The 57,671-nt window shown below is 31.4% G+C and carries 50 protein-coding genes and 1 tRNA gene (2 of these 51 only partly in view); 33 read left to right on the top strand and 18 right to left on the bottom strand.

Features of this window, described 5'->3' with window-relative positions; translation table 11 throughout:
• From rpoB to BST83_RS10805, 3 genes are all read left to right on the top strand, one after another.
• Nucleotides 1–2,929, top strand: the 3' portion of a protein-coding gene (rpoB, locus tag BST83_RS10815; protein WP_104809799.1) for a DNA-directed RNA polymerase subunit beta. 881 nt of this gene lie to the left of the window's left edge; the window shows 2,929 of its 3,810 coding nt (coding positions 882–3,810); its start codon lies beyond the left edge, outside the window; its stop codon occupies nucleotides 2,927–2,929.
• Nucleotides 2,930–3,020: 91 nt separating this feature from the next.
• Entirely contained in the window at nucleotides 3,021–7,295 is a 4,275-nt protein-coding gene (rpoC, locus tag BST83_RS10810; RefSeq protein WP_104809798.1) for a DNA-directed RNA polymerase subunit beta', read from the top strand.
• A 114-nt stretch (nucleotides 7,296–7,409) separates the two neighbouring features.
• Nucleotides 7,410–7,721, top strand: a complete 312-nt coding sequence (locus BST83_RS10805) for a DUF3467 domain-containing protein (RefSeq protein ID WP_104809797.1) — start codon at nucleotides 7,410–7,412, stop codon at nucleotides 7,719–7,721.
• A gap of 11 nt (nucleotides 7,722–7,732) precedes the next feature.
• On the opposite strand, the gene BST83_RS10800 is transcribed toward BST83_RS10805, so the two are convergent.
• Nucleotides 7,733–8,008: a helix-turn-helix domain-containing protein gene (locus BST83_RS10800; RefSeq protein ID WP_170062776.1), complete on the bottom strand. Its 276-nt coding sequence runs from the start codon at nucleotides 8,006–8,008 to the stop codon at nucleotides 7,733–7,735.
• A gap of 1,377 nt (nucleotides 8,009–9,385) precedes the next feature.
• Between BST83_RS10800 and BST83_RS10790 the strand changes: the two genes are divergently transcribed.
• The 6 genes from BST83_RS10790 (at nucleotide 9,386) to BST83_RS10765 (ending at nucleotide 15,528) form a co-directional block, all read left to right on the top strand.
• On the top strand, nucleotides 9,386–10,312 hold the full coding sequence (locus BST83_RS10790; RefSeq protein ID WP_104809794.1) for a hypothetical protein: 927 nt from the start codon (nucleotides 9,386–9,388) through the stop codon (nucleotides 10,310–10,312).
• 42 nt (nucleotides 10,313–10,354) lie between these two features.
• Nucleotides 10,355–11,611 carry a lipase family protein gene (locus BST83_RS10785; protein WP_146092152.1) on the top strand — a complete coding sequence of 419 codons (1,257 nt, stop codon included), beginning with the start codon at nucleotides 10,355–10,357 and terminating at the stop codon, nucleotides 11,609–11,611.
• A gap of 47 nt (nucleotides 11,612–11,658) precedes the next feature.
• Nucleotides 11,659–12,096 (top strand): hypothetical protein, encoded by a 438-nt coding sequence (locus BST83_RS10780; protein WP_104809792.1) that lies wholly within the window; start codon nucleotides 11,659–11,661, stop codon nucleotides 12,094–12,096.
• A gap of 278 nt (nucleotides 12,097–12,374) precedes the next feature.
• Entirely contained in the window at nucleotides 12,375–12,884 is a 510-nt protein-coding gene (locus BST83_RS10775; RefSeq protein ID WP_146092151.1) for an outer membrane protein assembly factor BamB family protein, read from the top strand.
• Between the two features lie 48 nt (nucleotides 12,885–12,932).
• Nucleotides 12,933–13,691 carry an autotransporter domain-containing protein gene (locus tag BST83_RS10770; RefSeq protein WP_146092150.1) on the top strand — a complete coding sequence of 253 codons (759 nt, stop codon included), beginning with the start codon at nucleotides 12,933–12,935 and terminating at the stop codon, nucleotides 13,689–13,691.
• A gap of 325 nt (nucleotides 13,692–14,016) precedes the next feature.
• Complete coding sequence (locus tag BST83_RS10765; RefSeq protein WP_104809789.1) at nucleotides 14,017–15,528, top strand: NADP-dependent isocitrate dehydrogenase; 1,512 nt, start codon at nucleotides 14,017–14,019, stop codon at nucleotides 15,526–15,528.
• 58 nt (nucleotides 15,529–15,586) lie between these two features.
• Here BST83_RS10765 and BST83_RS10760 read toward each other — a convergent pair whose 3' ends face one another.
• The 3 genes from BST83_RS10760 to aroC all read right to left on the bottom strand — a co-directional run bounded on the left by BST83_RS10760 (nucleotide 15,587) and on the right by aroC (nucleotide 18,782).
• Nucleotides 15,587–16,474, bottom strand: a complete 888-nt coding sequence (locus tag BST83_RS10760) for an alpha/beta hydrolase (RefSeq protein WP_104809788.1) — start codon at nucleotides 16,472–16,474, stop codon at nucleotides 15,587–15,589.
• A gap of 119 nt (nucleotides 16,475–16,593) precedes the next feature.
• A complete protein-coding gene (locus BST83_RS10755) occupies nucleotides 16,594–17,589 on the bottom strand; it encodes a heparan-alpha-glucosaminide N-acetyltransferase domain-containing protein (protein ID WP_240614726.1) in 996 nt (331 codons plus the stop codon).
• A gap of 128 nt (nucleotides 17,590–17,717) precedes the next feature.
• Nucleotides 17,718–18,782 carry a chorismate synthase gene (gene aroC / locus BST83_RS10750; RefSeq protein ID WP_104809787.1) on the bottom strand — a complete coding sequence of 355 codons (1,065 nt, stop codon included), beginning with the start codon at nucleotides 18,780–18,782 and terminating at the stop codon, nucleotides 17,718–17,720.
• A 230-nt stretch (nucleotides 18,783–19,012) separates the two neighbouring features.
• Between aroC and BST83_RS10745 the strand changes: the two genes are divergently transcribed.
• The 8 genes from BST83_RS10745 to BST83_RS20675 all read left to right on the top strand — a co-directional run bounded on the left by BST83_RS10745 (nucleotide 19,013) and on the right by BST83_RS20675 (nucleotide 25,711).
• Nucleotides 19,013–19,097, top strand: a tRNA-Ser gene (locus tag BST83_RS10745).
• Nucleotides 19,098–19,358: 261 nt separating this feature from the next.
• Nucleotides 19,359–20,579 carry a site-specific integrase gene (locus BST83_RS10740; RefSeq protein ID WP_104809786.1) on the top strand — a complete coding sequence of 407 codons (1,221 nt, stop codon included), beginning with the start codon at nucleotides 19,359–19,361 and terminating at the stop codon, nucleotides 20,577–20,579.
• A gap of 71 nt (nucleotides 20,580–20,650) precedes the next feature.
• Nucleotides 20,651–21,571, top strand: a complete 921-nt coding sequence (locus tag BST83_RS10735) for a hypothetical protein (RefSeq protein ID WP_104809785.1) — start codon at nucleotides 20,651–20,653, stop codon at nucleotides 21,569–21,571.
• A gap of 84 nt (nucleotides 21,572–21,655) precedes the next feature.
• A complete protein-coding gene (locus tag BST83_RS10730) occupies nucleotides 21,656–21,955 on the top strand; it encodes a helix-turn-helix domain-containing protein (RefSeq protein WP_104809784.1) in 300 nt (99 codons plus the stop codon).
• A gap of 3 nt (nucleotides 21,956–21,958) precedes the next feature.
• A complete protein-coding gene (locus tag BST83_RS10725; protein WP_104809783.1) occupies nucleotides 21,959–22,300 on the top strand; it encodes a hypothetical protein in 342 nt (113 codons plus the stop codon).
• The gene (locus BST83_RS19620) at nucleotides 22,275–22,475 is read left to right on the top strand and encodes a hypothetical protein (protein ID WP_146092149.1); all 201 of its coding nucleotides are present in this window, start codon (nucleotides 22,275–22,277) and stop codon (nucleotides 22,473–22,475) included. The genes BST83_RS10725 and BST83_RS19620 overlap by 26 nt, the downstream gene beginning before the upstream one ends.
• 1,547 nt (nucleotides 22,476–24,022) lie before the next feature.
• The gene (locus BST83_RS10710) at nucleotides 24,023–25,564 is read left to right on the top strand and encodes a Fic family protein (RefSeq protein WP_104809781.1); all 1,542 of its coding nucleotides are present in this window, start codon (nucleotides 24,023–24,025) and stop codon (nucleotides 25,562–25,564) included.
• The gene (locus BST83_RS20675) at nucleotides 25,565–25,711 is read left to right on the top strand and encodes a hypothetical protein (RefSeq protein ID WP_240614725.1); all 147 of its coding nucleotides are present in this window, start codon (nucleotides 25,565–25,567) and stop codon (nucleotides 25,709–25,711) included. It abuts the gene before it with no gap.
• 891 nt (nucleotides 25,712–26,602) lie between these two features.
• On the opposite strand, the gene BST83_RS10700 is transcribed toward BST83_RS20675, so the two are convergent.
• The 8 genes from BST83_RS10700 to BST83_RS10675 all read right to left on the bottom strand — a co-directional run bounded on the left by BST83_RS10700 (nucleotide 26,603) and on the right by BST83_RS10675 (nucleotide 33,271).
• The gene (locus BST83_RS10700) at nucleotides 26,603–27,967 is read right to left on the bottom strand and encodes a peroxiredoxin family protein (protein WP_104809780.1); all 1,365 of its coding nucleotides are present in this window, start codon (nucleotides 27,965–27,967) and stop codon (nucleotides 26,603–26,605) included.
• Nucleotides 27,968–28,259: 292 nt separating this feature from the next.
• The gene (locus BST83_RS10695) at nucleotides 28,260–28,721 is read right to left on the bottom strand and encodes a fibrobacter succinogenes major paralogous domain-containing protein (protein ID WP_104809779.1); all 462 of its coding nucleotides are present in this window, start codon (nucleotides 28,719–28,721) and stop codon (nucleotides 28,260–28,262) included.
• Nucleotides 28,691–29,065: a phage tail-like protein gene (locus BST83_RS10690; protein ID WP_146092148.1), complete on the bottom strand. Its 375-nt coding sequence runs from the start codon at nucleotides 29,063–29,065 to the stop codon at nucleotides 28,691–28,693. The genes BST83_RS10695 and BST83_RS10690 overlap by 31 nt, the downstream gene beginning before the upstream one ends.
• Before the next feature lie 86 nt (nucleotides 29,066–29,151).
• Nucleotides 29,152–29,325 (bottom strand): hypothetical protein, encoded by a 174-nt coding sequence (locus tag BST83_RS19905; RefSeq protein WP_170062775.1) that lies wholly within the window; start codon nucleotides 29,323–29,325, stop codon nucleotides 29,152–29,154.
• Between the two features lie 26 nt (nucleotides 29,326–29,351).
• The gene (locus BST83_RS10685) at nucleotides 29,352–30,908 is read right to left on the bottom strand and encodes a T9SS type A sorting domain-containing protein (protein WP_170062774.1); all 1,557 of its coding nucleotides are present in this window, start codon (nucleotides 30,906–30,908) and stop codon (nucleotides 29,352–29,354) included.
• A 37-nt stretch (nucleotides 30,909–30,945) separates the two neighbouring features.
• A complete protein-coding gene (locus BST83_RS10680; protein ID WP_104809776.1) occupies nucleotides 30,946–31,749 on the bottom strand; it encodes a phage tail-like protein in 804 nt (267 codons plus the stop codon).
• Between the two features lie 120 nt (nucleotides 31,750–31,869).
• Entirely contained in the window at nucleotides 31,870–32,040 is a 171-nt protein-coding gene (locus BST83_RS19900) for a hypothetical protein (protein WP_170062773.1), read from the bottom strand.
• 487 nt (nucleotides 32,041–32,527) lie between these two features.
• Complete coding sequence (locus tag BST83_RS10675) at nucleotides 32,528–33,271, bottom strand: T9SS type A sorting domain-containing protein (protein WP_104809775.1); 744 nt, start codon at nucleotides 33,269–33,271, stop codon at nucleotides 32,528–32,530.
• 236 nt (nucleotides 33,272–33,507) lie between these two features.
• Here BST83_RS10675 and BST83_RS10670 point away from each other — a divergent pair, with 236 nt between their 5' ends.
• Nucleotides 33,508–34,665, top strand: a complete 1,158-nt coding sequence (locus BST83_RS10670; RefSeq protein WP_104809774.1) for a helix-turn-helix domain-containing protein — start codon at nucleotides 33,508–33,510, stop codon at nucleotides 34,663–34,665.
• A gap of 125 nt (nucleotides 34,666–34,790) precedes the next feature.
• Nucleotides 34,791–35,234 (top strand): hypothetical protein, encoded by a 444-nt coding sequence (locus tag BST83_RS10665; protein ID WP_104809773.1) that lies wholly within the window; start codon nucleotides 34,791–34,793, stop codon nucleotides 35,232–35,234.
• Between the two features lie 22 nt (nucleotides 35,235–35,256).
• Here BST83_RS10665 and BST83_RS10660 read toward each other — a convergent pair whose 3' ends face one another.
• Nucleotides 35,257–36,255, bottom strand: coding sequence for an IS1595 family transposase (locus tag BST83_RS10660; RefSeq protein ID WP_104809245.1), 999 nt, complete (start codon nucleotides 36,253–36,255; stop codon nucleotides 35,257–35,259).
• 71 nt (nucleotides 36,256–36,326) lie between these two features.
• Here BST83_RS10660 and BST83_RS10655 point away from each other — a divergent pair, with 71 nt between their 5' ends.
• A complete protein-coding gene (locus tag BST83_RS10655) occupies nucleotides 36,327–36,695 on the top strand; it encodes a hypothetical protein (protein WP_104809772.1) in 369 nt (122 codons plus the stop codon).
• A gap of 321 nt (nucleotides 36,696–37,016) precedes the next feature.
• Here the strand turns inward: BST83_RS10655 and BST83_RS20155 are convergent, their stop codons facing one another.
• Together BST83_RS20155 and BST83_RS10645 are read right to left on the bottom strand one after the other, a co-directional pair.
• Nucleotides 37,017–37,589 (bottom strand): hypothetical protein, encoded by a 573-nt coding sequence (locus tag BST83_RS20155; protein WP_104809771.1) that lies wholly within the window; start codon nucleotides 37,587–37,589, stop codon nucleotides 37,017–37,019.
• A 153-nt stretch (nucleotides 37,590–37,742) separates the two neighbouring features.
• The gene (locus BST83_RS10645; RefSeq protein ID WP_146092146.1) at nucleotides 37,743–38,204 is read right to left on the bottom strand and encodes a T9SS type A sorting domain-containing protein; all 462 of its coding nucleotides are present in this window, start codon (nucleotides 38,202–38,204) and stop codon (nucleotides 37,743–37,745) included.
• A 94-nt stretch (nucleotides 38,205–38,298) separates the two neighbouring features.
• On the opposite strand from BST83_RS10645, the gene BST83_RS10640 reads away from it, so the two are divergent.
• From BST83_RS10640 to BST83_RS10585, 13 genes are all read left to right on the top strand, one after another.
• Nucleotides 38,299–38,577, top strand: coding sequence for a hypothetical protein (locus BST83_RS10640; protein WP_104809769.1), 279 nt, complete (start codon nucleotides 38,299–38,301; stop codon nucleotides 38,575–38,577).
• Nucleotides 38,578–38,761: 184 nt separating this feature from the next.
• Nucleotides 38,762–39,763 (top strand): helix-turn-helix transcriptional regulator, encoded by a 1,002-nt coding sequence (locus BST83_RS10635; protein ID WP_104809768.1) that lies wholly within the window; start codon nucleotides 38,762–38,764, stop codon nucleotides 39,761–39,763.
• A 65-nt stretch (nucleotides 39,764–39,828) separates the two neighbouring features.
• Nucleotides 39,829–41,100: a DUF2130 domain-containing protein gene (locus BST83_RS10630; protein ID WP_104809767.1), complete on the top strand. Its 1,272-nt coding sequence runs from the start codon at nucleotides 39,829–39,831 to the stop codon at nucleotides 41,098–41,100.
• A gap of 5 nt (nucleotides 41,101–41,105) precedes the next feature.
• Nucleotides 41,106–41,516 carry a DUF6157 family protein gene (locus tag BST83_RS10625; protein WP_104809766.1) on the top strand — a complete coding sequence of 137 codons (411 nt, stop codon included), beginning with the start codon at nucleotides 41,106–41,108 and terminating at the stop codon, nucleotides 41,514–41,516.
• Nucleotides 41,517–42,137, top strand: a complete 621-nt coding sequence (locus BST83_RS20150; protein ID WP_205853574.1) for a type I restriction-modification system subunit M N-terminal domain-containing protein — start codon at nucleotides 41,517–41,519, stop codon at nucleotides 42,135–42,137.
• Between the two features lie 14 nt (nucleotides 42,138–42,151).
• The gene (locus BST83_RS10620; RefSeq protein WP_205853604.1) at nucleotides 42,152–44,083 is read left to right on the top strand and encodes an N-6 DNA methylase; all 1,932 of its coding nucleotides are present in this window, start codon (nucleotides 42,152–42,154) and stop codon (nucleotides 44,081–44,083) included.
• Nucleotides 44,073–45,344, top strand: coding sequence for a restriction endonuclease subunit S (locus BST83_RS10615; RefSeq protein ID WP_104809765.1), 1,272 nt, complete (start codon nucleotides 44,073–44,075; stop codon nucleotides 45,342–45,344). Before BST83_RS10620 ends, BST83_RS10615 begins: the two co-directional genes overlap by 11 nt.
• Before the next feature lie 26 nt (nucleotides 45,345–45,370).
• Nucleotides 45,371–46,297, top strand: coding sequence for a hypothetical protein (locus tag BST83_RS10610; protein ID WP_104809764.1), 927 nt, complete (start codon nucleotides 45,371–45,373; stop codon nucleotides 46,295–46,297).
• 267 nt (nucleotides 46,298–46,564) lie between these two features.
• Nucleotides 46,565–47,449, top strand: coding sequence for a hypothetical protein (locus BST83_RS10605; protein ID WP_104809763.1), 885 nt, complete (start codon nucleotides 46,565–46,567; stop codon nucleotides 47,447–47,449).
• Between the two features lie 20 nt (nucleotides 47,450–47,469).
• Entirely contained in the window at nucleotides 47,470–49,632 is a 2,163-nt protein-coding gene (locus tag BST83_RS10600; protein ID WP_104809762.1) for an McrB family protein, read from the top strand.
• Nucleotides 49,632–51,059, top strand: coding sequence for a 5-methylcytosine restriction system specificity protein McrC (locus tag BST83_RS10595; protein WP_104809761.1), 1,428 nt, complete (start codon nucleotides 49,632–49,634; stop codon nucleotides 51,057–51,059). Before BST83_RS10600 ends, BST83_RS10595 begins: the two co-directional genes overlap by 1 nt.
• Before the next feature lie 2 nt (nucleotides 51,060–51,061).
• Nucleotides 51,062–54,409 carry a type I restriction endonuclease subunit R gene (locus BST83_RS10590; protein ID WP_104809760.1) on the top strand — a complete coding sequence of 1,116 codons (3,348 nt, stop codon included), beginning with the start codon at nucleotides 51,062–51,064 and terminating at the stop codon, nucleotides 54,407–54,409.
• Complete coding sequence (locus tag BST83_RS10585; RefSeq protein WP_104809759.1) at nucleotides 54,410–55,090, top strand: M48 family metallopeptidase; 681 nt, start codon at nucleotides 54,410–54,412, stop codon at nucleotides 55,088–55,090.
• Between the two features lie 238 nt (nucleotides 55,091–55,328).
• Here BST83_RS10585 and BST83_RS10580 read toward each other — a convergent pair whose 3' ends face one another.
• From BST83_RS10580 to BST83_RS10570, 3 genes are all read right to left on the bottom strand, one after another.
• A complete protein-coding gene (locus BST83_RS10580; RefSeq protein WP_104809758.1) occupies nucleotides 55,329–56,180 on the bottom strand; it encodes a restriction endonuclease in 852 nt (283 codons plus the stop codon).
• Between the two features lie 235 nt (nucleotides 56,181–56,415).
• The gene (locus BST83_RS10575; RefSeq protein ID WP_104809757.1) at nucleotides 56,416–57,372 is read right to left on the bottom strand and encodes a DUF2779 domain-containing protein; all 957 of its coding nucleotides are present in this window, start codon (nucleotides 57,370–57,372) and stop codon (nucleotides 56,416–56,418) included.
• Nucleotides 57,373–57,605: 233 nt separating this feature from the next.
• Nucleotides 57,606–57,671 carry the 3' portion of an IS5 family transposase gene (locus BST83_RS10570; RefSeq protein ID WP_104809756.1) on the bottom strand. The gene runs 978 nt beyond the window's last position, so the window shows 66 of its 1,044 coding nt (coding positions 979–1,044); its start codon lies off the right edge, out of view — the gene reads right to left on this strand; the stop codon is at nucleotides 57,606–57,608.

Here is a 57,671-nt window from a genome sequence, read left to right as displayed (position 1 = left end):
ACTTCACAAAGAAGATAACCATATGGCAGATTATGCTATTATTCACAATACATTACAAAAAGATCCTACAAATTCAGAAAAAGAAGCAGTAGAGCATATCTATAGACAATTACGTAACGCAGAACCGCCAGATGAGGAAACTGCAAGAGGTATTATCGATAAGTTATTCTTCTCTGAACAACGTTATAATTTAGGTGAAGTTGGTCGTTTTAGAATGAACACGAAGCTTCAGTTAAATGAACCTATTGATCAAAAAGTATTAACAAAATTAGATATTATAACCATTATTAAATATTTAATTGAGTTAATAAATTCAAAAGCTGAGGTTGATGATATTGATCACTTATCGAATAGACGTGTAAGAACTGTTGGTGAGCAATTAGCAGGTCAGTTTGGTGTTGGTTTAGCTCGTATGGCAAGAACAATTCGTGAACGTATGAATGTGCGTGATAACGAAGTGTTTACACCAATCGATTTAATTAATGCTAAAACATTGTCATCTGTAATTAATTCATTTTTTGGAACAAACCAATTGTCTCAATTTATGGATCAAACAAATCCATTAGCAGAGATTACTCATAAACGTAGATTATCTGCACTAGGACCTGGAGGTTTATCTAGAGAAAGGGCTGGCTTTGAGGTTCGTGATGTTCACTATACTCATTATGGTCGTTTATGTCCTATCGAAACTCCTGAGGGACCAAATATTGGTTTAATTTCTTCACTTGCGGTTTTTGCAAAAGTGAATAATTTAGGATTTATTGAAACGCCATATAGAAAAGTAGAGAATGGTGTTGTTGGAACAGATGAACCAATATATTTAAGTGCTGAAGAAGAAGAAGGTATGAAAATTGCCCAATCTAATTTAGAGTTAAATGAAGATGGAACGATTGTTTTAGATAGAGTTATTGCGCGTGAGGAAGGGGATTTCCCTGTAGTTAATCCAGATGAGATTAATTATATGGATGTTGCACCGAATCAAATTGCATCAATTTCGGCATCTTTAATTCCTTTCTTGGAGCATGATGATGCCAACCGTGCATTAATGGGATCTAACATGATGCGTCAAGCAGTTCCATTATTACGCCCAGAATCTCCTATTGTAGGTACAGGTTTAGAACGCAGAGTTGCAAAAGATTCTCGAATCTTAATCAATGCAGAAAGGGCGGGTGTTGTAGAATATGTTGATGCTAATAAAATTACCATCAAGTACGACAGAACTGAACAAGAAAAATTGGTAAGTTTTGAATCTGATGAAGTTACGTATAACTTAATCAAATTTAGAAAAACGAATCAAGGAACTTCAATCAATCTAAAACCAATTGTAGAAAGAGGCGATAGAGTAACTGAAGGTCAAGTTTTATGTGAAGGGTATGCGACAGAAAAAGGAGAATTAGCTTTAGGAAGAAATATGAAAGTTGCCTTTATGCCTTGGAAAGGGTATAACTTTGAGGATGCAATTGTAATTTCTGAAAAAGTAGTTCGTGAAGATATATTTACATCTATTCATATTGATGAGTATTCTTTAGACGTAAGAGATACAAAATTAGGAGTTGAAGAACTTACTAATGATATTCCTAACGTTTCTGAAGAAGCTACTAAAGATTTAGATGAAAATGGAATGATTAGAATTGGGGCAGAAGTAAATCCTGGTGATATCTTAATTGGTAAAATCACACCAAAAGGAGAATCTGATCCAACTCCAGAGGAAAAATTATTACGTGCTATTTTTGGTGATAAAGCAGGTGATGTAAAAGATGCATCATTAAAAGCTTCTCCATCATTAAGAGGTGTAGTAATTGATAAAAAATTATTCAAGAGAGCTGTAAAAGATAAGACGAAGAGATTAAGAGATAAAGAGGCGTTAGCAACTTTAGAATCTTCTTTTGTGTCTAAATTTGAAAACTTAAAAGATGAGTTAATTGAAAAGTTGTTTACACTTATTAGTGGGAAAACTTCTCAAGGAGTATTTAACGATTTAGGAGAAGAAGTTTTACCAAAAGGTAAAAAATACACACTTAAAATGTTAAATTCTGTAGACGATTATGTTCACTTAACAGGATCTTGGACAACGGATAAAGAGTTAAATGATTTAGTAGGTGAATTAGTTCACAACTACAAAATCAAGGTAAACGATTTACAAGGTAATTTACGTCGTCAAAAATTCACTATTTCTGTAGGTGATGAGTTACCAGCAGGAATCTTGAAACTGGCTAAAATTTATATCGCTAAAAAACGTAAATTAAAAGTAGGTGATAAAATGGCTGGACGTCATGGAAATAAAGGTATTGTTGCTAGAATTGTAAGAGCAGAAGATATGCCTTTCTTAGAAGACGGAACTCCTGTAGATATTGTGTTAAATCCTTTAGGGGTGCCTTCTCGTATGAACATTGGTCAAATTTATGAAACTGTTCTTGGTTGGGCAGGTCAAAAATTAGGTACTAAATATGCAACGCCAATTTTTGATGGAGCATCTTTAGATCAAATCAATGAAATTACAGATCAAGCAGGTGTGCCAAGATTTGGACATACTTATTTATATGATGGTGGAACGGGAAAACGTTTTGATCAACCAGCAACAGTTGGTATCATTTATATGATTAAGTTAGGACACATGATTGAAGATAAAATGCATGCACGTTCTATAGGACCATATTCATTAATTACACAACAACCTTTAGGTGGTAAAGCACAATTTGGAGGTCAGCGTTTTGGAGAGATGGAAGTTTGGGCACTAGAAGCATATGGTGCATCTAGCATATTAAGAGAAATCTTAACTGTAAAATCTGATGATGTAATGGGTAGAGCTAAAACGTATGAAGCGATCGTTAAAGGCGAAACTATGCCAGAACCAGGTTTACCAGAATCGTTTAACGTATTAATGCATGAGCTTAAAGGTTTAGGTTTAGACGTTAGATTAGAGGAATAAATTTTTTCAGTAACCAGTTTTCAGTAGTAATTAGCAGTTTGCGAAACCTACTGAAAGCTGTATACTGCCAACTGAATACTTATTAAAAGACATGGCAAGAAATCAAGAGAAATACACTGTAAAAAAGTTTAATAAAATCTCAATAGGTTTATCATCACCAGAAGCTATTTTAGAAATTTCTAAAGGTGAAGTTTTAAAACCAGAAACTATAAATTATCGTACGCACAAACCAGAAAGAGATGGTTTATTTTGTGAGCGTATTTTTGGTCCTGTAAAGGATTACGAATGTGCTTGTGGAAAGTACAAAAGAATTCGTTACAAAGGTATTGTTTGTGACCGATGTGGAGTAGAAGTAACTGAAAAGAAAGTACGTAGAGATAGAGTAGGGCATATTAATTTAGTGGTTCCTGTAGCCCATATTTGGTATTTTAGATCATTACCTAACAAAATGGGATACCTTTTAGGTTTGCCATCTAAGAAGTTAGATATGATTATTTACTACGAACGCTATGTAGTAATTCAGCCAGGTATTGCAAAAAATGTTGAAGGAGCGCCATTGAAAAAAATGGATTTCTTAACAGAAGAAGAATACTTGGATATTGCGGATACTTTACCACAAGAAAATCAATATTTAGATGATGTTGACCCAAATAAGTTTATCGCTAAAATGGGAGCAGAGTGTTTAATTGATTTATTAGCTCGTATCGATTTAGATGCGTTGTCTTTTGAATTAAGACACAAAGCAAATACAGAAACTTCTAAACAACGTAAAACTGAAGCTCTAAAACGTTTAAATGTTGTTGAAGCATTTAGAGATTCTCAAAAAAATAGAGAAAACAAGCCAGAGTGGATGATTATGAAGGCAGTTCCGGTAATTCCACCAGAATTACGTCCTTTAGTTCCATTAGATGGAGGTCGTTTTGCTACTTCAGATTTAAATGATTTATATAGAAGAGTTATTATCAGAAACAATCGTTTAAAAAGATTAGTTGAGATAAAAGCACCAGAAGTTATTTTACGTAATGAAAAACGTATGTTACAAGAATCTGTAGATTCATTGTTTGACAATACGCGTAAATCATCCGCAGTAAAAACTGAATCTAACAGACCTTTAAAATCTTTATCAGATTCATTAAAAGGTAAACAAGGACGTTTCCGTCAGAATTTATTAGGTAAACGTGTGGATTATTCAGCACGTTCTGTAATTGTTGTTGGACCAGAATTAAAGCTATCAGAATGTGGTATTCCAAAAGAGATGGCAGCAGAACTTTACAAACCTTTTGTAATTAGAAAATTAATTGAAAGAGGAATTGTAAAAACTGTTAAATCTGCGAAGAAAATAATAGATAGAAAAGAACCAGTTGTTTGGGATATTTTAGAAAATGTAATTAAAGGACATCCTGTTTTATTAAACAGAGCACCTACTTTACACAGACTTGGTATTCAGGCATTTCAACCAAAATTAATTGAAGGTAAAGCTATACAGTTGCACCCATTAGTGTGTACAGCCTTTAATGCCGATTTTGATGGGGATCAAATGGCAGTTCACTTACCATTAGGACCAGAAGCTATTCTAGAAGCACAAATTTTAATGTTGGGCTCTCATAATATCTTAAACCCTGCAAATGGTGCGCCAGTAACTGTTCCTTCTCAGGATATGGTACTTGGTTTATATTATATGACAAAAGAGAGAATTTCTACTCCAGAAGTACCTATTAAAGGAGAAGGATTAACTTTCTATTCACCAGAAGAAGTAACGATTGCTTTTAACGAAGAAATGGTTGATTTAAATGCTGGTATCAAAGTAAGAACGTATGATGTTGATGAAGATGGAAATCAAGTTCGTAAAATTATAAAAACTACTGTTGGTAGAGTTTTATTTAACGAAGTTGTTCCTCCTGCCGCAGGATATATTAATGAAGTATTAACTAAGAAAAATTTACGTGGAATTATCGGTGCAATTTTAAAAGCTACTGATATTCCAACAACAGGAGATTTCTTAGACCAAATAAAAAATATGGGATATAAATTTGCCTTCCAAGGTGGTTTATCATTCTCATTAGGGGATATTATTATTCCTGAAGAAAAGAAATCTATGATTGAAGCTGCTAATATTGAGGTAGCGGCAATAGTAGGTAATTATAACATGGGTATGTTAACGCAAAAAGAGCGTTACAATCAGGTAATTGACGTTTGGGGTTCTACCAACAATAGATTAACTGAATTATCTATGAAAAATTTACGTGAAGATCAACAGGGTTTCAACTCAGTATACATGATGCTTGATTCTGGTGCAAGGGGTTCTAAAGAACAAATTCGTCAGTTAACAGGTATGCGTGGATTAATGGCAAAACCTAAAAAATCTACAGCTGGTGGTGGAGAAATTATTGAGAATCCGATTCTTTCTAACTTTAAGGAAGGATTATCAATTCTTGAATACTTTATTTCTACTCACGGTGCACGTAAAGGACTTGCAGATACCGCTTTAAAAACGGCAGATGCTGGTTACTTAACTCGTAGATTAGTAGATGTTTCTCAAGATGTTATTATTAACGAGGAAGATTGTGGAACATTAAGAGGATTAGAAGTTTCTCCATTAAAGAAAAATGATGAGATTGTAGAATCTTTATCAGACAGAATTGAAGGAAGAATTTCTCTCAACGATGTGTATGATCCTTTAACAGATGAATTGTTATTAGAAGCAAATCAATCAATATCTTCTAAATTAGCAGATAAAGTTGACGCTTCAGGAATAGATACCGTTTATGTAAGATCTGCATTAACTTGTGAATCTTCGAAAGGTATCTGTGCAAAATGTTACGGCCAAAGTTTATCAACTCGTAACAAAGTTCAAATTGGAGAAGCAGTTGGTGTAATAGCAGCGCAATCTATTGGAGAACCTGGTACGCAGTTAACATTACGTACATTCCACGTTGGTGGGGTTGCAGGTAACATATCGCAAGAAAATAAGTTAATTGCTAAGCATGAAGGTAGAGTAGTAATTGATGATTTACGATCTGTTGTTGGTAAAGACAATGATGGTAAAGAAATTGATATTGTAATTTCTAGAACAGCAGAAATTAAAATTATTGATAAGAAAACAGATATCACATTAAGTACAAACATACTTCCTTATGGATCTGTAATTTTTGATAAAGAAAGAAAGTCTATTAAAAAAGGAGATGTAATTGTTCAATGGGATCCATTTAACGGTGTAATTGTTTCTGAATTTGGAGGTAAAGTTAAGTTTGACAATTTAGAACAAGGTGTAAACTACTCTGTAGAGATTGATGAGCAAACAGGTTTCCAAGAAAAAGTAATGATAGATTCTAAAAACAAGAAACTTATTGCTTCTTTAATTATTGAGGACACCGATGGTAATGCATTGCGTTCATACAGTTTACCTGTAGGGGCTCACTTAATGGTTAGTGATGGAGATAAAGTTGAGTCTGGTCATACAATCGTAAAAATACCAAGAAAATCTGGTAAAGCAGGCGATATTACTGGAGGTTTGCCTCGTGTAACAGAATTGTTTGAAGCACGTAATCCTTCAAATCCATCTGTAGTTTCAGAAATTGACGGTGTTGTGTCTTTCGGAAAAATTAAGCGTGGAAATAGAGAGATTATTGTTGAATCTAAAACAGGAGATATTAGTAAGTATTTAGTAAAACTTTCTAACCAAATCTTAGTTCAAGAAAATGACTTTATTAAAGCAGGTATGCCTTTATCTGATGGAGCAACCACTCCTTCTGATATTTTAAGAATAAAAGGTCCATCCGCAGTGCAAGAATACTTAGTAAATGAAATACAAGAAGTATATCGTTTACAAGGTGTAAAAATTAACGACAAACATTTCGAAGTTGTTGTTCGTCAAATGATGCGTAAAGTTAAAATTATTGATTCTGGAGATACTTTATTCCTAGAAAATCAATTAATTCACAAAAATGACTTTATCGAAGAAAATGATGCAATCTACGGAATGAAAGTTGTTGAAGATGATGGAGATTCTGAAAACTTAAAAGCAGGTCAAATTATTTCTGCACGTCAACTAAGAGATGAAAATTCTTTACTAAGAAGAAATGACAAGAACTTAGTTACTGCAAGAGATGCTAAACCAGCAACGGCTGAACAAGTTTTACAAGGTATTACAAGAGCATCGCTACAAACTAAATCGTTTATTTCTGCAGCTTCTTTCCAAGAAACTACAAAAGTATTAAACGAGGCAGCTGTAAGTGGTAAAATAGATACTTTAGAAGGATTAAAAGAGAATGTTATTGTTGGTAAGAGAATTCCTGCGGGAACAGGTATGAGAGCTTACGAACACATTTTAGTTGGTCCTAAAGACGAAATAGAAAAGAGTTTCTAATAAACGTTTAAAACATTACTATTTTAAAAGTTGAATTGTTTACTGTAACTTAATTACATTATTCAATTCAACTTTTTTATTTTTATATATTCACACAATTAAATGATTTAAATTATGGAAGAAAATCAAAATAAAGAGGGTCAGTTAAATATTCAATTAGATCAAGATGTTGCAGAAGGAACGTATTCTAACTTGGCAATTATTAATCATTCAGTTTCAGAATTTATTGTAGATTTTATAAATATAATGCCGGGAGTGCCAAAGGCAAAAGTAAAATCTAGAATTATTTTAACACCACAACATGCTAAAAGATTAACAAAAGCTTTAGCTGATAATGTTAGAAAGTTTGAAAAAGCCCATGGCGAAATTAAAGATTATGAGCAAGCACCAATTCCGATGAATTTTGGACCTACTGGTCAAGCTTAAAAAAAAATAATTTATACAGTATTACTTTTCTCTAAACCCCTAATATATTGAGAAGGCTTAACACCTTTAACTTTTATAAAAACTTTAGAAAAAGAATCTGAATTACTAAACCCTGCCTCTTGTGCTATTGCTTTTATTGTAAATTTACGAATAGCAGGGTTTATTTTAAGTTGATTGACAATGTTATGTATTCTTAAATTATTCAGATAGTTAGAAAAAGAAGTGCTTTTGTATTGGTTAATAATTTTAGAGAGGTAATTAGTGTTTGTATTTAATCTTTTAGCCAATAAACTTAAAGTTATTTTTTTGAATTATAATGTTGTTTTTTTTCAAATAACGCTAATCCAATTAAAACACTATCAATAATATCTTTTGGAATATTCAAATTATTATTAGTAACTTTTAAATTAGAAATTTCTTCATCAAAAAAATTTCTTCGTCAAAAGATTTTTTTGCACTTATTTTTTTGCGGATATATTGTCTTTCATTTGCAATCCTTAACTGAATAACAGCTTGATATCCTATCCAATAAATTAAAAAAGTGGTTAAAACGCGCAATGGGTAGTAGGAATATATAAATTCTTTAAAATTTAAAGAGATAGTCACAGTTAAAGCAACCATCCAAAAAACATACGTAAATGCACCTAATTTAAAAAAGGTGTAAATCCACTTAAGGTTATCATAAGAAAGTATTCTGTTAAATAATTTTTCTTTTTTACGCAGTATAAAAAAAGAATATCCAAAAATTGATAAAGAAAAAATAAGGCTTATTATTTCTTCTATAGAAGTATATTTTTCAAATAAAAATAGTACGTCAACCTCTTTTTTATTACTAAAAAAAGAACAAACCCTATTCTTATAAAAATAATTAAGAAAAAAATGGGCAATGTTAATTTTAAAATATTGACACTTCTTTTTTTAATTTTCAGATAATTAATTAAGAACATATAAAAAAAGGGTGCAATTAAAAAATGCCATGGAATATGAATATAATCGAGAAAAAAATAGTGAATAAAAAAGTTTTTTGCTAACAACCAAGATTGTATATTATTTAACGAGATTACAAGCACCAATAAATTAATATACACAATACTTTTCTTTCTTCCGTTTTTTGTAAACAATAAGACTAAGCAGAATAAAAACCCATGAAATGCACTTATAATTAAAAACAAGTTAAAAAAATCTTTAACAGTCATTTTTTTCTTTTGGGGAAAAGACGGAAAGTTTGTCTAAATTTAAATTTTTACTAAAAATACTTTTTTAAATTCAACCATTTACAATAAAAGAGATTTTTTCTAAAATTAGTTTCATTTTAAATATTTTAAAACCCTCAAGCACAAAACAGTCTGTTTTAATGTTCTAATTTTTTTAATCCAAAATAGCTACGAAAGAACTTCTTATTGGTTTCAATAGAAATTGTCATTTCCATAAAATTTACATTCTTTTTTATCTGGTAACGGGAATGTAAATTCATAATTTTAGTTTTTAATTTTTTTTGGGTGAAAATTAAAATTATTTTTAAATAACTAAATATCAGTATTTTAAATTTGTTTATGTTACTTGATATTTATAAATTTAAAGCCTGTTATTTATGAAAGTCAAGTTGCTTTTGTTGTGTATCTCTTTTTATTGTTTTTGTTTGTAGTGAACTAAAAATATAAATTATGAAAAAACAAGCTTACAAAAAATGGATTCTTTTTTTTCTTTCAACGGTCTTATTACTAAGTTGTAGTGAAGATTATTTGAAAAATCCACAAAATGGCAATACCAAAAACCCAACAACTGAAAATTATAATGATGCTTTGTTAAGTGTATCTTATACAATGACAACTTCAAGAGATTATGATACTGGTTCAACAAAAATTGCTGGTTTGAATTTAGCGTTACTGAATCCAAGTAGCGAAAAACAGGAAATAACAATGGCGTTATTCGAAGATGGACAAATGGATATAATCATTGAAGAAAAAAGTTTTACTGAAAAAACAAATGTACAGCATCAAATTTTGCCGGATCCTTTTCCTAAAATTGTAAAAACGGTTATTACAGGAAACACCATTAAATTTTATGATGTAAGTGGAAAACTATTAAATACAGAGAACATTCCGATTCCAAATCATAGCGAACTTGTAAAAACCATAAAAGAAATCGGCTCTAAATCTTCGCCTGAAAAAATTAACGAAGTTATTACATCCATGCAAGGTCATCAATTAATAGGAAATTTAGAAGAATTTATTAAGGATTTAGAAGACAACATTCTTCTTCAAAAATCTTCCTCTGGAAGTCCTATTACAATTATAGAACAAGGAGAAAATTATGTTACATTACGGATGCCTTTAAATAATATTGAGCAAGCAATGAACCAAGAATCTGTTTTATTAATCGATAAAACACTTAATAAAATTGTGGGTACTAGAATATACGACCAAAATAATCAACTTCTACAAAGCACTTTTTTTGGTTATAATACGGGAGAAGTAAAATCTTTAAATGCCATAAAAACGACACAGAAGCTACAACTTCCTTCAGGTGATGAGGTAGATATGATTAGCTATTCTAAAATTGATGACATGCAATTTAATTTAAACCTATAAAAAGATGAAAAAATACTACAAAAAACAATACTATTAAATATTTTGTTACTTGGTGTGCTGGCTGTTAATGCACAAAGAAACGTAGCTTGGGTGCATGGATTAGATGGAGATGCAAGCTCTTGGGAAAATTATAATGAAATATTTGATAATGAACGAAAAATAAATAGTTTAAGAACTTCTTATAATACAGATAATGGCATAAATAATGCAGGTAATCAGGTAAGAAGTGCTATGAATTCTTTTGGTAATGGAGCAAAAAATGCTAGTAATATAGGTATCGGACATAGTATGGGAGGTTTAATGATTAGAGATGTAGATAGAACTACTACTGCAAGTAATAAAGTTTTTGGTGGCTATATTACCGTTACTTCTCCTAATTATGGTGCGCCTATTTCTAATTCTTTATTAGATGGAAGTGTAACTGCCGCAGCACAAAATGCCTGTAATAAAATAGCAGATGGCCCTTTAGCACAAGTATTTTCTTTACCTTGGGGCATCGTTTCTAATTTAGCGACCAACACGCTGTGTAAAAAATTCATAGATAATGATTTGGTGCAGACGCTACAAGGAACGCCAGTTACAAATGCTGACTTAAGGGTAGGGAGTCCAACAATAAATGCTATTAACAATTATAATTCTTCTTTACCTAGAATTTCTATGTGGGGAGAAGAAACAAGCCCTGTGCATTGGAGAATGTTTGGTTCTACTTTAAATAATAATGATAGTAGTTTGTTAGGACCTATAAATTCTGGAAGAGGGGTGTATCATGGTTTTTATGTATATAATACTTCTTTAGCAGTAGTTACAGGTGTAGCAGGCTTTTGGAATCCTTTTCTTTGGGGTTTAACTGCAACTTATACTTATAGAGCTACACAATGGAAAAAAGGGAGAAACTGGATAGACGATAGTGAAAATATTTGGAGTTCACTAATAAAAACAACAAGAAGAGAAGCGCAAAAATATTGGACAAATACATGGATTCCTTGTGCGTATCCTCCAAGAATTGAAGTACAACAGAAAACAGCTGAAAGACTTCCTCCAGATGAAGATTGTGGAGAATGGAAATGGGTACAACGAACTAGATATGTTAGTGTTAATTACCCAAGTGATGGATTATTACCACAATATACACAAGAATTACAAGGCATCCCTAATGATAATAAATACAAAGTAGAAGGTGCCAACCATATAGAAGTAAGAGATATGAGAAGCAGCTCCCAAGGAGATATTACGAGACTTCGATTTAATCAAATTTTTGATAGAGCTCCAGGTGATTTTTTTAGAACTGCTAAAAACTAATAATTATGAAATATTTTTTTATCACACTAATCTCCAGTATCTTCTTTATGGCATCATGCCATAAAGAAGATGCTAATCTCCTACAAATAGATCCTGACGGCGTGGTTTTCTCCTTACCTTACCAATGGAAGAAATCATTACACAATGACAAGTCTTTTAACTCTAACGCATACCTATCACAGGCTATTTATTATAAGGGTAATATAGCGATACCAACTACTAATGGGGAGAATAATCGTTTTTTAACACTAATTAACTCAGATAATGGAGAAACTATCTGGAATTGGAATGATAGTTATTTGCCCTATTCTAATCAAATTGATATTTCTTATTATTATCAAAATAATAATTTACTGACATATCAAACTGGTAGTAGAAGCTATGGTATTAATTTAGATACTGGAACTACTCAATGGAGATTTCAGAGAGATAGTTCTTTTGAGAGTAGACTATATCCAAGTATAGATAATTTTTTTTTAATTTAGCAACAATTATCGATACTAATGGTTATGAAGAGTTTATAGCCACTAAAACAGATATAAATACAGGAGATATAACCACAGAAGTTATAAGAGCAAATTATGCAGGAGATTATATTAATCCTAATAATTTAATTGGCGCAATTACCAATGTTATAAAACTGCCTAATAGTACTAACCTTTATGCTATAACTTATGCAGAACCGTCTCCAAACTGGGTTGTAAATACATATTTAGGTTTGTATGATGATAGCACTAAAGCGTGGGTTTATGAACGTAAATTAATGGCACCTCCAACACAAAACAGTAGTGCTTATGAACCAAAGATTTATAATGGTAAATTGTACGCCTGGGTTGGTAAAAATATTGTGTGCCATAACCTAGAAACTGGAGAACAAATTTGGCGAAAACCTTTTCCACAAGATTTTTTATTTTCGGGTTTTATAATTGAAGATGATAAAATTATTGCCAATAATGAAGACACGTTTACCTATGGTATTCATCCAGAAAATGGAGCTATTTTATGGAAAACAGAAAGCGCAGGCACTAGTGGAAGAATTAGTTATTTAAATGGTATTGCTTATTTTGTAGGTGGTTCTACAGGTAAATTACATGCAATAGATACAGAAACCGGGCAACATGTTTGGAAACTAGGGGCAAGTAGTTTAGGCGAACCTGCAGGCAATAGTTTTAAAACGAATGCAGTTTATGTATTTCCTGCTAAAAATGGCAATCCTGCTAAAGTAATTGCTTTAAGTCATTTATATGCATATAGTTTTGAGGCGTATCAGTAAATAAGAAGTTCTAATAAGCTAGAATTGATGTTAAAAAAAACGAATTATATGAAATACATTCTTTTTATTTTATTCTCATTATTGTTGTTTACCTCATGTTTACCTCCGCATTACTTGCATGCGCCTCTTATTATATCCGATATAGAAAGTAAAGGAGATTATACCATTTCAGGAGGAGTTGATGTAAGTACAGAATCTAGGAATTTTAATGTAAATAGTAATTATGCTATTACAGATCATGTAATAGTTCAGGCAAGCGCAACCTATGCAAAAAATCATTCAGATTTAAAAGATTACAACTCTAATGGTAAAAGCATTGATGTTGCTGTTGGCTACACCAATATTTCTTCTGACAAACACTTTTATATAGAAAACTTTATGGGTTATGGTCATGGTAATTTTAATAATATACATTTCGAAGATAAAACTAGATATGCTAATTTCAGCTATGATAAATTCTTTGCCCAACTAAATTTAAATTATAGAATACATAACTATGATGAGGATATTAATACTTTTTCGTTCCATATTCCAATAAGATTAGCCTATGCAAATTATAATAAAATAGCGTTCACCAGTTTAGGGAACTTTTCTCTAGGAAGCCAAATTGAACATTTAAGAGAAAATCCTAGAAGATTAATGTTGAGCGCAGGCAAAACTATTAGCTACAGATTTGATAATGTAAAGCTGAATTTATTTGCCTCGTATACGACTCCAACAAAAGCAACTGAACTGCTTACATTTGGTTATCTTTACGTGGGTTTTGGTGTTAGTTGGCGTAATTTTTTGAATAAAAAAAATAAGTGATAGCATTCCTATATTTAAAAAATAAATTTACAAGAATATCGGACGGTATAAAATTATTAGAGATCAGTCACCAATTCCGATGAATTTTGGACCTACAGGACAGGCTTAAAAATATCAAATCCTAAACTTTAAAAGGTTAGGATTTTTATATAATAAAATTGCTAGTAGTTCATTCGGATTTGAAACTCTTAATTTTTGAATCAAACTTAACTTATGCATCAACCTTAAAAAAATATACATAAAAATATTTTATACATTATATAAAAACATATATAAAAATAAATGAATTTATTTTTTGATATTCACATCATCAAAATAAATAATCATGGAAAATACTCAAATAAAAGAAGAATTAAAAAAAGTTTTTAACCAAGATATTACAAAAGTAGCTGTTGCTTATGGAGATGGAATTGGTCCTGAAATTATGGAGGCTACTTTAAAGATTTTAGAAGCTGCTGGCGCAAATATTCAAATAGAGAAAATTGAAATAGGAGAGCAGGTTTATTTATCTGGAAATTCTGCAGGAATTGAAAAAAGTACTTGGAAAATCATCCATAAAAATAAAATTATTTTAAAAGCACCTATTACAACTCCACAAGGTAAAGGTTACAAAAGTTTAAATGTTACGTTGCGTAAATCTTTAGGGTTATTTGCAAATGTACGTCCTGTAACTGCTTATGCGCCTTATGTAAAAACCAATTTTGCAGGAATGGATGTGGTTATTGTAAGAGAAAATGAAGAGGATTTATATGCAGGAATTGAGCATCAACAAACACAAGATGTTGTACAATGTTTAAAATTAATTACAAGACCTGGTTGCGAAAAAATTGTACGATATGCCTTTGAATATGCAAAAGCGTATGGAAGAAAAAAAGTTACTTGTATGGTTAACGACAATATTATGAAATTAACAGATGGTTTATTTCATAATGTTTTTAAAGAAATTGCAGTAGAATATCCAGAAATTGAAAGTAATTCTCAAATTATAGATATAGGTTCAGCACGTTTAGCAGCAAATCCCAATAATTACGATGTTATTGTAACGTCAAATTTATATGGTGATATTATTTCTGATATTGCAGCAGAAATTGCTGGTTCTGTCGGTATGGCTGGTTCTGCAAATATTGGGACAAACGTTGCAATGTTTGAAGCTATTCATGGTTCTGGACTGGATATTGCTGGTCAAAAAATAGCAAATCCGTCAGGATTGTTAAATGCAGCAGTAATGATGTTATCCCATGTTGGTAAAACTCAAATTGCGGATGCCATTAAAAATGCTTGGTTAACAACTTTAGAGCAAGGTTATCATACAGCAGACGTTTATCAAGAAGCAATTACCAAAGAAATTGTTTCAACAAGCGAATTTGCAGATCAAATTATAAAGAATTTAGGAAAAACTCCTCAACAATTACCTGTTAGTAATTTATCCGCTGGAAATGGAAAAATTGTTATTCCAGAATATGTAAGAAAAGAGCAAAAACAGGTTTTAGTGGGTGTTGATATTTTTATCAATTGGAAAGGTAAAAATCCAAATGAAATTGGAGATACTTTAATTAGCATCAATTCGTTTAAAATGAAATTAAAAATGATTACAAACAGAGGTGTAAAAGTTTACCCTGAAGGAATGAAAGAAACCTACTGTACAGATCATTGGAGATGCAGATTTGTTGATGTAGATTCTAAAATTGATGGTGAAAAAGTTTATAACCAAGTAGATTTTGAGAAAATTATAGCTTTACAATCGCTATTGCATCATAAAGGTTTTGAAATTATAAAAACCGAAAATTTATATGAGTTTGATGGAAAAAGAGGTTTCTCTTTAGGGCAAGGAGAATAAATATTAAATTTGAATTAATTTAAAAACAGTTGAAATTTTTAATATTTCAACTGGTTTTTTATATAGTAATTTCCGTTTGTCTATTTTTCTTTTTCAAAACATCATAATACAAGAAATCTATAATTTCAGTTTTAGCGTAAATCATAGGTCTTATAGACCAACTATGGTCTCCTTTTTTAACGGTATATAAATAAAACGGTTTTCCTATTTTTTTTAATTTATCAGCTATGGACTTGGAGCCATAAAGTAGTAAATACCCATTTGATTTTTTACTGCAATAATGATGAGATGCAATTTTATAAGGAACTAATTTGTCATTTGTTCCATGAAAAAGTTGAGTAGGGATTGCATTTTTTGAAGTAATATTTTTTACAGAAGTAACCGCGCCAGCCATACTAATTACGCCAGCAAACTTAAAATGTTCCGGTAAAATTTTATTTTTATGCACATACACAAGGTTTAAAACAGTTTCTGCACCCGCACTAGTTCCTATTAGTATTATTTTATTAGAACTAACATTAAATTGCTCCTTATTTTTAAGGATATATTTTACAGCAAAACTAGTATCTTCGGATGCTGAATTAAAGGCTTTAATTTTATCCGAATAATTAGTAGTGCATCCAAAACCTACGTTTCGCATAGTTAAACGATAAGAGACTGATGCAACAGCATAACCGCGCTCTGCCATTTGTTTTGCAAAACGTACGGCATTTTTACTATTTCTTTTCCCTCCAGAAAAACCACCACCATGAACATAGATTAGTAAAGGCGATTCATCTATTGCTTCTACTGGCTTATAAAAATCAAATTTTAATTTTTTTGTAGCATCAATAGTCTTGTATGTATGAGTTTTTTTTGAAACACTAAATCCTTTGTCTAAATATAAAACCTGAGAAAAACTTAATTTAAAACAAAATATAAATAGAAAAGATATATAATATTTCATGCACAAAGTAGAAGTTGAAAGTTAGAATATCTTTTTGAGTTTATCAAATAAACGCCTTAAACGACTATATAAAAATGCGTTGGTTTTTACATAATAGAATGAAATAATACAAACACAAATTAAGAAAATAATTGCCCAAAAACACCTTGTATAGGCGTTAAATTTTTGCCAATTATTGTATTTAATCCTATGCCTGTAAAACTGCCATAAATAATTATAAAATGAATTATATAAATAGATAGTGTTTTCTGTCCAATCTTTAAAATTAAAGGTAATTTTAGGTATTCTTCAAAAGAATAGAAAAAAGCGAAGTATAATAAAACGTTGCCTAATCTTGTAAATAGGTAGTTGTAATCGGCAGATTCTAAAAATATTTTGATGTGTGTTACCCTATAGATTGAAGTTAATATATGTGATGAATAAAAAATTAAGACAAACCCGGTAATAAAAAAGGAGGATATTATAGCTGTTTTAAATTTGGGTTTTTTTAGATATCCATGAAATAAAGTTGCTATAAAAGCACCAAATGCAACATAGCCAAACCAAGGTATAATCGTAAAAACAGAGCCATTTGCTTTAGAAATATAATTACTAAATACGAGCGGAAGTTTTTCGAAATTTAAATTATAATACATTCTTTCTGTTAAAAAAATAACGATACCTAAGAATAAGTTAATCACAGAAAAAATAAGTGTTTTTTTATTACATAAATAATAAAGAGTAACAATTAAGATTAAACTAAGTCCAATACATTGCAACACATCTATCACTAAAAAATAGGTGCTAAATTCTCCTGTAAACCATCTAAAGAAAGGAATTCGTATTAAATAACCCACAAAAATTAAAAAAGATCCTCTAAAAAGTCCTTTTCTCATTCTCAAATTCGTTTCTCCTTTTTCTTTTGCTTTTAGTAATAAATAAGTAAAAACTAATCCTGAGATTGTAAAAAAAGTTGGAGCAGTAATTCCTCTAAAATAGGACCAAACAGAGAAGGGTATTGCATTTAAGTCTCTATATTGTGTAGCTAAAAGGGTATCTATAAAATGACCTTGCAACATCATTAATATTGCAAAAGCTCTAATAATATCAATAAAATAAAGTCTTTTGTTATTCACAGACACAATATTTCTAAATTAAACACCACTTTAATGATGCATAAGCTATTAATTTTTCATCAAAGGCCATAAAAATAAACTAAATATATTTATTTCTTATAAATTTAATCAATAAAAGGGAAAGTATATTAAATTTTTCGGGTTCTATTTATCAACCAAAAATCTGCTAAAACTAAAGCAGTTAAGGCTTCTACAATAGGCACCGCTCTTGGAACAACACAAGGATCATGTCTTCCTTTTCCAGTAATTTCTGTAAGTTCGCCATCAGAATTTATCGTTTGTTGATTGGTCATAATTGTGGCTACGGGTTTAAAAGCAACTCTAAAATAAATGTCCATTCCGTTGCTAATTCCACCTTGAATGCCGCCAGATAAATTAGATTGAGTTGAGCCATCTGCATTAAAAATGTCATTGTGTTCAGAACCTTTCATCTTTGCACCACAAAAACCGCTACCAAATTCGAAGCCTTTAACAGCATTTATAGTAAGCATTGCTTTACCTAATTCTGCATGTAGCTTATTAAAAATGGGTTCGCCCAAACCAACAGGAACATTTTGCGCAACACAAGTAATTGTGCCACCAATTGTATCACCAGCTTTTCTTATTTCTTGAATTTTGGTAATCATTTTTTCTGCGGATGCTTCATCAGGACATCGAACAATATTCTTTTCAGTTTTTGTGAAATCTAGATCTTGGTATGGTTTATCAAGAAAAATATCACCAACAGATGATGTAAATGCATTGATTTGAATACTCGCAATTAATTGTTTGGCTAAAGCGCCAGCAACTACCCAATTCGCTGTTTCACGAGCAGAACTTCTTCCACCACCTTTATAATCTCGAACTCCAAATTTTTTATCATACGTAAAATCGGCGTGAGATGGTCTGTACACATTTGTGTTGTGATTGTAATCCTTACTTTTTTGGTTTGTGTTTTTTATTACAAAACCAATGGAAGTTCCTGTTGTTTTTCCCTCAAAAATGCCAGAAAGAAATTCAACGGTATCTGGTTCTTTACGCTGTGTAACTATCTTAGACTGGCCAGGTTTACGTCTGTTTAACTCATTTTGAATAGCATCAAAATTTAATTCTAATCCTGCTGGAAAACCATCTATGATTCCGCCAATAGCAGTTCCGTGAGATTCACCATAGGTTGTTACTTTTAAAAGATTTCCGAAAGAATTAAAAGACATAAATTTTACATTATAAGTTGTGCAAATATAGTAAACTATATAGAAATATAAACTAGTACATGTTAATTCCACACGATTTCTAATGGAAATTAAGTTTTTAAGATTGCTGATTATTAGTTACATATAAATTATTTTATATGATATTCAAAAAATGTAAAATTTTATTTTTCTATAATGAAAAAGGTTTCTATATTTGCATCCGCATTCAGGGAATACCTGATGAGACTTCTGGAGAAATGGCAGAGCGGTCGAATGCGGCAGTCTTGAAAACTGTTGACTGTAACAGGTCCGGGGGTTCGAATCCCTCTTTCTCCGCAGAATTCAGTTTTAATTAAAACTTATTCAACTTAAACACCCTATAAATGTAGCATTTATAGGGTTTTTTCTTTTTCACACACTTTCAAAAGACACATAAAACAGCAAAGTTTAGTTACCCTATGCATGTCCCTATTGCTTTTTTAGTAATATTTAAAAAATAGGGTAACTAGATTAAAATAATTCGCTCCGAATTCGCTGTAATCATTGGTTGTTTAGGATGTTTTTAAATAAGATTTGCTTTAATTTAAAAACACAAAAATGGTACAAATTATTTATTTTATTAAGTCAGAAAAAGTTAAAAGTAATGGTGAATGTCCAATTTATGCAAAAATAAAGTTTGAGCAGCAATCGATAACCATGAGTGTTCGGCAAAATATTTCTTTGAAACGTTGGAATTTTACAAACAATCTCAGAAATCCTTTGAAGTTAGAAAAGGAAAAAGTGATTAAAGCGTCGCTTGATTCTTTGTTACTAAATTTTGAAAGAAAAGTATCGCAATTAATTAGAGAAAACTCTTTGGTAGACATGAATGCTATCAAGCACGAGATTATTGGAAGGCCTGCTAAAAAGGAACAAACTATAGGGCTTTTGGATATATTTGAAATTCACAATAGTGCATTTCAAAAGAGAGTGAATGTAGGAGAACGCTCTGCAGCTTCCTTGCAAAAGTATAAGCGTTCTAAAGAGTTGATAAAACTCTTTTTATCTAAAAACTATGGATTGGAAAACATTGCTCTCGATAAAGTAAATGGTTCTTTTATTTATAATTTAGAATCCTTCTTAAGATATGAAAGCGTTTATAAAGGAAAGGTTGGAATTAAGAATAATTCTGTTGTAAAATATTTTAAAAATTTTAAAACGGTATGCAATTTTGGACTAAAGCTTGAGCTTATTGTTAGAAACCCTTTTAATAAATTTGAAGGAAGATTACAGGTAAAAGATGCTATCTATTTAACGAAAGAAGAGTTAGATAAAATTGAAAAAAAGATATTCCATATCGAAAGATTGGAAAAAGTTAAGGATATTTTTCTTTTTAGTTGTTACACAGGATATGCGCCTATTGATGCGCAAAGTCTTACAGATAAAAATATGATTTGTAATAATGCTGGAGATTTTTGGATTGTTACCGATAGAATTAAAACAGGAATAAGAGCCAATGTTCCTGTATTACCAACTGCACATAGAATTATTTTAAAATATAAAGGTTTGCAATTAGGATTGATTCCTTCAATGTCAAATCAAAAAATGAACGCGTATCTTAAGGAGGTAGCAGATTTATGTGGAATAGATAAGAACTTAACTTGGTATGTTGCTCGACATACATTTGCTACAACTGTAACATTGGGTAATGGTGTTAAATTAGAAAATGTCTCTGCTATGATGGGACACTCAAATGTCAAGCAAACACAACACTATGCAAAAGTTTTAGACTCAAGTGTTAATGATGATATGAAGCGCTTAACAGAAATATATAGTTAGTCTAGCAACAGAGTTGTTTTACTTGATTATTTTCAAAGAAAATAGTATATTAGCTGACAACCTATTTACTTATGAATTACAAGTATAAAACAGACCAAGCAGTTAATGAGTTAGTTAAGTATAAAATAAATTTTTCTAAAATCTATAACACATACCTGTTTAACAATAAATGGATAAATGAAATTGAGGATGATTACTATTCAGAAAAGATTAAGAATATCAAAAACTTATTGCATAAACAATTAAAACACGGACATAAACAAGCTGAATATCTACAGGACTTATTAGACTACATTTGGACTAAAGTCGAGTATATAGAGGATTATAAATACAGTTCATTTGAGTTTTTCGAACTGTTTTCAGATAAAATGTCAGATATTACCTCTCATGAAAGCATCCCTGCTTCAAACAGTGACCTTTATAAAGAATACAAAATAGACTCTAGCTCTGAAGCTACAAATGAGTCTGAATTATTTAATTTTTTGCGTTTTCATTCATCGGGAATGAATGATTTTCAGACTGAAATTGATTTTGAAAAAGGCAGGTTGTTGTTTGTATTATCTGTTTATAGTGAAGCTTTAAAAGACTTACATGGTTTTATATATTCAATTCATATGGATGCAGAATACATCGATTTTAAATCTTTAGATTTTGAAGATTTTATAATTACTCCAAAGAATATAAAGGAGAATCTTTGTCATATCAATCTTAATAAAAAAAGTGTCGCACATTTATTTAGAATATTGCTAGAAGAAGATTTTTTAGTTTTTGATGAAATAAATGAAAATAACAATAGACTGGAAATGAAGCGATTTGTTCAAAATAATTTCAGTTATCAAAATAATGAAAATCAAAGAACTTCTATTCATAGTTTTAATAGAGAATATTCTGAAGTTGCTTCTCCCTCTTCCTCTGAAGTAAAAGCGCATAAAGAGTTTATAGATGAGTTCATCTTAAAACTCCAAAATCGGAAGAATAGGCTCAGAGATTGAATTCGCTCTAAATTCGCTCTATTTTTAAAGATAACAACCTCTTTTTTGAGTTCTTAGCTGCTTTCAAGACTTAAACAAAACAATATGTCCTATAGCACAGAAGAAATAAGAATACCAACAATCAACACAATTAAATATTTACTTGAACCAATCGTTAAAAAATTGGATCATTTAAGCGCCCTATTTTCAATAAGTTCATCTAATAATACTGTTCCAAAGTATTATCGGAATAATGACTTAAAACGCTTATTTGGTTTGTCTAACAATACAATCGTTAAGTATCGTGAAACTGGATTGTTGCCATATACTAAACTAGGAGAAATCTTTTTATATGAAGTAAAATACATTGATTTGATTTTAAAAGAAAACTCAGTAAAATTATAGATTATGAGAGATCCGTTTACAAATGAAGAATTTAACCCCAAACGTAATAATCAAAAATTTGAAAATTCTAAAAATCGTATAAAATTTCACAATACAAGGGCAAATCAACTTAGAGTAGAAAAAGCATTTGTCGACAGACCATTAAATAACAATTTAAAAATTTTAAATGATATTATGGCTGATAAAGATAATGAGACCTTTCATAAAGAGTTCTTAAAAGGAAAAGGGTTTAATTTTACAATCTATAATTCTACTTGCAAAACTGAAGGTACAACAGGTTATTGTATCTATAATTTTATAATTATTTATAATTCATCTAATGTCAAAATCATACGAAGTAATTGATCCGAGTCTCTATGTAATGATAGAGAAAACATCAAATCAAAACATTTTATCAATTGAGAATGAAAACGTAAAAAGAATAAACTTCATCATCATAATTTCTATTATGGCTGTAATAGGTTTAAGTTGTATCTATTATAGCAACCAAAAGAGGAAAAAAGATGATGAAGTAAATTAAGAGATTTCATTATTTTAGGGAATAATTATTATTTTGGGCAATAATAATTATTCTGGAAGCTAACTTTTTGGTATAGGTTTTTAAGTAGATAGTAAAATTAAATTTTGAGTAAAAAGTTCAATTTTATTTGGCGATATCCATTGTTTTTTTATTAAGTTTTTGTGGATTAAAATAGTAAACAGGTGCTTTTTTCGTTTTCTAAAAAATGTAATATACTTTTTATCAAGTATTTAAATTGTAAAATTTCACTATTTTTCTGTAATCTCAAAAACCACTCGGGACTAAACCGGGGACTCTCTTTTTTTTTTGTAACTCAAAATAATTTTTATTTTTAAAATAAAGCAACTGGCTTTTTTAAAATAATTTTAGAACAAGCAAGTGGGTTTATAAATATACTGAAAAGAGTGCTGTTTATTATTTTACAAAACAATTTTTATTTTTTAAAATAAAGTAATGTTGAGAGCACTTAGGGAGTGTTTTGGTTTTTTGATTAAAAAAACAATGGATAAAGCTACTTTTTTAATACCTGTCAAAACAACTTATTTTAAAGGATACATTCCAAAGTAAACGCGCATTGACTTTTCATTGTTTTTTAGTTCTTTTAAAAAACCGCTCCGCCATTGATTTTATTGGGGATTTCCTTTGTTTGTATGTTCTTGTCGTTTTTGATGATTTTTAATAAAATTAAAGGATGAATACCATTGAAAGTTCAATTGAAAACAATGAAAATCATTGTCAAGAAAACAATTGAATTTTTCAAAATTATTATAGGAGATATTTTTTAAGTTTTTAATACCTTTTTCACCCCTTTTTTCCATTCAAAACAATCGTTCGTTCCTTTGTGAATTTTAGCATCCTTAAAATCGATTAAAGTCAATGAATTTGAATCATTAGTTGCATTTAAAACCTTGCGTATTATGGTTAGGTGGCATGCTGGTTTTGTTGGGGAAACGATGGATTATGATTTTTGTAATAGTTCACATTAATAAATCGATAAAAATAGGACATAATTTAACTTTTTTGGTATCTAATAGTACCTCAACTCAATATAAATGAAATAGCTGTGAAATCATTGATAAACACATTTTAAAATTACTTGCCAGTAATCTTCTATTTACGAAACTCCTCGCGGATTTTCTATGTAGATTTGAGTCTAATCTTATCATTACAAACAAAAGAAGCATGCTCTTTAAAAACAACAATATTTTTTAGTAAAAGATTGTTATTTTAAAGTCTAATCAAAAAAAGCTATTACCTCCGTGACCGAACAAGGTAAGCAAGAAAAACAAAGATAATAGTGTTAATTACGTTTTAATAAACTCGTCAACACAAGGCATTGTAAGTCAATCCGATTATTTCGATAGAAGATATTGCTAATAAAAATAATTTAGAAGGATATTATGTAGTTGCAGCAAATGTTTGTATAAATCCTAATTATCGAAATAACGAATAAAACCTGTTTCTCACATAAAAACAATAATAATACCCATATTTCATATAAAATACCTGTTTTTCATGTATATTTGAATACCTAAAATTTTCAAATAATGAATGTAAATACTCATATTTCAATTAGAATACCTGCTTTTCACGGAAGAGAACTGCCTGAAGAAGGTGCAGTTGTAGGGTATGGAGCACTCATTAATTATTTAGAATTACCAGTGCCAATACCTGAAATTATAGCACTTATAAGTGATAAAAATAAAAAGTATGAAATAGAAGGGTGGAAAGTATTTACTCCAAAACATAAGCCAGAAGAATCGCTCTACAAACAAATGGTATTTGCCTTAAAATATGAAGGTGTTCATCTATTAGTTTTTAAAAAGATATTTGAAAAATTAACAACACAAGAGGTACTCGAAATTCTTAGAATAGCACCAACAGGTATGTATAGCCGAAAAATTTGGTTTCTCTATGAGTGGTTAATGAACGAAAAATTAGACATTCCTGATTTAACCATAAAAAAGGCAATTCCTTTAATAGACGAAAAATTACAATTCGCAATTCAAGGAATAAGCTCACCGCGTCATCGTATTATAAACAACCTTCCTGGAACAAAAGACTTTTGCCCATTAATATTTAAAACTAAAAAATTAGAAAATCATATTAATGCGAATGTAACTGGTAAAAAAAATGCATTTCTAAATAGTATCCATAAAGATGTCTTACAAAGAGCATCTTCTTTTTTGTTGTTAAAAGACTCAAAGGCTTCTTTTACCATAGAAGGTGAAAATCCAGGAAATAATAGAGCAATGAGGTGGGGAAAGGCTATTGGTCAAGCAGGTCAAAAAACATTAAGTATTGAGGAATTAATTCGCTTACAGCAAATAGTAATAGAAAACAGTAGGTTTATAGATATGGGGCTGCGAAAAAAAGGTGGATTTGTTGGAGAACACGACCGTGCTACAGGCGAACCAATTCCGGACCATATTTCCGCCAAAGAAGATAATGTTGAACAATTGTTAAAAGGATTAATTGCCACCAATGAATCATTGCAAGATTTTACCTATGATGCCGTATTAGCAGCAGCTACCATAGCATTTGGCTTTGTTTTTATCCACCCTTTTATTGATGGAAATGGCCGTTTACATCGTTATATTATTCATCATATTTTGGCGAAAAAAAAGTTTACACAACAAGGCGTTATTTTTCCTGTATCGTCATCAATACTAGACCACATTGATGATTATAAAACCGTTTTAGAATCGTATTCACATCCCTTATTGGACCATATTGAGTGGAATGAAACCGAAGATCATAATGTAGAAGTTACAAATGACACGATGGATCTTTACCGCTATTTTGACGCAACTAAACAAGCAGAATTTTTATATGACTGTGTTCAAGATACCTTAGAACGTGTTATTCCGGAAGAAGTAACCTATTTGCAAAACTATGATGATTTTAAAAAATATATAGATAACCATTTTGAAATGCCGGATAAAATGGTTGCTATAGTAGTTCGTTTTTTAGAGCAAAATGATGGGGTATTATCAAAAAGAGCTTTGAAAAAGGAATTTTTGACGTTAAAAGAGAAAGAAATTAAGGAAATAGAAACGAATTATAAAAGCATTTTTTTAGAAAGATAAATGAGCCATCAATCAGAAGCCGTCTTAGAGAATAATTTAATCAAACAATTAGTAGAACTAGGCTATGCCTCTGTGAAAGTAATGGATGGTGATGCCTTGGCCTCTAATTTAAAGAGTCAATTAGAAGTATTTAATAAAGCGATTTAGACCGATAAAGAATTTGATGGTATTCTCAATCACTTAGCCAAAGGCAATGTGTTTGAAAAATCCAAAACCCGTCCAGACCGCAAAAGCATCTCATTTATGAGGTGCTTTTTTGGTTTTATAAGGCTGTAACTTATTGTTTTTAAGTGTTTACGAGGTAAAATTTCACTATTTTCTTGCAATTTCAAAAATCGCTCGGGCACTAAAGCGAGTACTCTTTATTTTCTGGTAACTCAAAATAATTTTTATTTTTAAAATAAAGCAATGGGCTTTTTTAAAATAATTTTAGTACAAATAAGTAGGCTTATAAATATACTGAAAAGAGTGCTGTTTGTTATTTTATAAAACAATTTTATTTTTTTAAATAAAACGATATTGAAAGAATTTAGGGAGCGTTTTGATTTTTTGATCTAAAAGAACCGATATATACCTCTATTTTTTAAACACCTAAAAAACAACTTATTTATCGAATGCATCCCAAAGTAAATACACCTTGATTTTTCATCGTTTTTTTAGCTCTTTTAAAATCCGCTCCGCAATTGATTTTACGGGGGAGTTCCTTTGGTTGTGGGTTTTTATTATTTTGCTGATTTTTAATTAAATTTAAGAATCAAAACCATTGAAAGTTCAATTAAAATCAATGCCTTTTTTCATTCTTTTTCCATTAAAAACAACAGTTTGTTCCTTTGTAAGTTTTAGCATTATTAAAATCTATGAATTTGAGCATTGGTTACTTTGAATACCTTGCATATTATGGGTTGTATTACCTTTATTTATAAAAAACAGTATACTAAATGTATTTGTTTTTAGATTAAAATTGGGGGTGTTGTACAAATACCTTTTTAAAGGGTATACTACAATCAAGCACTTTTTAAATCTAAATTTTTATCGGTATTATAACTTTTCACTCCAAGTTAATAACTGTTCTATAGTCGCTATTTTTTTAAGCAGGATGCCTTTACTATCTAAAACAAACATCGTAGGTGTGCCAGTTACTGCATAATTCTTAAAATTAATACCATTAAAACCCTCTAAATTACAATACGTATCCTTCCATGGAAATGCTGCTGCGTTGTCTTTAAATACCTGCGAGTCTGTATCTGCAGAAAGCGCAACTATTTTTATGCCTTTGGCAACAAGATTAGAACAATGCTCCTTTAGTGCCGCTATGGTTTTTTTGCAAGGCCCACAATCAGATTGGTAAAACAATAGTAAAGTATATTTAGATTCGAAAGCGTCTGTTTTTAAAAGTGTATTTACAAGGTTCACTTCTTTTTCTGACCCTACATTTTCTTTAATAACGATATCTGGAGCTTGCTTACCCATTATAGCCTTTATATACACTTGCAAACTGCCTGCATACGCATTCACTTTACCAGAACCCACCACAGCGTTTGCAATGGCGTCTACATAATTATCTTTACCATACGTGGTTAAGTAATAGGTAAGTTTCCCCACAAAATCGGTGTACTGCGTTGGGTTGGTTATTCTAGCACTTATCAATTTAAAATCTTTTACAAATTGGGCGATATCTTGTACAGAATTGCTTTGGTAACCTACCCAATCTCGTATAATAGCGGTCCAGTGCCCTGATACATATAAATCATTAAAATTTAGGTCTTTGGTTATAAATTGGTTGTAGATAGCTGCTTTTTCGTCTTCATTAGCTGTTAAATGCGGCGGTATGCCATTTGTAAGATTTACTATGGGTAAAAAGCGGGCATTAAAACTGGGGTTGCTCTTTAGTTGTTTGTTAAAGTTTTCGAACGCTTCTTTTTGTTTTATTTTTTCTTTATTAAAAATTGTGTACAGCTTTTTATTTTCTGCATACAAAACCGAAGCCTTACTTACAACTGCAAATTTTTCTATGATTTGCTGTTGTTGGGTATTTAGGCTGTTCAATTCGTTTACAGCATCAAAACCAGTATAGACAATATTGTTAGTATCTGGGGTATCGCTTAGGCAAGTTACCGCAAAATTATGCCCAGGTATTGCCATGTCTAAACCACCACCTTGGGCAGTACCTGTAATTAACCAGCGGCACATGCCATTATAAGGGGCATATTTTTTGGGTATGGTTAAGGTAAACTTACCGTTAGCGGGTATGCTATCTTGCTGTACGGTTTCTTGTTTGCTACCCTGAAAAATGATAAAATCGTAAGTTTTACCTGCAAAGGCAGGAAAATCCATAGAAATAGATTGAGAAAAGCTATTTATGGCTATAAATAAAAAAAGGGGTACTAGTATTTTTTTTATCATCTTAATAGATATTTATTGTTTTGTTGTTTAAGGTTTTTATATCGCATTATTTTTTTGATGTTCGAATTAAAGTACCCCATTTTGTATAACAAGCAAGGGGTTTAGAAAATAGCACTTTGCTCATAACACACCCAAAACGCTCCTTGCTTATAGCTAAAAATATATTTCCCTTCTTCTTTAGCTATTATTTCTTTGATGGTTATTTGCTGTTTCTTGCTTTAAAAAAAATCGACGGCTTCGCCGCCGATTTAAAAAATATTGTAAATAGACAAATACATAAAATAAATAGAATTTATTCTGCGATACAACGGAGCGAAAAGCCGAGCGTACGATTGCCGATGCTGGCCGGGTACTCGTCGTCGCTATCGAAGGCTAAGACGTAAGCACTGCTGCCATTCTCTGTACTACTCCAGTAGTCGCCTTCGTTACCACGGCCGCCGAGCGTGCCATTGGTGCTGCCGCGGTAGCCAGCAGCAGGCAAGGTCAATTGTTTAGGGTCTCCTGCTGTACCGTAATGTAAAGCAGAACCATAATTAGTATTACTGCTTGCAAACGTACCTGTTTCACTAGCGGTATTGTTAGTGTATACAGCTACCCATTCCGCACTGCTAGGCACTCTATAACCTGCAGGGCAAGGGTCTTGAAGACCTTTTGCGCCAGGTGTCCAGTTTCCATTAGCCGTAGTACCTCCTTGGTCTCCCCAAGTACTACCTATCAAATTATCTACGTCAGCGTCAGGTGCATTTTTCCCCATTGGTAATAATCACCGTTCAGCCCTTTTACTGGTGTATGTGGGTCTAGTGAAGTATCTGCGCCTAAGTTGTGACTCAAAAAAGTATAGAAACCGCCAGCTCCATCCGATGATACTTGAGAAGTTGGAGGTGGAACTGCTGAAAATTGAATGCAGCCTGTCCAAGCACCGTTTGCATAAAATTTAACACAGTTAGCTGATAAATCATAGACCATTGTTCCGTTTTCTATAGCGCCTCCATTTGGGTTAACTACTGCACTAGTATTTGCCACACGTGGCATTACAAGACCGCTGGTTGTAGACACGATATCTAAAGCTCCTGCTGGCGTGGTGGTACCTACACCCACTTGAGCAATACCTGTAAAACTTGCTGCTATTAATGCAGCACTTAATAAGATTTTTTTCATGATTTAAGTGTTATTTCTGGTTTATTTTAAAAATTACTACCTGGAGTATCTGCAGCACTAGAAGCTTGCGCTTTTTGTGGATTTAAAATTAAGTAAGTACCTAAAGCAGTTAATGCTGCGTATTTACCGTAATTTCCTATTTTAGAAATCGCTTCTTTTCTAGAGATTTCAGCTGCTGCTTGTTTTTTGTTATTTTTCATGTGTACTATATATTTTAAAGAGGTCTTTATTCTATGATTATCTTTTTATGAAATGTGCCCAAATCAGAAACAACACTTATAATGTAAACGCCTGTAGACAAACTTGTTGGTAGTAAAATTTCTTTTACATTTTGGGCAATGAATTTAGTTGCCAATACTTCTTTACCAAGAATGGTAAATAGGCTAAAAGTTGCAGCATTCCCTGAGGTTAAACCTGTAACTTTAACAGTACCATTAGAAGTTTTATATAAATTTATAAGAGCACCCGCAAGATTGGTTTCTGTACTTAAAACGCCGCTTGAGGTACGTAAGTAAAAACGACCAATGCCACTTAATGCCGCAGTAATCTTTATCTTTAAAGGCGCCGCGGTTAGGTTTGTAAAAGTGTTGTTTAAAGCATCCTCTAAATACACAGACACACCATCGGGTAGATTATTTGTGTCTGCACTAAAGATTACTTCTTCATGGATGCCAGCGTTTATAGATAAAGGAATTGCTACTTCACTATCTAAGCTACTTATTGGTAAAGATTGTCTGGTAAAATCGATGCCTTGGCTATCGGACACCAAATGGGTGTTTATAGAAAAAGAAGGGGTACCGTCTTGGTAGGCACCTGCATCATAACCGACATCTAAACCAGTAGTCGAGTCATCTAAAAATTCTAAATTAGCAGATTTGTTTGCAGTACCATTTGTAAGATGTACAGAAATAGTAGGGGTTGATGCGCTACTTTTATAAAACGTTGCTGCACCACTGTTGTGGTTTTGTAAGGTTTTGTTAAAGATAAATGTTTCGCCATCAGTCTTTGCTTTCACCATAAAGGCTTGCCCTGGTGCTAATTGCAAAGCAGCGCCTTCAGGGCCTATAGGATCATATTCCTCAGAAGTTCCATTCCAAACATATAAAAAAGCAAAACTAGTATCTAATGCAGCAAGGTTGTTTACTAATAGATTTGCAGCATCTGCAGCAGTATTTACAGATAAAAAAGAAGGAAATGGATTTGCGATAGCACTCCATAAATGGGCACTACCACCAGTTGTTGGTATTGTAACAGAAACATCTGCATTTGCCATCGCACCGGTAAAGGTATAATCGCCAGCAGCGGTTCTTTTCATACTATAGCCTTGGCCAGCAATAAAACTTGTTAATGTTTCTTGATTTTCTGGAGCCGTGTCTACCGTATTATGATACGTCCAACGTTTACCCGCAGCATTGGTGTTGTTGTAATACGACACTGCGTAATTATTGCCACTTTGAGTTACTGCATTACTAGCATCCCCTACAAAAGTAGGAATGCTTTGATCTGTAACAGGTGCAGAAACCAGATGCCAATTAGCGTCATCTATATACCGCTTGTACGTAATGTTTCCTGTGGTGCTGCCACTCACGATAAAAGAGCCACTATGGGTAGCGTCAGAATCAATGGTTACATCTCCTCCTGCAATAACCGCCACTTCTCCGCCAGCATGTACAAATGCAGTTGGTGTAATTCTTACCACACCGTCAGCAGCAACATAGAGCTGTTGAGACCAGGTAAGACTTGAGGTTATTAGACAGAACATAATAATTGCTGTTGTTTTCATAAGTTTGTTTAAATATGTTAAAAAAATAATAGAATTTTTATTCTGCGATACAACGAACGGAAAAGCCGAGCGTACGATAGTAGTTGATGGCCGGGTGTACGAGGCTGCTATTGAAGTATAGGTAGTTAGCATTGGTGCCATTCTCTGTACTACTCCAGTAGTTGCCGCTGTTACCACGGCCGAAGAGCGTGCCACTGGCCTGGTGGTCGCCAGCTGCAGGCAAGGTCAACAGTTTAGGGTCTACTTCAGTACCGTAATGTAAGGCAGAACCAAATTCACTAGTGTTGACATCGAATGGCCCTGTTCTACTAACGGTATTGGTAGTCTTTACAGCTGTCCATTCCGCACTGCTAGGTACTCTATAACCTGCAGGGCAAGGGTCTTGAGGACCTTTTGCGCCAGGTGTCCAGTTTCCATTAGCAGTAGTACCTCCTTGGTCTCCCCAAGTACTACCTATCAAAGCATCTACGTCAGCGTCAGGTGCATTTTTCCCCCATTGGTAATAATCACCGTTCAACCCTTTTACTGGAGTGTGTGGGTCTAGTGAACTATCTGCACCTAAGTTGTGACTCAAAAAAGTATAGAAACCTCCAGAATCATCCGATTTTACTTGAGAAGTTGGAGGTGGAGCTGCTGCAAATTGAATGCAGCCTGTCCAAGCACCATTAGCATAAAATTTAACACAGTTAGCTGATAAATCATAGACCATTGTTCCGTTTTCTATAGCGCCTCCGTTTGGGTTAACTACTACACTACTATTTGCCACACGTGGCAATACAATACCGCTAGTTGTAGACACGATATCTAAAGCGCCTGCTGGCGTGGTGGTACCAACACCCACTTGGGCAATACCTGTAAAACTTGCTGCTATTAATGCAGCACTTAATAAGATTTTTTCATGATTTAAGTGTTATTTATGTATTTATTTTATTTTTATTTGAGTGTTATTTCTAGTTTATTTTTAAAATCCAGTACCTGGAGTATCTGCAGGACTAGAAGCTTGCGCTTTTTGTGGATTTAAAATTAGGTAAGTACCTAAAGCTGTTAATGCTGCGTACTTACCATAGGTATCTATTTTAGAGATCGCTTCTTTTCTAGAGATTTCGGCTTCTTGTTTTTTGTTGTTTTTCATGTGTACTATATATTTTAAAGAGATCTTTATTCTATGATTATCTTTTTATGAAATGTGCCCAAATCAGAAACAACAATTAGTTGTTGGGTTTGGGTAAGCGGATAATTCTAAATTAATAGAATGATTATCGATACCCAACACAATAGAAATTTCGCAGGGTTGCTGCACACCTTGTGCTACCGAACCTGTGGTTCTTGTGTTAGTGGTATAAACAATTTGCCCTACCGAATAAGCAATGGTTCCTTCACTGCCTGAAGCATCACCGCCCGCGACGGTAATTGCTTGTTGTGCTTGTGCTGTTAGCCCAAGGCCTTATAACAAAACACTGAGTTTTACTTTTTTGTAGTTCATCTTTTTTGTTTTAATTATTACTATTTATTTTTATTTTCATTTTTCTTTCGTTCAGTTTTTCTCTGCGGTTCGGTTTTTCACAATGACCGCTAACTCCTGAAAGCGTTACTTCTGTTGCTTGATTACTAACATTTCCTTAATAAAACTTTCCGTCTGCTAAAGTATTGATAGCCCCTATTGCTGCATCACTATCAGCCTCATTATTATCTACATCTAACTGTACTGCTGCAATGGCTGCATTTGAACCTGTTGATAATGTATCAATATTACTTTGTAATGTTGTATAGGCTGTGTTGCTTGCTGTTTCATTGGCGTTAACATTTGTTTGTACTGCGGCAGAAGTTGTTGCAGCCGTTGTAGCATTTGTAGCAACGTTTGATGTTAACGTATTAATGTTGTTTTGTAAAGTTGTTTTATTCTTTATTTGAACTAAATAAGTTCCTGAAGGAAGAAAATGTAGGTTCTCGTTAATCGTATTGTTTCTCATTAAAGCGTTTTTTGCAACAATTAATCTTCCAGCGGTATCAAAGACAAAAAACTGAATAGTACCTTCTATGTGTTTGCTGAATTTGAAGCTTATATCATCTACAAAAGGATTTGGATATGTACTTATTGTGATGTCAATAGGAGCGTTGTTTTTAGTAATCAATTGTGCCCAAGCACTTTGTTGAAACCCTTGGTTGATACTAAATTTTTTAGAAGTACTCGTTCCAATGATGCTTTGTTGTCCAATTGTTTGAGAAACATAATGGCCATTTTTAAGATACGTGGACTTACCTTGAGCACTCATCATTTGATGGTGCAATTTTTGGGCTGATATTGAATTGGTTAAAATAAATAAAACAAAAAAGTAACAGCAGTAATAGGTAATTAATTTCATTTTATGTTGGGATATTGGCGCTTAACAACTATTATTCTTTCGTGTAATTACCAATTCAATTGTAAAGTTAAAAAATTATTAAAATTAAATTTTGAGGCTATCACTCTCTTTTGCTAAAACAGTAACATTTTGTAAAAATTAGTAACTATTCTAGGATAATTTTCTATTTTCGTCAAAGTTTTATTATGTAACATTATTATACTATTTAGTAACTAATTACTCTAATCAATAATTTTATGATTTTCTTTTTAGATAGTATTTTTTCTATCACAGTTGGATTTGTAGGTTTATTAGTAACTTATATTATAATTTTTTCGCAAAAATCAAACAGGTATGTAAATACTTATCTTGGACTGATTCTTTTTATTGTTTCTATGAAATCGATACATGTAGGATTTTTCCAAAATGATAACCTAGTAGTTCTAGGAGAAGATTTTAATTGGTTAAAAATTTTACCAATTATTACGCTACCCTTTTCTTACTTGTACTTTGAATCATTATTTAAAGACAGAACCCAAATAAAAAAAAAGGTGTACTTACACTTTTTACTGCCTATTATTTTGATGGTTTTTTCTGCTTTTCAAAATAAATTCAAGTTGTTAGCACCTGCTCTTTTTTATTCGATATTTTCTTCTCTTTTAATTAGTATTACACTCTTTTATATAATTAAAAATAGTTTTTTGTTTTATGAGTTTTTTAAAAATGAAAACTCAATTTCAGAGAAGCATTTTAATCAATTAAATAAATGGGTTTCTTTCATTTTTATTATCTTCATTATTGGGTCTATAAGACTAATTTTTTCTCTTTATTTTGATTTAGAAAGAGGTCAAAAAGGTTATACAAACATCTCTAATGGTTTTAAAAATTCTGTACTACTTTTACTTTGCGTAAAACTCTTAATAAGTCCAGAAATTCTTTTTGGGTACCCAAAATTAAAAGAGAGATTGTCTGGTTTTGATAAAGATCTAAAATTTAATGATGAAATATGGATTCTTAAAGAGGTACTAACTTCAAATCTTCAAGATGCTAAATTAAGTCAATTGGTAAATACTAAAATAGCGTCTTATTTAAATGAAGTTGAAAAATTTATTATAAACGAAACCCCTTTTAGGACCCCAAAATATTCAGTGAATAACTTGTCGAAAAATTTAAGTATTCCTTCTAGTCATTTAGCATATATCTTCAAATATCATTGTAAAATGTCATTTACTGAGTATAAAAACCATTATAGGATTAAAGATGCTTTAAAATTAATAAATGAGGGTTTTTTAGATTCAAAAACTTTTGAGGGCTTAGCTGAAAAAGTAGGATATGTTTCCTATAATCCATTTTTTACGTCATTTAAAAAACAAACCAACTATTCTCCTAAAGTATACTGGGATCGAAGCGTTTAAAAACGAATTAACTTTAAAAGAACAATTAAATTTATTGAGTTATACGCCTAGCGTTTGTTTTAGTTGATTTTGATAAATTGCTATAGCTGTTACTTTTGACGGTACATACAAGAAAAATTAATTAAATGAAAAAAACGCTGATTCTCTTACTTTTAATTCCAATGCTATGTCTTAGTCAAGAAACTACGGTTGAGAATATGCTCAATGCATTTGATAATATTAATGAATTTAAGGAAAAGCTATTCAAAGACTTTCCATTGGAACCTAACTATACACCCGAAGATATTATTTTAGAAAAGTATAATTATACTATTTATAAAACTCAAAATGAGGATGTGCCTTTCATTTTAATTGCTGATAAAGCAATATCTATTGGCATGTTCAATGACTTATTCATGAAGTATTATGAAGAATTCTACAAATACCTCAATGAGCACTGTTATGTAACAATGAAACAAAGTCCAACACTGGGGTTTTATGATGAATGGGAGTGTGATAGTTGCTTTTGGATGATTAGACCTCTATCTGGTGATAAATCAGGTGTTTTTTATATTAAAAGAAAAGGTTAACCCGCTATATATTATTTTTTGGCTAAGTTCTAAAAAGCATATTGTTTATAGCTATTTCTTTGAATTGTATCCAGACTTGATTAGAAGCTAATGCAATACTAGCAAGTGTTGCCATTTTATTGGTCTTATTCTTTATTTTTTCTAGTACCAAAAACCAGTTTAAATAATTTTGCAGATATTTAGTTGCTACACCATTAAAGGATTCCATAAATTTCCTCAATCTCATATCCATATTATTCACATTCTGAACATGATATATTTTATCAACTGTTTTCTGTCCTTTTGATGCGTTGAACTTCTTATGAATAATTGTATTAGATTTTGCAAAGGCAGCATAACTTCTATGACTGTCACTGCAAAGTACTGTTGCTTTATCGAGCTTACCTTGATACACCTTGTTTAGGTCTTTTTTACTAATTCGTCCTGTTGTAACCACTTCAAAATCCTTATTTCCAGAACGATCGCAGGTAGCAATTACGGCTACTTTTTCATTAGATATACCTGCTTTGCTAGCTTTTTCTCCTCGTTTCTTAGGTTTTCTTTCTAAAGTACGATTCCCTTTTTCTGAAATTGGAAAAAACAAATCATCACTCTCTACAATACCTTCAAATTCGGATACTGAAACGCTAGAAAATGAGGTTAATAATTTATGACGCCAATCAAATGAGGTCTGAATTGAGATTCCTGTTTCCTTTGCACTTTTTCTAATACTATAGCCCGATAGTAAACAATAAAGATACTTGTTAATCTTGTCTTTCTTTTTTAATGCAAACCAAAATTTCCCTGTCGTTTCACTAAAGTTTTTACCACAACCATTACACAAATAGCGTTGTACGCCTTTTAATGTACCGTTTGCACGTATGCGTTCGCTTTTACAATGAGGACAAGTAACTGCTTTTCGTTCTTTATCTTCTTCTAAATGTGAACCCGATGTTGATAAAGACAGTAAAGAGTTTACAATATCTTGTTGGATAATTAAGCTACTGCTCAAAAAATAATCTCTAAAATCAGATGGTATCATAAATGTTCTTTTTTGCTAAGATAACACATATTTAATTTAGAACTTAGCCTATTTTTTTAATTTAAATACTTATGAATGACTTTAAAATAAATTTATCATTTGAAAATAGACTGCATCTAAACAAAGAGGCAGGAACTTTGGCACATGTTTTTGGTGAAGGTTATTTTATTACTGATGAATACGGGAGAGAAGTAAATACTCTTGTACAAGAAAAAGAATTTGATAGGCTTATTGAAAAGTTTAGATACCGTCATTTCTTAATTGAAAAACTAAACAAAGAACTCAAAGGTTCGTTTGATTTTGGAGAAGACAATGTTTTAGTAATAGATAGTAAACCAGTAGCAAAACGTTATTGGAATATTCCTAAAGATGAGGAGGAAGTGGATTTGTATTTCAAGATTATTTCAGAGGAATTTAACTCCGAGGTTGACTCAAAATAAATAACTAATTACCAAGGTATTTTATCATTATCATTATTCCAAGGCGCTTTATCACTTTCAGTACTAGTGGAATCAAGATTAATATTCATAGTACTAATAAAGTTATTTCCCTTGTCTTCTGGGTATTCTTCTTGGGTCTCTTCCTTATAATGCTTTGCTATATAGGCCTTTTTCCAAGCCTCTCTTCTTTCTTCACTCCAAAACTCATCAGGTGTAGCTAATCCACTTACATCTATTTTAACTAGCTTGCTGGGGTTTTAAAAATATAACTAAAGTCTGGCTCTAAGTTAGATACATCAATAGCTATCAATAAGATTTATACTAAAAAAATAAGGGTTTTAGCTTCACACTACCCATGGTATGAAGTGTGTAGGTTTCATTTATTTCTAATGTGTTAATATCAATTGGGCCTTGACCACTAAGTGATATTAACTTCTCTAAGAGTAGATTTCTTTCTTGGGTATTCTTTGTAATGAATTCCAATCCATTTGGAAAATCATTATTTATAGCCCAACCATTTTTAAATCTTATCTCTATCCAATCTACTTTATAGTTTTTACTAGATAAGTAGGTTAGTAATTCAAGAGTGTTCTCAAAGGATAAGTTCATTTTATGTTGTGGATACACCTTTTTAGTCTTCCTATTTCTGGCGCTCTTTTTACGGTAATATAATGTCAGGTTATGAATGCTGAGATGTTTAAAATGAATGAGCATAGATATGCTATCAAAGTTATTGTTAAATTGAATGATAAAACTCCTATGGGGACCCTCTTGCAATTTATTAGAATTACCCAATACCATCCATGATGATCGTGCATTATCCATCTCTTCTATCGATGGAGAATGTCTTAATTCTATAGTTTTAAATAATATATATTCTTGGCTATCTTTCATTCAACGTAATTTTATGGATTTCATGACCCACACAACAAATATTTTTACAAAACCTTTCATTTGATAAATATAGTAAAAATTATACCATAGGCATATCTTCTTCTTTTAATTCGGCAACTTCCAAATCTTATAAGCAGGCTAGTAGTTAACCCCCTATTTAATCACTAAAATTTTAGTAATCCTTTTTTCTTGAGAAAGAATATTTACTAAATAGATTCCTTTTAGTTCTGAAACATCAATGGTATTATTATCTACACCAATTTGTGATGATAATACCTTTCTACCAATAGTATCATAAATTTCAACTTTAGAAACTAAAGCAACTCCTTTAATATTTATAAGATTATCTGCTGGTTTAGGATAAATATTGAACGATACTTCATTAAAGTTTTTAACACCTAACGTTTCTCCTGTCCAGTTTAAACCCATTTTTGTACCCCAAAGATGTTCTGCTAATTCAGGGAAATCAAGAAAAGGGTTTCTATTTCCTTGATACGAATTGTAAATTATATCATTTCTGTTTTCTTCCCAAGCATCAACAGGGTCGTTTCTGTGCCACGTTAATAAAGTAGATAGCACACCGTGCAAAGGTTCTTTATCACTTTGCGGTAACATTACTTCGGTTAACTCTAAATCAGGGCAACTATCTAAACCCTCATAACGGATAGCCAAGGATAATAAAAACTATGCACTAACTCCAGCCTGCGATATGGTTGCAGTAAGTGTAGTATTGCCAAAAGACCCAGAGGAACTAGCGCTAAACCTCAACGGAAAAAAACGCAAATTAAAACGTCAAGATTTTAATGAAGCAATGGCAAAATCTCATATTCCAACCAAGGCAATAGAAAACCTTTGCAAACGGATTGAAAAAGGAATGCAAAATTGGAATGAGTTGATTAATAATAGTTTTTTAAGTGATGAAAATAAAAATACGTTAAAAGAATTAATAGAAAATAGAGCAAATAAATTAGAACTTCACGCAGGTTGATAAGAACTTTTAATTTCTATTACTTCTTATTGAAATATTTCAGTAGATTACATATCTTTAGTTTTTATCAATTTTAGTTAAAATTGCGCAAAAGACACTAAAATTAATATCACTCAATTTTCATAAAAGAAAGGAGTGCTATTCCTTTTAGCGATTGTAATAAAAAAGAAAAAAGAAAAAGTTAATGGCAAATAGTAAACACGCCCAAATTAGATATAACATATTGGACTATTGTTTCCGAAATAAGTCTTTTAGTTTTAATGATTTATTATCCTTTGTAAATGATAAAATTGCAGAATTATATCCTGGAGAAGGTATTTCCACAAGAACATTAAGAGAGGATATAAAAGTCTTTAGAGATAAAGACCATGGATTTGCAGCACCACTTCCAGAAAATATTCGAATTTTAAGATATACTAATCTTGATTTTTCAATAGCACAAAAACCTTTATTAGATTATGAGCAATATTTAATTGATGCTTCCCAGCAATTATTAGAAAGGTTTGAGAATCATCCAAAATACAACAAACTTTCAGAAGCATTAATAAAGTTTCAAGATGGTGAGGATGAACTAAGTGATACTTCTAAAATCTTATTTTACGACAGCAATGAAGAGTATAAAGGAATTAAACATTTAAAGCCATTATACCTAGCCATTAAAAAGAAACAAGTATTACAAATAACTTTTAAGGGTTTTCAGGATGATATTGCTACTACTTTCGAATTCCACCCACATATTTTAAAGCAATATAATAATAGTTGGTTTGTTTTTGGATTGAATAATACCATCAGAATTAAAGAATGGAGCATCCCTTTAGATGAAAGACTAATAAAGTTTGATGTTCTTGAAGATGCTACTTATATGGATACAGAAGTAGATTGGGAAACTTTTTTTAGAACGATGGTTGGTGTAGTAAGACCTCAAGAGGCTGAAATAGTAAAAGTGGTTTTACGTTTTTATAATGGTAGAGAAAACTATTTTAAAACAAAACCATTTCAACCTGATTTTGAAGAGTTTTTTGAGGAAGACAAACATGATCAAGTTTGGTTCGAAACAATAATCAATAAAGAATTAATACAACAAATATTATCTTTTGGCTGTGATGTTGAAGTTTTGGAGCCGGAACAATTAAAAATAGCACTAAAAAAACATACAAATACAATGTATGATTACTATTTAAAATAATATTTATGCAATTATACCGCACACCTCTACCTTAAATTTGTAGCATAAATCATTAAAAAAAAGTTATGAAAGACAATACTGTAAAATGCCCAAACTGTAAAGAAGTTTTTAAAGTAGATGACTCTGTATATACAGACATTGTAAAGCAGGTAAGGGACCAGCAATTTAAGGATGAGTTAACGAATCGATTAGAAACTGCAAATAATGAGAAACAATCAGCACTTCAATTAAAAGAGGCTGAATTAAAAAATGCGTTTCAAGAGCAATTGACACAAAAACAACGTGAAATTGACGAGTTAAAATTCAAAAGTAAATCAGATTTATTAGATGAGGTTTCTAAAAAGGATAAAGAAATTTCTGACCTAGAATCAAAACTTGCCAATGCAGAAACTTTAAAAAAACTTGCTCTTTCGGAGGCTTTAAAGGAAGTTGAAAAGAAAAATGACCAACTTGAAAACGTCCTTAAATCTAAGGATACGGAAAAAGAATTATTAGAAAAATCCTTAAATGAAAAATTTAATGATAAGCTAAATCATAAAGATGAAACTCTTAAATTGAAAGATGAAGAAATTGAGCGTTTAAAAGATTACAAGCAAAAGTTATCTACCAAAATGGTGGGAGAGTCGCTAGAGCAGCATTGTGAGATTGAGTTTAATAAGCTAAGACCTACGGCTTTTCCTACAGCCTATTTTGAGAAAGACAACGATGCGTCTAATGGAACCAAAGGAGATTATATCTTCAAAGAGACAGACATAAATGGTAATGAAATCATGTCTATTATGTTTGAAATGAAAAACGAAAATGACACGACTGCTACCAAAAAGAAGAATGAGGATTTCTTTGCGAAACTGGACAAAGACCGCAAAGATAAAGGTTGTGAATATGCAGTGCTCGTTTCTTTATTAGAAGCAGATAATGAGTTTTACAATACCGGTATTGTAGATGTTTCTTATAAATACCCAAAAATGTATGTAATTCGTCCACAATTTTTCATTCCAATGATTACCTTGTTGCGAAATGCAGGAATGAAATCTTTAGAGTACAAAGCAGAATTGAGTATCATGAAAAATCAAAATATAGACATCACTAATTTTGAAGACAAAATCGATGATTTCAAAACTGGGTTTGCACGTAATTATGATTTAGCAAGCCGCCAGTTTAAAACGGCTATGGATGAGATAGATAAAACAATAGATCACTTGCAAAAAACGAAAGACGCTTTATTGTCTTCAGTTAATAATTTACGTTTAGCAAACAACAAAGCAGAGGATTTAACCATCAAAAAGTTAACTTATAACAATCCAACAATGAAAGAAAAGTTTGATGATTTAAACTAAGTATTATGAATAAAGAAAAACAAAATAAGGATTTAGTAAATACGCTAATAACAATTGCTCAATCTTCTTCAAATACAAGTTTTGCTCCAGAGTCAAAAAGTAAAAAAAAGACTGTCAAGGAAGTTCTTTTTAAAGTGCGAAAAGAAAATCCATACAAATATAAACAGTACGATTTGTTTTACGAAGTTCATATTAATCAATTGAAAAAGAGTGAAGAACTAAAGTTAGAAAAATACAAATTACAAAGAAGTGAATTATGCGCTTTACTCGGCTGGGGTATTCATGGCAATGAAGAAGGTAAATTAGCTTTAGTGTCAGCTGAATCGCCAGAATACAAGGAGCTACTAAACAATTCAAAAATTAACAAGAAAAAGCATACAAAAAAAAGTAATTTTATAAAAAAATATAAAAAGTAAATGACCAAAAAACTAACCCTTTCATGGCTAGAAGGTTTCCTTATGGATGCCTGCGATATATTAAGAGGTAACATGGATGCTTCAGAGTTTAAAGAATACATCTTTGGGATGCTATTTTTAAAACGACTAAGCGATAAGTTCGAACAAGACAGAGCTTTACGTTTAAAAGATTTAAAAAGCAAAGGCTTATCTGAAACTAAAATACTAGAAGCTTTAGAACGTGCCAATGCTTATCAATATTACGTGCCTGCACGTTCTAGATGGAATTTCAAAACAACCAACGAAGCAGGACAAGATGTAAACGATGGTATTCTACACCTCAAAAAAGATGTTGGTGACCGTTTAAATAAAGCACTTGAAGCTTTAGAAGAAGAAAATCCAGACAAACTTTCTGGGGTATTAACCAACGTTAACTTTAACCGTACTATTGGTAATAATAAAAATGCGTTAAGCGATGAAAAACTCATCGAGTTCATCATACATTTTAATAAAGTAACCTTAACAGATGATCGTTTTGAGTTTCCAGATCTTTTAGGCGCTGCTTACGAGTATTTAATTAAATACTTTGCAGACAGCGCAGGTAAAAAAGGGGGGAATTCTATACACCTAACGAAGTCGTAAAGTTATTAGTAACTATTTTAGAGCCAGAAAAAGAATCGTCTATTTACGATCCTACTTGTGGTTCTGGTGGTATGTTAATTGAAAATAAAAACTATGTTGAAGCACGGTATGGTGATGCTTCTCGTTTAAGTTTTTACGGACAAGAATTAAGCGGAACAACTTGGTCTTTATGTAAAATGAACATGTTATTTCATGATATTTTTGATGCTGAAATTCTACAAGGCGATACTATTGCAAATCCATTACATGTAGAAAACGGAGAATTAAAACGTTTTGATATCGTAATTGCGAATCCACCATTTTCTGCACATTATAGCGACATTAAAAACTTTCGTGATCGTTTTCATTACTGGATGCCTAAAAAAAGTAAGGCAGATTTTATGTTTGTGCAACACATGGTGTCTGTGTTAAAAGACAACGGTCGTATGGCAGTAGTAATGCCACATGGGGTTTTGTTTAGGGGTAGCGAAGAAAAAAGCATGCGCCAATGGTTGGTAGATCGTGGGTATTTAGAAGCGGTTATTGGTTTGCCTTCTGGGTTGTTCTACGGTACAGGTATTCCTGCGTCTGTATTAATCATCAACAAAAAAGGAGCTGCAAACCGTAAAGAGGTATTGTTTATCAATGCAGATAGAGAATATAAAGAAGGTAAAAACCAAAATAAACTACGACCAGAAGATATTGCTAAAATAAGCTACATCTATAAAAATAAAGAGAATTTAGAGGGGTATGCCAGAAAGATTTCTAAAGCAGATTTAGATAAAGAAGACTATAACTTTAATATTAGACGCTATGTAGATAACAGTCCACCTGCCGAACCACAAGATATTAATGCACATTTACATGGTGGCATCCCAACTGTAGAAGTTGATGAGTTACAACCGTATTGGAATAACTACACAGCATTAAGGACTTCAATTTTTGAAAAATCACCAAAAGAAGGCTATCATCAATTTAAAAAATTAATTGATGCCAAAGAAGATTTAAAAATACTTGTTTTAGCACATGAAGATGTTTATAAAAAACGGAAAGCGTACACAGATTGCGTAAACGATTGGTGGACAAACAATGTATCGAAGTTAGAGGCTTTACCAGAACAGAAAAATGTGTATGATTTATACAGAGATTTTTCTGTAAGCATTGCTAATGATTTTAGTGCATTGGGTATTTTAGATTTACACAAAAGTAGAGGTGCCTTTGCATCTTATTGGGATTTCTTAGAAACCGATTTAAAATCAATATCCGCAAGTGGTTGGAATGCCGAATTAATTCCTGCAGACGATATACTACAATCTCAATTCCCAGAAGTACTAGAAGAATTAGCCACTAACGAAGCCAGAAGGGACGAGTTAGAAGCCTTGTTTAATGAAGTAAACGAATTAGAAGAAGGTGAGTTTGACGTAGATAATTACGAAGTCTTCCCAAAAGAAGTACTAAAAGAATTAAAAGACAATATTAAAGATTACAACGCTGCTATTCGTGATTTAAAGAAAGAAGTTAAAGCCTTAAAAATTAGAATAAAGACGAATGAGGAGGTAGAAGAGTTAACCAAAGAATTAACTCAAAAAGAAATAGCACAGCAACAAGCCGAAACCAAAAAGGCCATAATAGAAAAACAATTAGCAAAACACACAGAGCTCACCAACGAGCTAAAAACCTGCAAAGCTACTATTGCCGAAATAAAAGCAAAAAAAGAAGACTTAGTTGCCAAAGCACGCGAAAAAATAACACCTGAAGAAGCCAAAGTATTAATTTTAACACGTTTTAAAGACGTATTACACAACACCGTAATGGATTACGTAAACCGTTACGAACGTGCTTTAATTACAGAACTAGAAACACGTTTTACCAAATACCAAAATACTTTGGTGAATATTTTAGATAATAGAGAGGAAGCTGCTAGCCAATTAAATAACTTTTTAATGGAATTGGGATATGAAGGATAATTGGACAAGAGAACCATTAGGTAATTCAGTTAAACTTCAGGGAGGTTATGCTTTTTCTAGTAATTTATTTCAAGAAAGTGGAATCCCTTTAATTAGAATATCTAATATTTCTAATAATGGAATCTATAAAGAATTTGCTTATTTACCTGAAGAAAAAGCAAAATTTAATAAAGAATTTTTACTTAATGAGAATGATATTTTAATTGCAATGTCTGGTGCAACTACAGGGAAAAATTGTCAGATAAGTAAAGATTTCTTACCTGCATTACTTAATCAACGTACAGGTAGGTTTCAGGTAATAGATAACGAGAAAATTGAAAACAGTTATTTAGCATTTATAATTAATTCACCCGAATTTCAAAAATTGTTATTAGTTGATGCTATTGGTGGAGCTCAACCAAATATTAGTTCAAGACAAATTGAAAGTATAGAAGTTGAATTACCACCACTACCACAACAACAAAAAATAGCCAAAATACTATCTACTGTAGATGAGGTTATAGAACAAACCGAAAGCGCTATTGCCAAATACCAAGCCATAAAACGAGGCTTAATACACGATTTGTTCACACGTGGTATCGATGTAAACACAGGCAAACTACGTCCAACACCGCAAGAAGCTCCAGAGTTGTATAAAGAGAGTGTTTTGGGTTTGATTCCTAAGGAGTGGGAGGTTGAAGAGTTAGAGGTATTATGTTCGGAAAAACCAAAATATGGAATTAATGCAGCTGCTGTAGATTACAATAATAATTTACCTACATATTTTAGAATAACAGATATTGACGTAAATGGCGATTATTCAAAGACTGGTAGAAAAAGTGTGGACAACCCATTTTCAAGTCAATATTATTTAAAAAGGGGAGATATTGTTTTTGCGAGAACTGGTGCTACAGTTGGAAAAACGTATTTATATAATGAAAATGATGGCCCATTGGTTTATGCAGGCTTCTTGATTAAAGTTTCCCCAAATATTAATGTTTTAGATTCTGATTTTCTAAAATTTCTAACTGAAACAAATTACTATTTAAATTGGGTTGTTGTAATGAGTCAAAGAAGTGGACAACCAGGAATTAATGGAGCGGAATTTGGAAGTTTAAAAATTCCAACTCCAGACATAATAGAGCAAGAAATTATATCAGAAAGATTATTAATAGCATTAAAAAAAATCCAAACCGAGCAACAAGCTTTAGCCAAATACCAACAACTAAAAGCAGGTTTACTGCAAGATTTGTTAACGGGCAAGGTTGAGGTTTTGGTGTAAAGTAAAAAAAGAAGAAAAAGAAAAATATGTTTGACTTTATATTAATCTTACTAGAAGCAGAAAAAGCTGCAGAGTTTTGGTCGTTTTCGCAAAATTGGTTTGATATCTTATCTTTGGTTCTTACCATATTAAGTTTATGGTTAGCTTTTTGGCTTGGTGAAAGAGGTTACAGACGTGATAAAAAAGACAAAGCAAAAGAAGAAAAACAACTTATTAATTCTGAGGTAAAACTCTTTAAAAATAATCTAGAACAATTGTTAAAGGCTGTAGACAAAAAATTAGCAGCTCTAAAAAAATATAAAGTAGATAAAAGCTTTAGTTTAGAATTTAGAGCAGAAGTCCAAGTAGATTTTTTAAAGTTTATTGATGTTAAGCACGTTTATGAACAATATGGTTTTAAAAACCAACAAGCATTAGATACTATAAATGAGTTATTTTCATCTCTATTTGCTATGAATGACTTTAGACATTCATTACGTGATTCGGTAAGGAATTATATATTGAGATATACAGGTTTTGAAAAAGGTTTTTATCTCTATCGAAAATTAATGTATAAAATGATGCATGAAATTGCTAACAAAAGAGCTATCGACATAAGACCTGAAGTTGGAGGTGTTCAACTAAATTTTGGTACAAATCAATTTGCTCAGCGATTTTTTCGTCTTATTCAATCTGTATTATCAAATCCAGATTTATTAAATGCTGATGGCATAGTTGTTAGACCAAAACTTATTGAGTTATTTATTAAACCTTCAATTGATTTAAGCAAACAATATATTCCAGCAGATGAAGATGCTATTCAAGTGTCAGATGTAGCTAATGAAGTAAATTCTTCTTGGATAAATATGGAGGTTGTAACTACAGCTCATTTTAATGAAATTGATGGACATATTGCTACACTTGAAGATGTAAAAGCAAAGATTAATGAGTTTTTAGAATTAAAGAAAAATTAATTAGAATGAACTAATAGCATTTACAAATGCGCCCTAGTAATTGGGGTAAATTTAACAAAGAAAAACTGATACAAATACTTCAAGAAAAAGAAGTAATTGTTGATAGGTTAAAATATATTAATTTAAAAATCCAAACCAAATAACAAGCTTTATTGAAGTATCAGCAACTAAAAGTAGGTTTACTAAATGATTTGTTAACGGGTAAGGTTGAGGTTGGTGTAGATTGAAAGAAAAAGTAACAAAGAAAAAAACTAGAAAAAGAAAAATATGAAAAGACCTGTAACAATTTACACTCCTTTTGAAGATTTTAAAAATAGCTATAAAGGCGAATACTTCAACTATTTTCAAATACACATTTATAGTATGGCTGAAGTTATTTCTACATATTATATACCAGAACTTACAACTATAGAAACTGTAAAAAAGGCAGCTCAAACTATTTTAGAAGCTATTAGAAAACGTAGTGATAGAAAAAACAGAATCACACTTTTTCAGAAAAACGGTAAATTTTTAATTGCAGAGTCAGAAGATTTAATAGACCAGGGTGAGGTTTTAAAATTTAATGAAGCACAAATGTGCTATGAATATGCGGATGAATATGATGGTTCTCAGTATTTTTTAAATAAAATAAAAATAGATAGTTTTATAAAAAATAGCTTTATAACAATAGGTGCAGAAGACCTTTTTGAAGAGGTTGTTGTTTTTGCGCAACAAATGAGAGAGAATAATGATGCTTGGGAACTTCGCAATGAAAAGTTAAGGCTTCTCAATGCATCTGACCCTAGGTTTACACTAGAAATTTACAAGATAGAAAAAGATTATAAACCTGTTTTAAAATCGTCTATACAATGCCATAGTGAAGAAGCTATTTATTTGCCAGAATATTTTAATATTATTCAATCTAGCCAACGTTATACTTATATACTAAAAGAGATAACAACAAATAAGATTATAGAAGGTAATTTAGAAGAAGATATAGAAAGTATTAAACACAGCAAGTGGCAGCGCAAAAATCCTTCAGTTATAGATCTAGAAGCTATGCAACGTATGGAGCTAGATGATGATGACCCTAACTATTTAAGTTATGATGATTATGTAGCAAATGAGGATGAGCTTGAAGAAGGTGATAACGAGTATAGTCCAAGATTTTAATTAATTAAATATTGTTTTAAATGAATTACTGGCATTTACAAATGCACCCTAGTAATAGGGGTAAGTTTAAAAAAGAGAAACTTATTCAAATCCTTCAAGAAAAAGAAGTGATTGGTATGGGAGAATCTTGGACTAACCAAAAAGGTGAACAAGTTTCTGATCCATCGGACTTTAAAAATCAAATGCATGTAGATGATGTGGTACTTATTCGTGATGGCAGCAGTCCTATTGCATTGGTGCAAGTTACAGGAACTTGGTACATCGAAAGTAATATCGATGAAGATTTTGATTGGTTTCGGTTACGCAGACCAATTAAATTATTAAAAGAATATGATAGTTCTAACGCAAAATTAAAGGAATCAATCCTTTCAGAATATGGTAAAAATCATATTCAAGCACCAGGAACTTTAACACCTGCTAATAACAACACTGCAACGAATCAATTTATAAAAAAATGGTATTTACAAGTGCAAAAACAATTGATAATGGATAAACTTAATTTAAGCCCAGAACGTATTGAAAATATTAAAAGTTTGTGGGCACGTTATACGTCTAGCTATACGCCTAAAGGTTTAAAAAAAATAAACAGTAAAATTGAAAATCTACAAAAGGATTGGCAATATTATAGAAAGAAAATAAAAGATGGTACGCTAAGTTTACAAGATTATACCAATAGACTTGAGAATAGTAGTGAAAGAGGTGGTTATTTATGTAATTTTTTGGAGCGCACTACAAGTGAAATCTATGGTTCATCAAAACCAGGCAATGCTAGTAATTTTGAAATTAAATTAAATGATGATAATACCACGTATACCTTTAATGAAAACCTAAGAAGAGGTGATGGTAAAATAAATCACAATTCATTGGAAGATGCGAACGAAAGATTTAAAGCTACTCTAAAACCTTTATTGCAGAGGATAGTAAATAGCAGTTCAGCTGTTGAAAAAATCCAAATTATTGAAGAAGCCAATTATGCTGCCAAGCAAATATTAAGAAAAATGGCTGTCTTAGATAGTACAAGTAATTACTTAAATATATACTCTGATGACGCCATAAATACATTGCACAATGATTTTTTAGATAGTGAAACTTCTACTAATTTAGGTAAAAATCATGAAGTGCGTATTGCAATAAACAAAGTGCTAAATTTAGAAGATACACCTGTAAATGCATTTTTGGTATCTCGCTTTCTATGGAAGTATGCCACGTCAAGTGCGGTAGCAGATGCCAATACACCAAATGTCATTTTATATGGACCACCAGGGACAGGCAAAACCTTTACAGTAAGACAAAGTTTAGACTTTATATGTATGGACGATGACAGTCGTTATGAGTTTATAACGTTTCATCCATCTTTCACTTACGAAGATTTTATAGATGGTATAAAACCAAAAGGAGTAACTAAAGATGGTAATATCAAATTTGAATTAACAGATGGTGTTTTTAAAAAATTCTGTAAAAAGGCCTTAGCAGAATGTGTATTAGCCAAGGTGGAAAATCGTAATCCAAAATCGTATTATTTTGTTGTAGATGAAATTAATAGAGCAAATCTATCAGCTGTTTTTGGTGAAACTTTAATGTGTTTAGAAAAAGATTATCGTTATGATATTTTGAAACCTAAGCAAAATTTATATAAAACCCAATACAGCCCACTTATAGAATCGATGGTGGAAGACGCTAAAAAAGAAGGAAAAGACATAAGTGATTTAGCTTTTATTTTCGATAATGACAATGCCTATTTTGGAGTGCCTAATAATGTATACTTTATTGGTATGATGAACGATGTAGATAAAAGCATCGATGCTTTCGATTTAGCACTTCGTAGACGTTTTAAATGGGAACGAATGGATTATAATCAAGACGTTTTAGAACAGGAAACAAAATTTAAAAACGGGGATGATTTTTTAAACATGCCACAATACAGCATTGCTTGCACAAAGTTAAATGAGTATATCAGTCAAACGCTGGGTTTAGGGAAATCGTACGAATTTGGTCATTCATTTTTTATGAAAATCACTGGTATAGCGAATTCAAAAACAATATCTAAAAGTGATATGGAGAAACTATTTCATTTGTATTTAGAACCTTCATTAAAAGAATATTTACGAGCATTATTTTCAGAGCAAGAATTAGATGGTAAAATAAAGGATGCTTTAGAATTATATAAAAATAATCTTAAATAATGAAAATTAGCATTCCAATAAATCATCATTACTACGAGTCAACTTTTTTTGATGAGAATAGGCTATGGCATGCATTTAAAATAAAATATAATAAAGATAAAAAAGCTTTACAAAAAGACTTATTTATAGATGTTTTTGTCTTGTCTACAAAAAGTCAAGATTTTTCTCAGCTGCAAATTATAGGGTTTAAAGACAGAAGAAATAAATTAGAAGACGAAGAACAATTAGTTTTAAAGTTATTTACTCAAAAACGCAAAGAAGAAAGAAGTTTTGCAATACAAACAGGTTTGTTTGCTGGTGTATTATACCATAAGGGGTATAAGTTTAATATTCAAACTAATTACGGAACTGTCTTCCTGCATAGGATGTTAAATTTTGTAAATGATATTTATGTAGAAACAAAAGATGTAAATGCGGTAGCGCAAAAAAAGAGTAATGAGTTTCAGTACATCATTGCGTATTTATTCGTTCAGTCTTTAGAAAAAGCAAGTGTGTTAGGTCTTCCTAAAAAATACACACAAGTTACTGAAAGAAGTTCTAAAGTTAGAGGAAAGATAAATATTAATGAATATTTAAAAAGAGATATTCCTTTTCAAGGTAAATTAACATCAACCTATCGTACACAAAAATATATTCAAGAAATTATAGATGTATTATTTGCAGCAGTCAAAAAAGTTGAAGAATATTTGGGAATTCATTATAAATCTAAAATTATAGGAGTTTATCAAGCATTAAATGAGCATCATTCTAAAAACTATGTTTCTCAGCGCGTCATAGAGAAAGCTAAAAATAATGCAGTATTATACAACCCACTTTATAAACCTTTTGCTGAGGTTTTAAAGTATGCTGAGATATTGCTTAAAAATCAAGAAATAGAATCAAGTAAAACAAATAACCAACTTAAAACCTATGGTTATATGTTCGATATATCTCAATTATTTGAAGTGTATTTAGAAAAGTTACTAAGCAAACATTTTACAGATTGGGTAATTAATGGTCAAGAAGAGTTAAAAGTATATAAGGGTTTATTTTTTGGTGGTAGAATGTTTCCTGATTTAGTAATGAGGCATAAACAAACGCAAGAAGTTATTGTTTTTGATGCCAAGTTTAAAAAAATGGATGGTAAATATAAAGATTTAGATCGTCCAGATTTTTATCAAATTCATACGTATATGCAGTATTACATGCCAAATATAATTTTTGGGGGGTTAATATATCCTTTGTCGAAAGAGTTAAGTAAAGAAAAATCAGTTTCAAATGGATTATTTGGTAATAACATAAATACTCCGGATTTTATAGTTGATGGTGTCTACGTTAACGATACAATGGATATGACTGCATTAATAGAAAGTGAAAATAAATTTTTAAAACGTATAGAATTACAAATTGAAAATTGTAGAACTACACATAAACAAAAAGCAAGTTAATTATGGCTGAATATAAAAACGTAGAAAAACCATTTTTAGAAAAATTAAGAGACCTCAATTGGCGAATAATCGACCAAGGTAGTTTTGGTATTCCACAAGATCCTGCCAAAAGCTTACGTGCTAGTTTTAAAGAAGTAACACTAAAACAAGAGTTTATAAAAGCGGTTAAAAAAATTAATATTGTAGATGGTGTTGCATGGTTAACGGATAAGCAATTAGAAGATCTATACAAAGAAACAATAGCAACTGAAAAAGCAAATTTATCTTTATTAGAAGCCAACAAACAAGTCTTTGAAAAACTAATTGGAGTTACTAAAACTACCGTTGCTAAAAACGAAGTTACAGGTGAAGAAAACCCATTAGTAAAACTTATAGATTTTAAAGATTGGGATAGCAACGAGTTTGTCGCTATTAACCAATTTAGAATTGTTACTCCTGGTGGTCCAAGAGAAGGAATTATTCCAGACATTGTGTTATTTGTAAATGGCTTGCCTTTTTCTGTAGTAGAATGTAAAGATGTAGATGTTGCAGATCCTATTTCTAGTGCTGTAGATCAAATTATGCGTTACGCGAACACACGTGAAGACGATTTTGGTATTAAGGAAGGGGAAGAACGCTTATTCTATTATAACTTATTTAGTATTGCAACACATGGTGAAGAGGCACGTGTAGGGTCTATCTCTGGAGATTTTGAGTATTATTTAAACTGGAAAGATATCTTTCCGGAAGTTTATAAAAATGTAGATGTTTTAAACTATGCAGCAGAAGAAACTGCTAGGTATCAAAATAACGGTTTACACAATGACCCAAGAGTACGACAAGAGATTTTAATAAAAGGAATCTTAAATAAAGAAATCTTATTAGACATTTTGCAACACTTCACGTTATTTATGGAGATAAAGGAAGGTACTGAAATTAAGGTAGTTTGTCGCTACCAACAATATAGAGCAGTAGGAAAAATATTAGATAGAATGCGAACACAAACATCAGGTAAAACACGTTCTGGTGTTGTTTGGCATACACAAGGTTCTGGGAAATCGTTAACCATGGTGTTTTTTGTGCGTAAGCTTCGTTCTCAAGGTGATTTGAAAGATTACAAAGTCATTATGATGGTGGATCGAAAAGATTTAGAAAAACAATTGTCAGCTACCGCACGTTTAACCAATGAATTCAAAGAAGCTAATATTGTAGGTTCTCGTAAAGAGTTAGTACCAAAGTTAAGCGGCAATGCCTCTAACTTAAACATGGTAATGGTACATAAGTTTGTGCAAGAAGAGTTGAAACATTCTAAAGCACTAATGAAAGCTTTTGTTGAAGAAGGTAAAGTACCAGAATTCAAGCCTTTTGACGTGGTTAATACGTCCGATAGAATTGTAATTCTAATTGACGAAGCGCATAGAACTCAAGGAGGTGATATGGGAGACAATTTGTTTACTGCTTTTCCTCAGGCAACAAAAATAGCCTTTACGGGAACACCTCTTTTAACGGATAGACACAAGCAAAAAACACACGAACGTTTCGGTGGCACTGGTGAATTTATTGATACCTATAAAATTAGAGAGGCGGTAGATGATCGCGCAACCTTAGATATTATTTACATTGGTAAAACCACCAATGATAAAATAAAGGACAAAGAAGCCTTTGATGCCGAATTTGAAGATGTCTTTAAAAAACAATCTAAAGAAGAAAAGGAATATATTCAGAAGAATTATGGAACTATGCAAGCCTATTTGGAAAACATGGATCGTTTGCGCAAAATTGCAAAGAATTTAGTAAAACATTATGTAGATGATATTTTGCCAAATGGTTTTAAAGCAATGGTCGTTGGAAGTTCTATTGTGGCTGCAGCTCGCTACCAATTTTTAATTGATGAAGCTTTAAAAGAGCGCGTAGTGCTTGAAAAAGGAAAAGAAAAACCAGATGTAGATTTAATTAAAAAGATTGAATTTATAAAAATAGGTACCGTTGTTACCAAACAGGATAATAACGAACAAGCGTATATTAGTGCTGTAAGAAAAAATGCACGAGAAATAAAAGCAGTAGACAACTTTAAAAAAGACTTTGATTACAGTACAGATGAAGCTGGTAATTATGTAAAACCAGAAACAGGGGTTGCTTTTTTATGTGTATGCGATAAACTATTAACAGGGTTTGATGCACCAATAGCTCAAGTAATGTACTTAGATAAAAGCATTAGAGAGCATGATTTATTGCAAGCTATTGCTAGGGTTAACCGTACTAAAAAAGACAAATCTCACGGTATTTTAGTCGATTATTATGGAGTCTCAAATCATTTAAAAGATGCCTTAAATATTTGGGGAGCAGAAGATGAAGAAGATATCAAAGAATTATTAGAATATTTTAGAGATATAAATAAAGAAATTCCTGTTTTAGAAGCGCGATACAATAGAATGCTTCAATTATTTACAGACAAAGGAATTACAGAATTTAAGAAGTTTGCAGAGCAAAGGATGGGAGACAATAAGGATGCAGAATTTCAACTAGCAGAGGACTGTATCGAATTAGCAGCATCTATTCCTTTTAGAGCGCAATTTGATACGTACATCAAAGCCTTTTTTGATAGTTTAGATTTGTTATTCAATTCAGAAGCAGCAAGAAAGTATTACATTCCAGCTAAACGTTTTGGATATTTATTAGTCCGTATTAAAAATCGATACAAAGATACAAGTATGGATTTAAAATGGGCAAAACCAAAAGTGCGTAAAATGATAGATGATCATTTAGAAACATTAGGCATTGATAGTCGTGTAGCACCTATTAGTTTGTTATCCAAAAACTTTGCGAAAGAAGTGGACAAACTAGGAAAAAACTCAAAATCAAAAGCATCAGAAATGGAGCATGCGATTAGACGACATATTAAAGTAAATATAAATAAAGATCCAGCCTTATATAAACGTTTTATGAAACGAATGGAAGAGATTATAGAACGTTATCAAGGTAATTGGGATGCTATTGTAGAAGAGTTTGAGAAAGTAAGAGATGATTTAGCAAAAGGTAGACAAGGAGAAAATGAAGAGGAAGGATTAGACGAGCAAGAACTACCATTTTACGATTTTATTATTTTTAGTGCTTTTAAAGATGAAGAAATAACAGAAGAGGAAAAAGAAGCTTTAAAAGCATTAACCATCGAGTTGGTAAATCTTTTGCAAGACGCTATAAACAAACCTAATTTTTGGGGTGGAAGGGCTGCAGAAATTAGAAAACTACAAGGAGAAGTAGAAGATTTAATTTCTTTTACGAATGTTGATAATGTTTCTAAACTACATGCAAAATTAAGTGTAGAAATCATGAATTTAGCCAAACGTAGACATCAAGAATTAACGAAGTAAATGATAGTATCTGAGATAGACATAGTAATTCAAAAAAGCAACCGTAAAACAGTAAGCATCTTTATAGAAAGAGATGGGTCTGTTTCTGCTCGTGTTCCTGAAAAGCTAAGCGATGAGGAAATAAGAGATATATTAAAAGCGAAGGAGTACCAAATCTTCAAAAATTTGGCAGAATGGACTCAGTTGAATGAAAATGCAGTGGAACGTGAATATGTAAATGGCCAATCGTTTTTGTATTTAGGAAGAAACTATCGGTTGAAATTAGTTGATGAGAAATTAGACGGAGTTCAATTTAAAAGAAATACATTTTTCTTAAGTAAAGAAGATAAACACAAAGCGAAGGAGTTATTTATAAAGTTCTATAAAGACAAATTAAATAGTAAAATCTACCCAATAATTGAACGCTATAAAAATCAATTAGGAGTAGAACCTAACCAAGTAAAAGTAATGGAATTGCAAAACCGTTGGGCATCTTGTACACCAAATGGAAACGTGAATTTTCATTGGAAATGCGCCATGGCTCCAATTGATGTGTTACACTATATTGTAGTCCATGAATTGTCCCATTTAATTCATAACAATCACACTAAAGCCTTTTGGAACGAAGTTGATAAAATTTTACCAAAATATGATGAGCAGGTTAATTGGTTAAAAATAAATGGGGTGGGAATGAGTTTGTGATGGTTGTGTATTAGAAATAACTTTCCTGTAACAATAATAATTCTGTCTTTTTTTATCCTTCTTTTTACTATTGATTTAACTAAAGATAATCATCTTAAATACGACTTAATCATTGGTGTTGGTTTTGCAACCTCAATTGCACTTTTATGGTTATTTATTAGAAATTTTGTTAGAATATTTTTTAGAGATTTTTAAACTGGGTTTGCACGTAATTATGAAAAAACTATACTATTTATTTCTAGTTACCCAGTAATAATTCAGGAGCATAACGTAGAACAAATTTAGCAACATCTATCCCTGCAATTACATCAATAGTTTTTTGTGTTTTTTCAGACATCTCTCTTACATAATCTTCCAATGCTTCAGTTTCTGTTGCAGTGGTAATTAAAAGACCTGCATCCGCACCATATTCCTCCATGCCAGTTACAATTTGGTCTATGGCATTTTTATCGAAATGAGCACCTTCATAAGATTTTGCTTGTACTATTAATTTTGTAGTAATATTTATGCCAATAATAGGGTTTTCAAATTCAACAATTAGATCCGCACCATTATCTGTTTTCCAACCAAAACCATTTTGTATAGATATTGTGTTGGGCATTTTATCAAAAATTCTATGCAAAAAGCGTTCAAACTCTTTACTTTTATTCATTTTATGGATAGAAGCTGTAATAGTTGGTAGTACATCATTTATATCCTCTCTTAAATGAGTTACAGCACGATCTTGTATACTGACATCTGTATATTTTTCATTTTTTAAATTATCTAAGGATTTAAAAAAATCTTCTACTTGTAATATTCTTTGTGCTCTTCTTCTTGGGGCAAGATTCACAGAAGGTAGAATGTTAATGTCATTTCTATCAAATTCGATAATTGAATTTGGGTTTACTGGAATATAATTATTAAAATCAACACCCCAAGAGCATACAATACCATCATCAAAATTGTAGGTTCCAGTTGTTTCGATAGCAACACATTTTCCATAAGAAGGCATATTTATATGTACAATCCAATCACTAGTATTTATGTTTAATAAAAATGCATTTTTTCCATACCATTTATCTTTTAACGATTCTTCTTGATCCCACATTCCAAAACGAGATTTCCCTTCTTTTATAGAGCGGTAGATTAACTCTCTGGCATTATTATCATCAATTTTTGCAAATGAATATATTTGTTTTTCATATTTAATATTTTTATTATTTACTAATATAAGTACTTAATTTGTGTCTTAATTTTATTTTTAACTATTTGATAATTTTTTAATCGAACTAGGGTAATTATTTGGGTACCTTTAAGAGCTTGTATCAAGAAGTTGGCTAACTTTAGCCTTTACTCAACAATTTATACAATTCCAAAACGGCCAAGGTATCCAACTTGCAATACTCCAACATATTCTTACGAGCTACTAAAAGTTCTGATTTCGATAAATTAGAAAGGTTTCTATATACATCCATTGTTGCCATGCCATGTTGAATATCTAAATCATCATATGAAAATTGAGGTAAAAAAGTAGGCAAAACATTTTTTAAAGAAGCATTTTTTTGAGTAGCTTCAGTTTTTAAGTGCTTTTTAAAAACGGGTAATAAATCGACCAACCTATCAACTAAATGTTCTAATGGAATTGTATATTTAGGAAAATCTCTTATTAAACCATTTATAATCGTTTTTTCAAAGTGAGAATACATTAAAATTGTTCCATGAGATCCGCAAGCTGTAATCATACTTTTTATAAGTTCCTCTCTTGGATCTACGCTTCCATTTCCTAAAAACTCAAAATGTTCTGGTTTAGAATCTGCATTTTTTTGAATATGTAAACTATATTGAAAAGGAATTTGTTGATAAGGTCTTGAGTCATCGTGTTCAGGAATTCCGTACATAATCGATTCAAAATCCAAAGAATAAATTGGATACGGATTTGAATTTAAAAAATCTTGAATAGCAATTGTATTTCTATAATTAACCTTAGTCGTTAAGACTTTTTGTTCTATTTTATTTTCTAACAACTCTTTGTTTTCTTTAAGCTGATGGCAGTAATTCGCAAACTCACAAGGATATGGATTGTCACAATGCGAGCCAATAGTAACTGTAGGTTCTTCTTGCTGATAAACTTCTAAAAAGGCTTCAATGTTTTTAGGGATTTCAGGTAGATATTTCTCCATTCTAGTAAAAACACTTTCATAGGTAAATAGCTCTTTAGGATTAAGATTTCCTTGTCTAACATAGTTTCTATTAAAATGCATGATAGAAATATCTTCAATTTCAATGCCTGCATTTGTCATCACATAATACTGAATAGCAGCATCTCTAACGTGTTCTTCTTTTACAGAACTGGTACTTTTTACTTCAAAAGCATGCCATTTGCCTTTAATTTTATGTAATATAAGACCGTTGCAAAAAGCGAACTTAATTATTTTTACTTTTTAGAGTTCCCTTTTTTTTAGCTACAACATCGATTATGCTATTTTTTTTCTATTTTAAGTGAGTAAATGCCTTTTTTAGGCTTCATTTTTCCTTAATTTTTACAATTAGACGCAAATATCCCTGGACTTCGATATAAATTATAGCACATTGCCTCCAT

The organism is Polaribacter filamentus (assembly GCF_002943715.1).
GTDB lineage: Bacteria > Bacteroidota > Bacteroidia > Flavobacteriales > Flavobacteriaceae > Polaribacter > Polaribacter filamentus.
The sequence above is the reverse complement of the archived record's forward strand: the minus strand, read 5'-3'. Positions and strand labels throughout refer to the sequence as shown.

Excerpts from the sequence above, each read along its gene's own strand:
- rpoC (WP_104809798.1), top strand. The coding sequence starts at position 3,021 with ATGGCAAGAAATCAAGAGAAATACACTGTAAAAAAGTTTAATAAAATC.
- BST83_RS10805 (WP_104809797.1), top strand. The coding sequence starts at position 7,410 with ATGGAAGAAAATCAAAATAAAGAGGGTCAGTTAAATATTCAATTAGAT.
- BST83_RS10790 (WP_104809794.1), top strand. The coding sequence starts at position 9,386 with ATGAAAAAACAAGCTTACAAAAAATGGATTCTTTTTTTTCTTTCAACG.
- BST83_RS10780 (WP_104809792.1), top strand. The coding sequence starts at position 11,659 with ATGGCATCATGCCATAAAGAAGATGCTAATCTCCTACAAATAGATCCT.
- BST83_RS10775 (WP_146092151.1), top strand. The coding sequence starts at position 12,375 with ATGGCACCTCCAACACAAAACAGTAGTGCTTATGAACCAAAGATTTAT.
- BST83_RS10770 (WP_146092150.1), top strand. The coding sequence starts at position 12,933 with ATGAAATACATTCTTTTTATTTTATTCTCATTATTGTTGTTTACCTCA.
- BST83_RS10765 (WP_104809789.1), top strand. The coding sequence starts at position 14,017 with ATGGAAAATACTCAAATAAAAGAAGAATTAAAAAAAGTTTTTAACCAA.
- BST83_RS10760 (WP_104809788.1), bottom strand. The coding sequence starts at position 16,474 with ATGAAATATTATATATCTTTTCTATTTATATTTTGTTTTAAATTAAGT.
- aroC (WP_104809787.1), bottom strand. The coding sequence starts at position 18,782 with ATGTCTTTTAATTCTTTCGGAAATCTTTTAAAAGTAACAACCTATGGT.
- BST83_RS10740 (WP_104809786.1), top strand. The coding sequence starts at position 19,359 with ATGGTACAAATTATTTATTTTATTAAGTCAGAAAAAGTTAAAAGTAAT.
- BST83_RS10735 (WP_104809785.1), top strand. The coding sequence starts at position 20,651 with ATGAATTACAAGTATAAAACAGACCAAGCAGTTAATGAGTTAGTTAAG.
- BST83_RS10730 (WP_104809784.1), top strand. The coding sequence starts at position 21,656 with ATGTCCTATAGCACAGAAGAAATAAGAATACCAACAATCAACACAATT.
- BST83_RS10725 (WP_104809783.1), top strand. The coding sequence starts at position 21,959 with ATGAGAGATCCGTTTACAAATGAAGAATTTAACCCCAAACGTAATAAT.
- BST83_RS19620 (WP_146092149.1), top strand. The coding sequence starts at position 22,275 with ATGTCAAAATCATACGAAGTAATTGATCCGAGTCTCTATGTAATGATA.
- BST83_RS10710 (WP_104809781.1), top strand. The coding sequence starts at position 24,023 with ATGAATGTAAATACTCATATTTCAATTAGAATACCTGCTTTTCACGGA.
- BST83_RS20675 (WP_240614725.1), top strand. The coding sequence starts at position 25,565 with ATGAGCCATCAATCAGAAGCCGTCTTAGAGAATAATTTAATCAAACAA.
- BST83_RS10700 (WP_104809780.1), bottom strand. The coding sequence starts at position 27,967 with ATGATAAAAAAAATACTAGTACCCCTTTTTTTATTTATAGCCATAAAT.
- BST83_RS10695 (WP_104809779.1), bottom strand. The coding sequence starts at position 28,721 with ATGGGGAAAAATGCACCTGACGCTGACGTAGATAATTTGATAGGTAGT.
- BST83_RS19905 (WP_170062775.1), bottom strand. The coding sequence starts at position 29,325 with ATGAAAAATAACAAAAAACAAGCAGCAGCTGAAATCTCTAGAAAAGAA.
- BST83_RS10685 (WP_170062774.1), bottom strand. The coding sequence starts at position 30,908 with ATGAAAACAACAGCAATTATTATGTTCTGTCTAATAACCTCAAGTCTT.
- BST83_RS19900 (WP_170062773.1), bottom strand. The coding sequence starts at position 32,040 with ATGAAAAACAACAAAAAACAAGAAGCCGAAATCTCTAGAAAAGAAGCG.
- BST83_RS10675 (WP_104809775.1), bottom strand. The coding sequence starts at position 33,271 with ATGAAATTAATTACCTATTACTGCTGTTACTTTTTTGTTTTATTTATT.
- BST83_RS10670 (WP_104809774.1), top strand. The coding sequence starts at position 33,508 with ATGATTTTCTTTTTAGATAGTATTTTTTCTATCACAGTTGGATTTGTA.
- BST83_RS10665 (WP_104809773.1), top strand. The coding sequence starts at position 34,791 with ATGAAAAAAACGCTGATTCTCTTACTTTTAATTCCAATGCTATGTCTT.
- BST83_RS10660 (WP_104809245.1), bottom strand. The coding sequence starts at position 36,255 with ATGATACCATCTGATTTTAGAGATTATTTTTTGAGCAGTAGCTTAATT.
- BST83_RS10655 (WP_104809772.1), top strand. The coding sequence starts at position 36,327 with ATGAATGACTTTAAAATAAATTTATCATTTGAAAATAGACTGCATCTA.
- BST83_RS20155 (WP_104809771.1), bottom strand. The coding sequence starts at position 37,589 with ATGAAAGATAGCCAAGAATATATATTATTTAAAACTATAGAATTAAGA.
- BST83_RS10645 (WP_146092146.1), bottom strand. The coding sequence starts at position 38,204 with ATGTTACCGCAAAGTGATAAAGAACCTTTGCACGGTGTGCTATCTACT.
- BST83_RS10640 (WP_104809769.1), top strand. The coding sequence starts at position 38,299 with ATGGTTGCAGTAAGTGTAGTATTGCCAAAAGACCCAGAGGAACTAGCG.
- BST83_RS10635 (WP_104809768.1), top strand. The coding sequence starts at position 38,762 with ATGGCAAATAGTAAACACGCCCAAATTAGATATAACATATTGGACTAT.
- BST83_RS10630 (WP_104809767.1), top strand. The coding sequence starts at position 39,829 with ATGAAAGACAATACTGTAAAATGCCCAAACTGTAAAGAAGTTTTTAAA.
- BST83_RS10625 (WP_104809766.1), top strand. The coding sequence starts at position 41,106 with ATGAATAAAGAAAAACAAAATAAGGATTTAGTAAATACGCTAATAACA.
- BST83_RS20150 (WP_205853574.1), top strand. The coding sequence starts at position 41,517 with ATGACCAAAAAACTAACCCTTTCATGGCTAGAAGGTTTCCTTATGGAT.
- BST83_RS10615 (WP_104809765.1), top strand. The coding sequence starts at position 44,073 with ATGAAGGATAATTGGACAAGAGAACCATTAGGTAATTCAGTTAAACTT.
- BST83_RS10610 (WP_104809764.1), top strand. The coding sequence starts at position 45,371 with ATGTTTGACTTTATATTAATCTTACTAGAAGCAGAAAAAGCTGCAGAG.
- BST83_RS10605 (WP_104809763.1), top strand. The coding sequence starts at position 46,565 with ATGAAAAGACCTGTAACAATTTACACTCCTTTTGAAGATTTTAAAAAT.
- BST83_RS10600 (WP_104809762.1), top strand. The coding sequence starts at position 47,470 with ATGAATTACTGGCATTTACAAATGCACCCTAGTAATAGGGGTAAGTTT.
- BST83_RS10595 (WP_104809761.1), top strand. The coding sequence starts at position 49,632 with ATGAAAATTAGCATTCCAATAAATCATCATTACTACGAGTCAACTTTT.
- BST83_RS10590 (WP_104809760.1), top strand. The coding sequence starts at position 51,062 with ATGGCTGAATATAAAAACGTAGAAAAACCATTTTTAGAAAAATTAAGA.
- BST83_RS10585 (WP_104809759.1), top strand. The coding sequence starts at position 54,410 with ATGATAGTATCTGAGATAGACATAGTAATTCAAAAAAGCAACCGTAAA.
- BST83_RS10580 (WP_104809758.1), bottom strand. The coding sequence starts at position 56,180 with ATGTGGGATCAAGAAGAATCGTTAAAAGATAAATGGTATGGAAAAAAT.
- BST83_RS10575 (WP_104809757.1), bottom strand. The coding sequence starts at position 57,372 with ATGACAAATGCAGGCATTGAAATTGAAGATATTTCTATCATGCATTTT.